A 57,671-nucleotide genomic window follows, 5' to 3' on the forward strand; every position below is an offset into this window, starting at 1 on the left:
AGAAGTAGAAAATTTAATTAAAAAAAGTAATTTACTAAAAAATGAAAAAAAACAAGATTCTAAAAATAACTCAATAGTTCATATGGAAAATAAGATGATGAGAAAACTTGGAACAAAAGTAAGTATTGAAAATGGTAAGTTAACTATTAGATATTCAGACGAATCTGATTTAAATAGAGTTTTAGAGATTTTAGGATTAACTAATGAAGATTAATTTAGGAGATAAAGTATTTTTAAAAAAATCTCATCCAAGTAAAACTATATTTTGAATTGTTTTAAGGATTGGTACTATTTATAAATTGCAATCTAATATAGATGAAAAAATAATATTAGAATTTCAAAAAGATGATCTTTTAAAAAAAATTAAAAAAATAGAAAGTGGAAAATAATATGGGATTACAAGTAGGGATAGTTGGTTTACCAAATGTTGGAAAATCCACTTTATTTAATGCAATTACAAACTCAAAAGTTGAAGCAGCAAATTATCCATTTGCAACAATTGAACCAAATGTTGGAGTTGTAGAAGTACCAGATTGAAGATTAGATAAATTAGCTGATATATTCAAATCAAAAAAAACTATCTATACAACAATTGAATTTGTTGATATTGCTGGTTTAATTGCAGGAGCAAGTAAAGGTGAAGGATTAGGTAATGCCTTTTTAGCAAACATTAGAGAAACAGATGCTATCTGTGAAGTTATTAGGTGCTTTGATTCAAAGGAAATAACTCATGTTGAGGGAAGCGTTGATCCGATAAGAGATATTGAAATAATAGAGTTAGAATTAATTTTATCTGATGAAGCAACTGTTAAAAAAAGACTTGCAAAAGTGGAACCAAAATTTAAGTCGACTAAAGATAAAGAAATCATCTTTGAATATACTTTACTTAAAAAACTGGCAACTCAACTTTCTGATGGTAAGTTATTAAATAAACTTGATTTTAGTGAAGAAGAAAAAATTGCTTTAAAATCATTTCAACTTTTAACAACAAAAAAATTTATTTATGTGGCTAATGTTGGTGAAGACGAAGTTAGAGAAGATAATAATTATGTAAGGCTTGTTAGAGAATATGCTCAATCATGTAATTCACAAGTTGTTAAAATTTCTGCGAAAATTGAAGAGGATTTAAGTGAACTTGAAAAAAATGACAAAGAGATTTTTTTACAAGATGCTGGAATTGAGACGTCAGGACTCGAGCAATTAATCAAAGCTGCATATTCAACACTGGGCCTAAAGACATATTTTACTTGTGGTCCTCAAGAAGCAAGAGGATGACAGTTCAAAGATGGTTTTAATGCTCCACAATGTGCTGGAATTATTCATACAGACTTTGAAAAAGGTTTTATTAAAGCTGATGTTTATAAATGTGAAGATATTTTTGAACTTGGAGATGAACAAAGTTTAAAGAATAGTGGAAAAATAAAGCTTGAAGGAAAAAACTATATCGTTCAAGATGGAGATGTTTGCTTTTTTAAATTTAATAAATAGCATTAAGGATTTATAACTTTAATTAGTTATAAATCATTTTTTATTTTATAATCATTTTGTTAAGAGGAATAAATATGAAATTTAAAGTTGGATTTTCTAAAGATATGCATAATTTAATAATTGGAGATTATATTTTACTTGGAGGAATTAATATACCTTCAAAAACTAAGGTTGATGCATATAGCGATGGAGATGTTTTATTTCATAGTTTAGCAGAGGCTATCTTTGGTTCACTTGGAGAAGAAGATTTAGGTCAAAATTATAATTCAAAAAATATGAAAGAAAATTTCGAATCAATTATTATGGTCAAAGATTCTTTAATTCTTCTAAAGAAAAAAGAATATAAAATATCTAACATAGATATTTTAATAGAGCTTGACGCACCAAATCTTATAAATTTTAAAGGTGCTATTAAAAAAAATCTTTCAGAGATTTTAAACATTGGATTGGATCAAATATCAATAAAGGCTACTACCACAGAGGGAAACTTTAAAAATATAATTACAAGTTATTGTAATATATTAATTTATAAAAGTGAGGAAAATGAAAATGGAAAAATTTAGATTAAGATATGCGCCATCACCAACTGGTTACTTACATATAGGAAATACAAGAACAGCTTTAATGAACTACCTTTTTGCAAAACACTATAACGGAGATTTTATTTTGAGAATTGAAGATACAGATATTGAGAGAAATGTTGATGGAGCAATAGACTCTCAATTTGATAATATGAAATGATTGGGCATTCTACCAGATGAATCATTTAGAAATCCAAAAAAAGATTTTGGAAAATATATGCAGTCTGAAAAGTTTGAAGTATATCAAAATTATGCAAATATTTTATTAAAGCAAGGGAAAGCATATAAGTGTTATTGTACTTCAGAAGAACTGGAAAAGGATAGAGAAATGCAATTAGCAAAAGGTATTATTGCTCCTCAGTATAATAGAAAATGTTTATCTAATAAAAATAATGATGAGACAAAGCCATTTAATATTAGATTTAAAGTTCCAGATAATAAATTATATAGAATTAATGATCTAGTTCGTGGTAATGTTGAGTTTAATTCAAAAGAAATTGGTGATTTTGTAATTCTAAAATCAAATGGAATTGCAACATATAATTTTGCTGTTGTAATTGATGATTATGATATGAAAATAACTCATGTTGTTAGAGGGGAAGAACATATCTCAAATACTCCAAGACAATGTATGATATATGAAGCTTTTGGTTGACAAGAACCTCTATTTTGTCACTTAACATTAATAGTTGATGAAACAAAGAAAAAACTTTCTAAAAGAAGTGGAAATGCAATGTTTTTTATTTCACAGTATAAAGAACAAGGTTATTTACCTGAAGCAATTTTTAACTATATTTCATTACTTGGTTGAAGTCCAAAAAGTGAGCAAGAGATTTTTTCTAAAGAAGAACTAATAAAAATTTTTGATGAAAAAAGATTTTCTAAATCTCCTAGTACTTTTGACATGATAAAAATGAAGTGAATTAATAGTCAATGAATAAAAAAAATTAGTGATGATGATTACATAAAATTTGTGATTAATTTTATTGATGAAAATAAGTTTGAAATTAAAAATAAAAAGGATAACTGAATCAGATCTGTTTTACTTTTATTTAAAAAAGAACTAGAGTTCGCATCTCAAATTAATGATCATTTAGATATTTTCTTTAATAAGAAAATAGATGATAAAACAAAAAATATTTTGGCAGAGTTTAATATTAAAAAAGATTTAATAGTTTTTTTAGAAGAAGAATTAAAAAAAATAGTTGAATTCAATGAAGAAAACATTAAGACTTTGATAAATAGTATTGGTAAAAAATTTGAATTAAAAGGTAGAGATTTATTTATGCCTGTAAGAATATTTACAACTTTAAGTGAACATGGTCCAGAGTTGGCAAAAACAATTTCACTGATAGGAAAAGAACAAGTAATACTTAATATAAATAGTATTAAATAAGAGGTTGATTATGGAAAAGTTTATAAGAGATAATGTTCATGGAGAAATTTATTTTGAGGATAAAGTGTTTTCAGAATTAATTGATACAGATGAATTTCAAAGATTAAGAAGAATTATTCAACTAGGTGGAGGACAATTTGTTTTCCCAAGTGCGAATCATACAAGGTTTTCTCATTGTATAGGTGTTTATCACGTTATTTGTAAGTTTTTAGAAAATGAAATTATTAATAAAAATATTTCAGCAAAAGATAAAAAGATTTTAAAAATAGCAGGTTTACTTCATGATGTGGGGCATGGTCCATTTTCACATACTTTTGAGTTGATATCTCCTGTATCTCATGAGCAATATACTGTAGAAATTATAAGAGGAAATACTCAAATTAATAAAGTACTAATTAATAATGGAATCAATCCTAAAGAGGTTGTTTCAGTAATTGAAGGTAAACATAAAAATAAAATAGTTAATTTTTTAGTTTCAAGTCAGTTGGATGCAGATAGGTTAGATTACTTATTAAGAGATTCAAAAGGTGCTGGAGTTAACTATTCTAAACCTGATATTGATTGAATAATAAGAAATGCTAGAATTTATGAAGGTCAAATTGTATTTACAAATAAAGCCATAAATGCAATTGAGAATTTTTTATTAGGAAGATATCATATGTTTAAACAAGTGTATGAACACAAAATTTCTATTGCTTTTGATAATACATTTAAAATGTGATTTAAAAGATTAAAAGACTTATATATTGATAAATATCAATTTAGAGCATCAAAAACAATTGAGATTTTTAAAGAAGTATTTGAAAACAAAATTATGCCATTAGAAAAGTATACTAATTTAGATGATTATACAATGTTTGAAATATTTAGAGTATTAAGAGATGAAGATGATATTATCTTAAAGGATTTATCAAATAGATTAATAAATCGAAAATTATTAAAAGTATCTTCAGATCTTTCTTCAGAAACAATTGAAAAAATGAAAACTGACTTTCAAGGTAATAGTAAATATTATTTTGATATTGCTACAATAAGAGATATCTCGATTTATAAGCACAGTTCTGAAAAAAAAGATGAAAATATATACATATTAAATAATGGTAAATTAACCAATATAAAGGACTTGTCAGAAATAATAAATGTTGATTGAAATAATAAAATAAAAAAAATATATATTTTTCCAATGTATAATGTAGAATAGAAATTATGGGGGAAAATCTTATGAGTAAACTATCACCAATTAATTTGGCCTATGATTACCTAAGTCAATGTAAAGATGACGCTTCATTTGAAGATATTTGAAATACAATTTCAAAAGAAATACATGGAGATAATGATAGCAAAAATGAAATTATAGCTGAACTATATAGTGATTTGGTTCTTGACAATAGATTTGCACTGACTTCAGATGGTAAATGAGGTTTAAGAGAATATCTAAAATTTGATGATGTTAAAAAACAATATGAATATGTTGATAAATTTGAAACAACAGAAGAGTTTGAAGATTTTGATACTGATTCAATTCTTGGTATTGATACTTTTGATGATGATACTGGAGAAAATGTTGGTAAAATTAAAAAATTATTAAATCATAAAGGAAATGATGATTCTATAGATATAAGTTTAGATGAAGATCTCGACGATGATGATTTCGACGATGACGATGATGACGATGATTATTAGTAGAATTTAATCAGAAGTAGTTTAATTAACTACTTTTTATTTTTGGGGGAATTAGATTATGGTAAAACACATATTTATTACTGGTGGAGTTGTTTCTGGTTTGGGAAAAGGAATTACTGGGAGCTCGCTTGGAGTACTTTTAAAAAATAGTGGACTGAAAATATTTATGCAAAAATTTGATCCATATTTAAATATAGATCCAGGAACTATTAATCCAATTGAACATGGGGAAGTTTATGTTACAGATGATGGGGGAGAAACTGATCTAGATTTAGGTCATTATGAAAGATTTATTGATGTAAACCTTTCTAAAATATCTTCAACATCAGCTGGAAAAATATATTATGAGGCCTTAGAAAAAGAAAGAAATGGTAAGTATGAAGGTAAAACTGTTCAAGTTATCCCTCATATTACTAACGAGATTAAACAAAGAATTTATGCTGCAGAGATTGAAAACAAAGCAGATGTAGTTATTACTGAAATTGGTGGTACAGTAGGAGATATTGAATCTCAACCATTTTTAGAAGCCTTAAGACAAATTAGAATGGAAAAAGGTAAGGAAAATGTAATGTTTATTCATGTGGCATTATTACCTTATTTAAAAGTATCTGGAGAATTTAAAACCAAACCAATTCAACATTCAGTTAAGGAATTATTAAATTTAGGAATTCAACCTGATGTAATTGTTGCAAGAAGTGAATTAGAATTTGATAAAAAACTTAAAGATAAAATCTCTTTATTATGTAGTATTCCAGTAGAAAATGTTATTGCTTGTCCAGATAGTGATTCAATTTATAAAGTGCCTTTAGTTGTTGAAGAAGGTAATCTACATAAAATTACAGCAAAACAGTTAGGTTTAAAATTAAAAGCAACAAATTTAAAAGATTGAAAAAAATTTGTTAATAATATTGAAAAATCAAAAGAAATTTTAACAATTCATATCGTAGGAAAATATGTTGAATTAAGTGATGCATATTTATCAGTTATGGAATCTTTAAAATTCTCTGGTTATGAAATTAGTAAAAAAGTTAAATTCAATTGAGTAAATGCCAGAACATTAAAGCAAGAAAATATAGCAATGGAATTAAAAGATGCAAAAGGTATTTTAGTACCAGGTGGCTTTGGCGAAGATGGTGTTGAAGGAAAAATTTTGGCAGCCAAATTTGCAAGGGAGAATAACATTCCTTATTTAGGTATTTGCCTTGGTATGCAAGTAGCGTGTATTGAATTTGCAAGAAATGTTTTAAACTTAAAAGATGCTAATTCAACAGAATTAAAACCAAATACAAAATATCCAATAATAGATATTTTAGAAGGCAAAAATAGAGAAAATATTGGTGGAACTTTAAGATTAGGAAGATATATAACTTCTCTAAAAGAAAATACATTAGCTTATGAACTTTATAAATCAAATGAAGTTATTGAAAGACATAGACACAGATATGAATTTAATAACTCATTTAGAAGTGACTTTGAAAAAAACGGAATGGTTTTTTCAGGTCTATATTTAGAAAAAGATTTAGTAGAAATAATAGAATATCCTAAAAATGATTTCTTTATTGCAGCTCAATATCATCCAGAATTTACTTCAAGACCAAATAAACCAAATCCTTTATTTATGGGATTTGTAAATGCAGTGAACAAAAAGTATTAGTATATTTTTTGTTTTTTTTATCTAAAATTAATTTAAGGTGAGATTATGAAAAAAATTAATTCAAGACAAATAGCAATTTGTGGTTTATTAACATCTGTTATGTTCATTATTGGATTAGTAACTAATCTAATCTCAATTGGAACTGGTAAAAGTATTTTTCAAGTATCAGATTTTTTGTATATTGCTCTTTTAGATTTTCTTAATCCATTTATATCAATTTTATCTGCAATAATGGCAGGAGTTTTAACTGATTTATTTACGGGTGGGATTATTTATATTCCCATAACAATTATTGTAAAATTTTTAATTGGAGTAAGTTTTATAGTTCTAAAAAAATTTATTTGATCTTATTTGAATATTTTTATTAGTTATTTATGAATTTTTACATATGTATTATATGCCTATTTTTTATTTGATTCTTCCTTAGCTATTGTTGAATTATTAACAGATACAATACAGTATTTTACTAATACATTACTTGCCCTAGTTTTATATTTATATTTTAAAAAAATTGGGATAGAGCAAAAAATTATTAAATCCACTAGTTCAAAAGTGAAAACGGCCACTCTAATATACTTAAAAAAGTCTCGTCTATCTAAAATAAGGAGTATAATCATAAGGTATAATAAAACTTTAGGAGGAAAAAATATGTCAAGAATTTATCATTCAAAATTAGTTAATTCTACAAAAATGATTAAAGATGCACATGCAAAGAAATATGCAATTGGGCATTTTAACATCAATAATTTAGAGTGAACTAAAGCCATTTTAGAAGCGGCTCAAGAGTCTAAAACACCAGTAATCATTGCTACATCAGAGGGAGCAATGAAATATATGGGTGGACCAAATGTTGTAGTGGGAATGGTTAATGGATTATTAGATTCATTAAATATTACTGTTCCTGTTGCTTTACATTTAGATCATGGTCAATCAATTGAAACTGCTAAAAAATGTATAGAAGCTGGATATTCATCAGTAATGTTTGATGGTTCTCATTTACCATATGAAGAAAATATCTCAAAAGTTAGGGAATTAATGAATTTTGCAAACAAACACGAAATTTCAGTTGAAGCAGAAATTGGTTCAATTGGGGGAGAAGAAGACGGTGTAGTTGGTGAGGGTGAATTAGGAGATCCTAAACAAGCTGCTGAAATGTCTACTACAGGAATATCTATGCTAGCAGCTGGTATTGGAAACATTCATGGAAAATATCCAGAATGATGAAAATCACTATCATTTGATACATTAGAAGAATTACAGTCAGCATGTAATTTACCTATGGTATTACATGGAGGTTCAGGAATTCCTCAAGACCAAGTAGAAAAAGCAATTAAATTAGGAATCTCAAAAATCAATGTTAATACAGAATTACAATTAGCTTTCAGAGATGCAACAAGAGAATATATTGAAGCTAAAAAAGATTTAGATGATGAAGCTAAGGGATTTGATCCACGTAAATTATTAGCTCCAGGATTTAAAGCAATAAAACAAACATTCTTAGATTTAACAAAAGTGTTTGGTTGTCAAGGAAAAGCTAAATAATATCAATAATGAAATAATGGAGGATTACATTATGCATTTAACAGTTGAAGAGAAAATTAAGATTATTAGAGATTTTAAAAATAGTGGTGTCACAGCTACTCAGTTTGCGCCAACAAGAAATGTTAGTGTAGTTTCTTTAAGAAATTGAGTTAAAAGATATGAACAAGGTGGAGAAGAAGCTTTAAAAACAAAATATGAAAAGTAGGTTTTTTTTAGCCTATTTTTTTATTAAAGAGGAAATTTAAAATATGAAAAATTTATTTAATGAAAATATGAAGAGTTTTTCAAAAAATTGAAAAGTAATTATAGTTAAATTTATATTGCTTATATTAGGTATCCTATTAACTGCATTTGGGTTAGCTTTATATCAGCAACCATCTGTTGGAGGAAGTCAAATTGACTGACTTATTTATAATGTACTTTCCATCTCAATACCTTTTGTAAAAGAGGGAAAAGTTGGACAAGGAGTTTATGATAATTACGCTATAAGTTTAACAACTCTTTATATTGTTTTAATATTGTTTGCAATTTGTTTTTCAATTAAACCAACTATTGATGAGTATAAGAAAACAAAAAGTAAAAGTGCCTGATTTAAATTTTCATGATTTATTTTGGCAGATATAATTATAACTTTTATAGTACCTCAAATTGTAGGTTTATTTATAGCTCCTTTAAGTCAAATGGGTATTAGAGAGTTAATTCCAGGAGCTAGAAATTTAATTTTTATAGCAGGTTTTTTATGTTTTGTATTAGGTATAGCTTTTTGAGTCAAATCAGGCTGATTATTAGGACCATTTAATAATATCTGTGAACAATTTTTAAGATTAACAAAAATGAGTTATTCTAAAAGTAGATTAATAATAGATATTTCAATATTAATAATAGCCTTTGCTTTTTTCCCATTTGTTAAAGGAGAAGGAGCAAGTAAAACCGATTTTTTATTAACAAACTTTGGATTAGGAACGATATGCTTTACTTTTTTAGTGGGGCCTTTAGTCAATCAAATTTTAATTATTTTAGATAAGGTATTTGATTATAAAAAAATGAATAATAAAGAAAATATTGTAGTAAATAAAGAAGTATAAGAGTCTTAAAAGTAATTTATAGGCTCTTTAAGTTAAAGGAGATAAATTAAGTTATTGATTTTTATAAATAACTTTATTGGAACTATTTTTATTAAAAATTCGATTATTTATATAAGAAATACTTAAAAAATAAAAGTTTTATTAAAAATATGGTATTATTTAATTTGTATTAGAAAGACTTTAAATAAAGGACGGTGAAAACATGCCAAAAGCAAACATACATCCACAATATTTTGAAGCTAAAATTGTTTGTACAACTTGTAGCAATGAATTCATGTCAGGATCAACAAAAGGAGAAGAAGTAAGAATAGATACTTGTTCAAATTGTCATCCTTTTTACACTGGAAAACAAAACTTTGCAAATGCAGAGGGACGTGTTGAAAAATTCAAAGAAAAATTTGTTAAAAAAGATGCTAAATTAGCTGAAGCAGAAAAGGCTTCAGCAGCTCAAAAAGCAGAAAATGAAAAAAAAGCAAAAGAAGCTAAAAAATAATTTAATACAAAAAGCTAGACTATCAATTAGTCTAGTTTTATTATTTTTATTGAAAATGTTATACAATTATAAAGTTATGGGGGTCTTTATATGAGTTTTACAATTTCAAATGTTAAATTTTTTAACAGAAAATTATTGCCTAAAACAATTAATTTTAAATGTGAAGATTCTCAAATGGTAGCAGTGATTTCTCAAGATAGATATTTAAGAAAAAATTTTAGAAATGTATTGCAAGGTAAGCATCTTGTTAGGTCCGGAATTTTTAAAATCAATCAGTATGATATGGTTAATAAACAATGAACTAAAAGGAAAGTTTCAGTTATAGGAGTTAATAAGTTATTAAAAAAATGACCTGAAAAGTTTTGACTATATACATCTTTATTATTAAATAAAAATTTTCTTAGTAAGGCTAAAATAAATTACATTAATAAAAAGTATTCATATTTATCTTTTTCTACATCAAAAAATAATAAAACAGATTTAGAAATGAGAGATAAGGTTGAGAGTATGATATCTAAATTTATTAATAATTCATTAGATATCGAAGAACAATGATTGTCTGAATTTTTGGAACAAATTATTTATTTTAATAATAAAAATTTAGAAAAAAGTTTTGGAAACCTAGAGGATCATATAAAAATTATTGTTAAGGATTATTATTATTTAATTGAGAAAGCTCAAAATCTTGAATTAATGCAAACTTTTTTACAAACTTTATGAGATAAGGTTTATTCTTTTATGGAATTATCTTCATTATGTACTTGTGAATATAATACAAAAAAGGCAAAAGATAGACAAAAAAGAAAATTAGCAAAAGAGCTGAACTTCAATCAAACAAATTTTGTTACAAGAAAGCAATTAAAGATCATTGATTTAAAAGTAAATGATATTAAGAGAAAATTGACAAAAACTAATTTTATTATCAAAAACTTAAAGAAGCAAATCTTTTTTGAATTAGATAAATCTGAGACAAAAACTAAAAAAACTAAAAACTTAGAAGAGCTATTTTCTTGAAGAAAGGCATCTGAAGACCAAAGATTTGAATTTAAAATTAAACAAGAGAAAATGTTTTTTGAGGGTTTATCAGATGAGGCTAATACTTTAAGAGGTAAAATAGTTGAAGTAATGCATAGGTATCATAAAAAAGTATTAAATGATGAATGTGAAAAAGGAAATATTGAAGAGTTTAGAGAAAAAAAACAAATTCTGAAAAGTGAAATAGTAAGTATATATAAACAGTCACTTTTATTTATTGATGAAACTGCAAAAGAACTTGGATTTGAATTTAGTATTCTTTCATTGAAAATCAATAGAATGGAAGAAATATGATTTCAACTTTTAACTGCTATTTATTTAAAGCAATATAATATTATTTTTTATAATGTCTTTTCAAAAATAAATCAAGCTGAGAGGGAGGAATTATTAAAAGTAATAAATAATTTATTAAATATTAATCCTAAATTCTCAATAGTTTTTATTGAAGAGAGTATTTATGAAATACCGGAATTAAATAAGAATATTTATTTAATTAATGAGAATGAAATAACTGAAACAAGTTTTGAAAAAGTTCTACAAAAAAATTGAACAACTTATGGAGGAGAATTTTTTGCAAAAAATAATAGATTCAATTATAAGTATGATGGTAAAAAATTAGAAACTATGAATGAGTCTTTAAAAATTGAAAGTTCTAAATTTAAAGAAGCAGGTCAGATAATAATAAATCCAATGAAAGTATCAACCAATAAAAAAGAAAATGGAAATATTATTTTAGAAATAACTGGAATAATTAACTACAATAAAGAATTTTTAGATACAAATATGTATGAAGTTATAACTAAAGAAAATGATTTAAAATTATATTTTTACTCAATAAAAAAATATAATAATAATGAAAAAGTTAAATTATATCTAACAGAAGAGTCAATATTAAAAGTGCTATAAGGAGAAAAATGAAAGATACTTTAATTAAAAAAATAAAGAATTATAAGAATATAATAATTGCTAAGCATGTATCTCCTGATTGAGACACTCAGGGTAGCGCGTATGGGCTTAAAGAAATTATTTTAGATAATTTTAAAAATAAAAATGTTTATGTTGTAGGAGAAAAACTTAATTTGGGTTTAAGAGAAGAATCTGAAGATGCTTTAACTGAGCAAGTAATAAGTGATTCTATTTTAATAACAGTGGATGTTGCAAATTTTGAAAGAGTAGATTTTTTATTTAAAAATATTGTCAAAGAAGTTTTTAAAATAGATCACCACTTAGAAGATGATGAATTTGGACAAAATAAAATTGTTGATTCAAGTGCAATTGCTTGTACTCAAGTCATAACTCTTTGGGCTTATAAAAATAAATTAAACATCTCAAAAAAAGCAGCTAGTTTTTTATACTATGGTTTAGTGACTGATTCTGGAAGATTTCTTTTTGAAAAAACAAATGGAGAAACTTTTCAAGCTGCAAAGATACTTTCTGAAACTGGAATAAAAATTACTGATATTTATTCTGACTTATTTTTAAAAAAAATTGAGTTAGCAAAGTGGCATAATCAAGCTTTTGGAATGGCTAAATTTTTAGAAGATAACTCTATTGGAATTATTAAAGTTGAGGAAAAAGTCTTTAAAAAAATAAATCTTGGAGATGAAGAAATAAAAAGTGCTTTAAGTACTTTAGGAGGGATTGAGGAAGTCAAAATTTGACTTATGGCTTATCAAACTCCTGGAAGTGATAAAATAAAAATTTCTATTAGAAGTAGAGATTTTGATATAAACTCAGTGGCAAAAAAATATAATGGTGGTGGCCATAAGTTAGCATCAGGAGCTAAGATTAGCAGCTGGAAGGAATTAGATAAAATAGTTGATGATTTATCTAATTTAATTAAATTAAAGGGGAAATAAATATTATGAATTACAGAATGAACCTGAATAGTAAAAGAGGCTGAATTGAGTTAATAACTGGTTGTATGTTTGCTGGTAAAACCGAAGAATTTATCAAAAGGTTAAATAGATACAAACATGCTCAGCAAAATGTTTTAGTTTTTAAACCCTTAATAGATACAAGATACTCAAAAGAAGATGTATTTTCACACTCTGGAATGAGAATTGAATCAGTTACTGTTAAAGATAGTGAAGAAATTTATAAAATTTTTAAAGAGCAAAATGCAAAGCAAAAAATTGATATAATAGGTATTGATGAAGTTCAATTTTTAGATGCTAAAGTTGTTGATGTTATATCTAAAATTGCTGATGATGGGGTCATTGCAATTGTTAATGGTTTAGACAAAGATTTTAAAAATAATCCATTTAAAAATGTAGACAGATTACTTGTTGAAGCTGAATATGTTGATAAGTTAAGTGCCATATGTCATTCATGTGGTGGTAATGCAAGTAGAACTCAAAGAATAATTGAGGGTAAACCAGCAAAGGCAAATGAACCAATAATTGTAATTTCGGCAAATGAAAAATATGAGGCTAGATGTAGACACTGTTACATTAAGCCAGAATAGGAGAATATGATGAATAAGAAAACCTTAGAAGCTTTAGATGTAATGGAAAATAGAGTTAACTCAATTGATGAAACAATTCAAAAAGAAGAAACTTTAAAAGATATTAAACTTTTAACAGAGTTAAATAAAGAGAGATCAAATTTAGAAGAAATTGTTCAAAAATATCAAGAGTATAAAAAAGTGAATAAGGATATTGAGGAGGCAAAATTAATTTTAGAAACTGAAAAAGAAGAAGAAATGAGAAGTCTTGCTAAACTTCAATTAGAAGAAGAACAAGTAGCTATTGAAATTATTGAAAAAGATTTAGAACTTCTATTACTGCCTAAAGATCCTAATGATGATAAAAATGTTATTTTTGAAATTAGAGGTGCTGCAGGTGGAGATGAAGCAAATATTTTTGCAGGAGATTTATTTAGACTATATACAAAATATGCTGAAAAAAATAACTGAAAAATTGATGTAATTGATGTTAATGAATCAACTGCTGGTGGATTTAGTCAAATCTCTTTTATGTTAAAGGGAGATAAGGTTTATTCAAAAATGAAATTTGAGTCTGGAAGTCACAGAGTTCAAAGAGTTCCTAAAACTGAATCAAAAGGTAGAATTCAAACTTCGACTGCAACAGTTGCAGTTCTTCCAGAGGTTACTGATGTTGAAGTTGATATTAAAACAGCCGATTTAAGAATTGATACTTATAGAGCATCTGGTGCAGGTGGACAACATATTAATACAACTGACTCAGCTGTAAGAATTACACATATTCCAACTGGGATAGTTGCAGCATCACAAGATGGAAGAAGTCAACATGATAATAAAGATAAGGCAATGACTTTATTAAGAGCAAGAATTTATGATGCAGAGCTTGAAAAGCAACAAAGTGAAGCTGCAAGTATGAGGAAAAATGCTGTTGGTACAGGAGCAAGAAGTGAAAAAATTAGAACTTACAATTATGCTCAAAATAGAGTTACAGACCATAGAGTAAACTTAACTTTAAATAAGTTGGACCAAGTAATGGAAGGTAATTTGGATGAAATTATTGTTGAATTAATTAATGATGAACAAAAAAATATTATTACTCAACATATACAAGGTTAAATATGAATATTTATAAACTAAAACAAAAATATGTACCATTAGTATTTAAATCAAATGACTTTAAAGAAATAATAATTCATGTAACAAATAAATCTGATTTTAACTTTTTAACTGATATGTCATTATCAAAAAGTGAATTAGATTTATTTTTAAAAATAACTAAAATATTTTTGGAAACTAAAAAACCTCTTGCTTATATATTGAAAAATAAATATTTTTATAAGTATGATTTTTTTGTAAATGAAGATGTTTTGATACCAAGACAAGAAACAGAATGTATAGTTGAAGAAGTTATAAAATATGATCTTAAAAATAAAAATTTATTTGATATATGTTGTGGAAGTGGTTGCATAGGTATAACTTTAAAAAACTTACAGCCTGAAGCTAATTTATATTTAACTGACATTTTACCAGAAGCTATTAAAGTTGCAAAATTAAATTTAGAGAAACATAATAAAAAGGCTAAAACTTTTATATCTGATTTTCTAAATATTTTTGAAGAGACTAAGATAACTCCTGATTTTATTACAATTAATCCTCCTTATATTAAATTATCAGATTTACATATTCAAAATAGTGTTAAAAATTTTGAACCTCTTTTAGCTCTTTTTGCAAAAGATGATGGTCTAGAATTTTATAAAATATTAGTAAATAAATTAGATTTCCTATTTCAATTAAATAGTAAATTAGTTATTTTTTGTGAGTTCGGTTTTGAGCAAAAGGAAGAATTAGAAAGTATTTTTTCTGGAAAGATAGTAAAATATAATATAGATTTCAAAAAAGATTATTCAAATAATTGAAGAATGTTTATAATTACTTCTAAGGAGATTTATGGAAAATAATAGGGATAAATTTAAAATAGATAAATTTAAAGTTAACAATAATTTGGTATTTAAATTTTTATTGCTTTTTTTAATTTTATCTATTCAGGCAATAACTTTTCTTGTTATAATAAATATTAATAATTCTCTTAAATATTACTTAAATCACTTGGATGTTGTTAAAACTAACTTTGGTAAAAACCTAGTAGTTAGTCAATTTGAAATTGAAACTCTAATGTGAGTATCAATATCTTTTTTAATTATTGGTTTTATATTAATTGGATTTTTAAAGTTATTTTTAAGACAACAATTTTCAAATTATTATAAGGCTTTGTATATTATGATAATAGCAATGTTTGCAGTTCTTTCAATTGTTCTAGAAGCAATTTCTGAGTATTCTTATTCAAAATTTTATAATCTTTTTGACTTTTTATCTCAGAAGGATAACTCAATTTTTGAATCGGAAGCAATAAAAGAAATGCAAGAGGTTTTTTATAGTATGTCCATAAAGAATACGGGTAATAAGTATAAGTGAGCATCTGATAGTACTACATGATGATTAGCTGTTATTAAAATCATAGCAGTAATACTTTTTTTAACTATTTGATTTAAAAATCAGCAGTATAATAAAGTAGCAATAAAACGTAGTAATTTTAAAGAAAATAGTGGATCTAAATTTAAAGAGTTAGTAAAGAAATTTTCTTTAAATAACAGTAAAAATATCTCATTTTGATTAATTATAGCAACAGCTTTAGTTTTTCTTCCTCCTCTAGCATATATAATTAATATGACTATTTTTGGAACAAAAATGAATTCAATGCTTAATTGAACTTTTATTGTTAAAGATTTATATAAGTCCGTTACATATAATGGTATTTCCATAGAAGAAATGAATATCACCAATTCCTATTTTGCAATTAAATTTCTACCTATTATAATTTCTAGCTTTTTAATGGCAAGCATTTTTATTTTTATTACTGCTTATATTAAAAATTGAAATACTTCAAAATCAACATTTACTTTTCAATTTATTATTTTATTAATTGAAATATTATCTGTTTTAGTTGCCATTACATATTCAAGTCATCAAGCACAAAAAATAACTAACTTATGAAATAATGGAACTTTTAAAGTTAATCCTAAGGCTCTATCTTTTAATTATTTAAAAAATACATATGGGTTTCCATTTGATAATAATAATTTAATTTCAGAACCTTGAATGAGTGGTTTAAAATATATTTCACAAACAATAATAAGTCTGAGTTTTTTATCAACCATCTATACAATTCTTTTTATAAAATATAAAAAAATTCAAAATAATATTTAATTATTATTTTAGATTTTATCTTTACTGGATCAATTTGTTCTAGAGATAAAAGTGCAGTATTTTGTGTTATAATAACTTTATAAAATAAATAAATAAAAAAGATGGGGTTTTTAAATTATATTTAGCAGCTTTTAATAACTTCTTCTTTTTAATTTTGCAAAATTACTAATAAAAAAAGTAATATATCATATCAAACTATCTATTACATTGCAATAAAAGAAGTAAAAAACTTTAAAAAATATGGTATAATAATTTTGGCATTAGGAGGTTATAATATGTATTTAAATCCATTTGAAAGGATGAAAAAACAACGTGAGGAAGATGAAAAAAGAGTCTTGGAAGAAAGAAAAGAACAGGAACGATTAACAAAATTAGGAACTCAAATGGGATTTATAGATTATAATCATTATCCGGAATCATCTTATAAAAATAATATAAATCCTTCAAAAAATAATTATAGTAATAAATATACAAATATAGAATCTCAAGAAAATAATTATTTATATAATAAAGCCGAATCTGATAAATACTTTGAAAATAATTTTGAAGATTTTGAAGAAAAACATTTTGCAAATTCGATATCTCCTGAAAAGGGTTTAAAAAGAGAAAATGCTTTTTTAGAACCTCAAGTGTATAATCAATCAGAGAAAAATTATTTTAATGAAAATTTTGAAAGAGCTTATGATGAAAGTAATCAAAAGGTTTTAAAACTAAATGAGATTTTTGAAAATGAAAATAGTGGATTAATAATATCAAACACAAAAAGTAAAAATTTAATTACAGAGTCAAAAAATTTAAATAATAAAATAATATCAAAAGATAAATATATTTCTTTGAAAAATAAAAGGGAATTATTTTCAAAGAATACATTAATGGTAAATCATCCAGAATTATTAAATGATATGAATAATGAGAATTTGATTTATATAGATTTACAAAAAATTGTTATATATTCTTCACCTTGCTTATTCTTTTTAAAAAAATTTATAAATAATTTACCTGAAAAGATTAGTTTAGAAGATAAGAAGATTTTATGAGAAAGAACTTCTGTATTGCTAGCAGCAACAGATTGAGGTAAGACTACATCTGAAATTGATGATATTTTAGACGATTTAAATATTACAAATGATCCAGAAAAAATGTTTATTAATGAGTTTATTAATTTATTGGATTCATATAACTTTAATGAAAAAATGAATATAGTAATAACTAATACAGAGGGAATTGATTTGAATAAGATTTTATTAATTAATGAGTTTATAGCAAAGTCCTTAATTAAAATACCTGGTTTATCTTGTAGAATGAATCTTGATTCAAAAGTTATTGATATTAATAGAATTGATGAAATATCTGAAAACTTTGATTATGTTATATTTGATGGGGTAAATTCTAATGAAGAATTTAATCTAATTGAAAATAATTTAGACAAGGATTTTAAATTAAACAAATATAAGAATGAATCTTCTAATTTTGAAAAAGTTAATATCCAAAATCAGGAGTATAATAAATTAAATTTTTTAATAGAGAATGAAACTATTCAACAACAAGAAGAAAATTATGATCCAGGAATAGATTCAATTTTAAGAATTAATATCGATGAGTTTATTGAAAAACAAAGAAATGAAATGTTAGATCAAAAAAAATTGGAAGAACATGAAATTCTAAAAAGAAAAGTCAATACTGAATTTAATCCATCAATTCTTTCAAACAATGAGGTTGTAATTGATAGTTCAATTACTCCTTCTGAAGGAAGAAGAAGATTTCAGGCTCCTTCTTACAGAAAAGAGGGTGTTGAAATACAAGAGTCCTATAAAGAAATAGATAAGAATTTAAACTTATTAAGAAGAGGTCCAATTAGTATTGAAAACACATTTAGTAATAAAGTAAATCAAGATAAAAATACAAAACAAATTTCAGTTCCTGGTAGCTGGAATCAATTAAAAAAATAGGAGGAAAACAATATGTTCGCTATATTTATTATATTTGCATGGTCATTAACCTTAGTAGCGTCTGTATCACTAATAGTATTTGCTACTTCTGCAATTATGTTATTATTGACATCAGCAAATCCACCAGCAATTATTACAAAAATTTTAAATATTTTCACAGAGCCATTATTTGGTTCAATATTTGGTTCAAATGGGAAGCCCAATATTTCAAATATTGGAAAACCTGAATTTAATGAAAAACCAATCTTAATTTGAATTGTAGTTTCAATAGCAATAGCAATAGTATTAATTGTTTTATCAATTATAGAACTTGTTAGATTGAGAAAACATCAAAAACTTTCAAAGCCATTTGTTAAAATAACTTTATTAGCTATTGCAGTTGTTATTTTATTAACAGGGCAATTAGTATTCTTTGTTGCTTCAATGTTAATTTTTGCAGCAGTTGTATTATTAGAAGTAGTACTATTTGATTCAGTCGCTTTAAATAACTATGCTGAAGAAAGAAATTTAATTTCAATTTATAGAGAAGAAAGAAAATTTGAAAAAGAGGTAACAAAAGAGGGAAAGTTAATTGGCAACGTAGAATTGAGAAACCAAAAAAAGGTTTCCCAAAAAGAAAACGAACAAAACAAAAGAAATGATAACTCTGCGTTGCCTATTTTAAATGAAACTCAATTAGATAGCTTCTTTAAAGATACAAAAAATAAAAAATATTATTTAAAATGAAAAGAGTATAAAACAAAATTGGAAATTAAAAGAGTTCAAATTGAAGAAAACTTTTATTCATTTGAAGATGATAAAAAATCTGAAATTGTTAGAAAATTTAATTTTAATGTAATTAGACTTAATAAGCTAGGTAAAAAAATAAAAATACCTGATGACTATCAAGTAATGCACTTGGATCTAAATAAGCTAGTAGATGATAATTATCCACAGACTTCAGTTATTTTTAAAGATAACATTAATGAAAAAATAGAAGATAGTTTGAATGAAATTGAATTTGATGAAAATTTTATAGAAGGACAAAAATCTAAGGCCATTAATATGTCTGTTGAACAACTTGAAGAAATAGATTTACCATCTAATGTAACCAGTGATTTAATATATCAAGATTTTAATTTACAGCAACCAAAAAGTAATGAGGGAATTATTGTTGAAGATATTGGATCTTCAAATAATAATCAAATAATTATTTCTGATGTTAAAGAATTTTCTGATATTACAAAAGATTCTTCAAGTAGTTCTGAAATTATTAGTGATAAAATTGAAACTAAAAAAGAAGAAGATTTAGATATGATAGATCTTCCTAAACTAGAGTTTAGTGAATTTAACCAAAATTTTGATGGCCCATCAGCAAAGGCAATTAATATGTCTATGGAAAAGATTATAGAAACTAATTTACCAGTGAAATCAAAAGAAGATATTGATTCTCCTAACTTTGAATTTAATGATTTAGAATTAAATAAGCGTGAAAATTTAGAAGGAAATGTTTTAAAATCTGATATTTTGGAGCAATCAACAATTAGTGAGAAATTAGCTAGAGCTGTTAATATGGATATAAATCAATTATTTGAATCTTCAAATACAAATATAGATTCAATATACTCTGACTTTAATTTTAAACAATCAGATTTGAGCCAACAAATAGTAAAAAGTGATTCAAATATTATAGAGAATTCGGCTAAGTCTTATATTACTTTACCTCCAAAAATGAGTTTGGAAGTGGATAATCAAAAAGATACTCAAGTAGAAGATACAGAAAAGAATTTTATATTTGAAAATATTGAAGAAAAAAAATCTAATAAGTTGGCAGAAGAAAATATATTAAAAACAAATATTAACCAATCAGATTCTAAAGAAAGCGTTTATGCAAATCAAAACAGTTTTAATGAAGATTTAATTACAGAAAGCAAAGAGACTAATGAGTTAATTCCAGATAACTATATACAAGAAAATTTATTTAGTAAAAATCAATTAATTGCAGAAGAAGTTAATTGAAGTCATGAAATAAATTTAGAAGAAAATAAAACTAATAAATTTAATAGCTCTATAAATGAACATAATGAAAGACATTTATCTGATAATTATGATAATAAGTATGAAATTAATAAAATTAGAGAGCAGTTAGTTTTGGAACAACAAAATTTAGCAGCAAGTTATAGTTCAAAAATTTTAGAGTTTGAAAAGAAAAAAATAAGTTCTATTGAAGAAAGAATATTCAAACTTGAAAATTTATTAGAGAGATTAGAAACTAAAATTATTAAAGAAAATATGGTTTCATATGACTTTAGAAGTGTTTCAAGTCAATTAGAATCTATTTCAAAAGTTGTTAGTGAGTTAAATAATAACAATCCAAGGAATATTATTAATTCTTTAACAACAAGATATGAATATAATAAAAGTAATGGTTAGCCATTATTTTTTTTGTTATTGTATATATAGGAGAAACAAAATGATATATGATTTAACAGATTTAATTTTTAGAGATGATAATTTTAATTATATAATTCAAAATGATATTGAAATACCATTGTACTTACAAAATTTTATAGGAAAAGATAATAAAATTAATTTACCTTTTGTTAGTCTAATATTAGAAAAAAACTTTCCTTACATTCACAATAAATTTATAAAAAAAGATTTAGTTGATAATTCAATTAAGCAGGGAATATGTGTTCACAATATGATTTCACATTCAATTAAAGATAGGAAAGACTTTAAATTAAATTTGAACATATTAGACTGTAAAAATTCAAATCATATAAATATTGCAAAAAGAATAATTACTGAGCTAAATTCATTTATATATAAATATAATATTGATCAAATTTATTCTGAAAAAACTTATTTATATTTGGGTTATGATTGCAATTATCTTGGAACTATTGACATAATTTTGAAATCGAAAGATACTTATTACATAATGGATATAAAAACCAGTAGAACTAATTTTGTTGATAAATATAATGCACAATTATTTCTATATAAAAAAATGTTTGAAAATGCTACAAAAAAAATTGTAGAGAGTTGTTTCATACTTAATCCAAGAGAAGATAGAATTTTTATGGAGTATTTGCCAATTTCAAAAAATGAGCAAACTAAAATAATATCTTCAATAAAAAATATAAAATTTTAAATCAAAATAATTTAAAGTGATAAAATTATTATATTCACGGATGTGTAAAAAGAAGGGGAAAGTAAAATTATGATAGCACCAAATAAAAAGCAAGATTTAAATAGGGATGCAGATACTTCACCAAAGGTTTCAGCTTTTGGAAAGTTTTTTTGATATTTAACATTTATATTAATTATTCCTTTATTTATTCATATTGGAAATGTAAATAAATTAAAGAAAATGGATACAAAAGTACTAGAATCGGAATCAGGTATAGATGTTCAATTAAAAAGAAGAAGAGATACTTTAATTAAATTAATGGATACTGTTAAAGGAAGCATTGATTTTGAAAAAAGTACTTTAGAGAAAGTTACTAATATGAGAATGGGTGGGGGAGCAAAAGAAATGATGGAAAATAACAGAGTTCTTGATCAAGTTTCAAGAAACATTATGATCCAAGTTGAAAATTATCCAAATCTAAAGTCAACAGAATTATTTCAATCTATGTCTAATTCAATAAATGAGATTGAAGAAGATATTGCAGCTTCAAGAAGAATTTACAATGGAAATGTAAGCACTTTTAATCAAGCAATTAAAGTATGACCAACAAATGTAGCAGGATCATCAATAAAAGCTAAAAATAAATATTTCTTTGAAATAACTGAAGAAGATAGAGCTGACGTTAAGATTGGATTTTAATAAAAAATGCAAGACGATAATTACTTAGTAGAAAATATTACAAGCTTTATTGAGAGTTGTTTAGATAAATCAAAATTAGACGCAGCTATTGGAAAGAGAAAGAAATTTTTAATTATAAGTATTTTATCTTGAATACTTGCAATTATATCTATGTGCTTAACAGTAGTTTTAGCGAGTTTAATGGTATTTATGACTTTATTTTTAATTGCATTAGATATAACTTTTGTCGTTTTGGGAATAGTTTATTTAACTAAGTCTAGTTACTCAAGAGTTGAAGCCTTTAATTATGTAAATAAGATAGAATGAAAAGAAATTTATAATAAGTCATTTGATTTATTAGTAAAATCAACTTCAAACTCACTTATTAAAAAAACCAAATTTATAGATTTAGAGAGAAAACTTATTAGGGCTCCAATAAAAGACTATAATGGAAGTCCAAAAAGCTGATTATCTAGATATAGTTTTTTTAAAGGCAATGAAAAGAGAAACAGTATAGTTTTTTCTTTTGATGACAAATTAGTAAATTATCAAGTTAATCAAATTATTAGGACTGTAGAAAAAATTGTAACACCTACAAAAGATGGTACACGAACTACTTATATTTATCATTATATTGCTACTACAGGTCTTACAGTTCAAAATACAAAATTTGATGAGAGTTACAATGGAATAGTTATATTTACTGGAAAACCAAATAAAGATAGTTATCAGACAGAATCAATAGAATTTAATAAGAGATTTGGTATTAATGTATCAAATACAGATTTAAGGGGTCCTAAATTGCTTAGACCTAAATATATTGATAGTCTAACTATGAAAAATACAAAAAATCTAAGTGGTATTGCAATATTTAATGACTTTATAATAGGTCATGAATATGTTAATAGTACTAATGTTAGAAACGAAGTATGTGTATTTCATAGAATAAAGAGTTTCTCAAAAGAAAAAATTTTAGAAAGTTTTGCAAATAAAGTGAAACAAGATATTGAGAGTGCCATGTTTTCTTTATCTTTTATAGAGGGCATTTATTAGTATAAGTTATTAAAACTTTTTACTTAATGTTTTATTGATTATTTATATATTATTAAGTAATTTGACAATAAGACTTTTTTAAACTATGATTATATCTATTAGTAGATTATATCTATAAGGAGAAAATAAAAATGACAAAAGAAGCACTAAAAGAAAAATTAGCAGCGTTTAAAGTTCAAAAAGAAAATAAAGAAACTGAAATTGAAAAATGTAAAGAAACTATGAAACAAGCAAACTTAGCTATAAAAATCAAAAAAAGAGAATTAAAAAATATTAAAAGTGAAGCAAAAATATTAAAAAGTAGTTATAAAAAACAAGAAATGTAAAAAGAGTCCTTATTTAAATAAGGACTCTTTTTAAAACTCAATAATTTTTGGATGTTGTAATTTTAATTCATTTTTTAATTTTTCATATCCTCTATTTTTTAAATTTTCTTTATATATTTTTCCTGCTTTTTTTCTAATTTTATTAGAGTTTGCAGCTATTACAAATGGTATACCAACTATTGTTAAACATCCAATAAAACCAAAAATATTCTTTAAAGCAGAAGAATTTTTTTCTTCAACATATTTAATGTCTCCTCTAACTTTTAAAATATCTTTTGTTATTTTAATTTGGTTCCTCTTGTCACTTTCCTTTATTGCGGCATCACCTAAAAATGCCTCTAAGTAATATAAGTCAAAAGTTGATAAACCATGAAAAACTATATCTTCAATAATGACTTCTCTTTTATTTGGCATTGGTCTATATTCAAGCTTCACTTTTACTGCTGGAATAACATCCTCTTTTATTATTTTTGGCTCTGGTTTAGGTATTTGGATATATGTTATATTTGAATTTTTTGGCTCTGGTATTTCTTTTTTGGGAACTGCCCTCACTATTTCCTTTGGCATTTCCTTTTCTTTTATTAAATCCCTAACATCAATATTAGGCTTTTCAGCAGGCTTACTAACTGGTGTTGGTGTTGTTCTTTTTAAGTTTATATTTAATTTACTTTTATCTTCACGTTGAATTTTCTCAAAGTCCAATTTTCTTCCTGAAGCTTGTCAAGTATTATCAATCAGTTCTTCAATATTTGATTGTTGTTTTTCTGTTTTAACCACAGTCTTTGGAAGGGGTTTTTTAACAAAAACTAAAATAAAATTTGACTCTCTATCATCATTATTTTTTTGTTGTCCTTGTATTTTTAAATTATCTTCAAAATATAATTGTAAGAGTACATTTTTAATTGTTGGATTTGATAAAAGATCATTAGGTAAAATATTATATAGTTCTTGTACACTAATACTTTTATTACTTTGAATAAGATTAATTAGTGTATTTTTAACAGAATTATAATTTGCAGAGCTTTTATCACTTGCAAAATTTGGACCGCTTGTTGAATTTATTCCTTTTTGTTTAATAACATTATTTCTACAAAAATCAGCTCAATCTAAAAAGTCTCTTGAATTTGATTCTCCTCATACCATTATTGTATTCTCCTTATTATTAATAATATCAAATGTAGTATGATTATCTTATATATAAATATAGAAAAGGATTTTTATGAAAACAATTAAACCTATTAATTATGAAAGAATCATTATAAAAAGAGTTAATACTGTATATGAAAATTTAAAAGAAAACATTTCTAATGAGTTTAAGATTCCTAAAAATATTGAAGAATTTTTAAAGAAGAATAGTCAGCTTCATACAAGAGAAGAAGTGGAATTGTTTGGTCAAGATTTTGATAAAACTTTTGTAGAGTGAAAACCCCTAGATAACAATTCAGATAAATTAATTATTTTAAATCACTTAATGTCTATTTTTCAAAATGCTATTATTGTTTTAATCTCTCTTGATGTTAATTTAGAAAAAGAAAATTTAGAAAAAGAGATTGTAAGAGATTCTAAAGGAATTGATATAATAGTTGCAACTGCAGTTCAAACTTTTGGAGTTAAAACAAATGAACTACTTGAAAAATATAAAGAACTAAATTTAAAAGAGGATACTAATAATACTTTTAAACCCATGGATGATTTTTTAAAAAAAGTTTCTGAATTAGATGCCCAGTCAGCTTTTTCAAAATTAATGGAGAACATTTTAGAATTTAATCAAAATTATACAAATACATATAAAAGATTATCTACAATTGAAGAGGATCAATTATCAACAAAAAGAATTGAGATATTTATGGAATATATGAATTTCTATTATTTAATGGTTTACTTATTAGAACTTATTTTAATTTATCCTTTACAAGAAGGAATGATGAATCAAACAGTATTTGATAATATAATGCCAAATATATGCTTATTTTAAGTATTAAAAAAGAAAAAAAGAGCTAAAAATATTAATAATTAGCTCTTTTTTAATATATAATATATTTTGTGTGATTACAATACACTCGGTATTGTGGAAAGGAGGAACCTTAAATGGCAACAATCAATCAATTAGTTAGAAAACCAAGAAAAGCAAAAACATGAAAAACTAAAGCTCCTGCTTTAAACAGAGGAGTTAATACTTTATTAAAAAAAGTTACTAGAGTTTCAGCACCACAAAAAAGAGGTGTTTGTACAAGGGTTGCAACTATGACTCCTAAAAAACCTAACTCGGCTTTACGTAAGTATGCAAGGGTTAGATTAACTAACGGTATGGAGGTAACAGCTTATATTCCAGGAGAAGGACACAACTTACAAGAACATAGTGTTGTGCTTATTCGTGGGGGAAGGGTAAAAGACTTACCTGGGGTTCGTTATCATATAATTCGTGGTACTTTAGATACAACTGGAGTTAACGGAAGAATGCAATCTCGTTCTTTATATGGAACAAAAAGACCTAAAGAGAAAAAATAAAAGAGTGTAATTCACATTTTATAAATAAAAGAGAAAGGAGAATATAATATGCGTAAACATCAAGCAGAAAAGAGAGACGTATTACCAGATCCAATTTATAACTCAAAACTAGTAAGTAGAGCAGTTAATAAAATTATGTTAGATGGTAAAAGAGGAACAGCTCAACACATCTTATACAAGGCTTTTGAAAAAATAAAAGAAAAGACTGGAACTACTCCAATCGAAGTTTTTGATAAAGCTATTGAAAATATTAAACCTCATTTAGAATTAAAAGTTCGTCGTATTGGTGGAGCAAACTATCAAGTTCCTGTTGAAGTATCAACAGAAAGAAAAGTTACTTTAGCTTTAAGATGATTAATTAATTATTCAAGATTAAGAAATGAAAAAGAAATGATTGATAGATTAGCAAACGAAATTATTGATGCATCAAATGGTGTTGGTGGATCAGTTAAAAAACGTGAAGATACTCACAAAATGGCTGAAGCTAATAAAGCATTTGCACATTATCGTTGATAATAGAAAATAAGGAGAAAAAAGAATATGCCAAGAGAATATAGTTTAAGTATGATTCGTAACTTTGGTATTATGGCTCACATTGATGCTGGTAAGACTACAACTACAGAACGTATTTTATTCCATACAGGTAGAATTCATAAGATTGGTGAAACTCACGAAGGTGAATCACAAATGGATTGAATGGCTCAAGAGCAAGAACGTGGTATTACAATTACATCTGCAGCTACAACAGCATTTTGAGCAGATCATAGATTTAATATCATTGATACTCCTGGTCACGTTGACTTCACAGTTGAAGTTGAAAGATCATTAAGAGTTCTTGATGGAGCTGTAGCTGTTTTAGACGGTCAAAGTGGTGTGGAACCTCAAACAGAGACTGTTTGAAGACAAGCTACAACATATAGAGTACCAAGAGTAGTTTTTGTTAATAAAATGGATAAAACTGGAGCTGATTTTTTATACTCAGTAAAAACAATTGGGGATAGATTGGGAGCAAAAGCTGCTCCAATTCAATTACCAATTGGAGCAGAAGATCAGTTTAGCGGAATTATTGATTTAGTTGAAATGAAGGCTTGAGGTTTTGATGGAGCTGCTGAAGAAGTTGCTAAGGAAATTGAAATTCCTGCAGATTTAAAAGATAGTGCAGTTCAATTAAGAGCGCAACTAGTTGAAATGGCTGTTGAATATGATGAAGATTTAATGGTTAAATTTTTGGATGGAGAAGAAATTACAATTCCTGAATTAAAATCAGCAATTCGTAAAGGTGTAATATCAGCTGAATTTTTTCCAGTACTATCTGGGTCAGCATTTAAAAACAAAGGTGTTAAATTATTATTAGATGCTGTTGTTGATTATTTACCATCACCATTAGATGTTCCTTCAATTAAGGGAATCTTACCAAATGGAACAGAAGCTGAAAGAAAAGCTGCAGATGATCAACCATTTGCTGCATTAGCTTTTAAAATTATGACTGATCCATTTGTTGGAAAACTAACATTCTTTAGAGTTTACTCAGGAGTTTTAGCAAAAGGTAGTTATGTATTAAATGCAACCAAAGATAAAAAAGAGCGTGTAGGACGTTTATTAAAAATGCATGCAAATAACCGTGAAGAAATAGATGAAGTTTATGCTGGAGATATTGCTGCAGCTGTTGGGTTGAAAGATACAACAACTGGAGATACATTAACAGATGAAAAAAATGAAATTATTTTAGAATCAATGGTATTCCCAGAACCAGTTATTCATTTAGCATTAGAACCAAAAACTAAAGCAGATCAAGAAAAATTAGGATTATCATTAAACAAATTGTCAGAAGAAGATCCAACTTTTAGAACTTTTACTGATGAAGAAACTGGACAAACAATTATTGCTGGAATGGGTGAATTACACCTTGATATTATTGTTGACCGTTTAAAAAGAGAATTTAAAGTGGAAACAAATGTTGGAGCACCTCAAGTTTCATATCGTGAAACAATTAAGGGCTCAGCAAAAGTTGAAGGAAAATATGTTAAACAATCAGGAGGACGTGGACAATATGGACACGTTGTGATTGAATTTGAACCAAATCATGATAAAGGATTTGAATGAATTGATAAAATTGTTGGGGGTAAAATCTCAAAAGAATATATCAATGCTGCAAGAGTAGGACTAGAAAATGCTTTACAAAATGGAATAATTGCTGGATTCCCAATGATAGACGTAAAAGCAACAATAGTTGATGGATCATATCATGATGTCGATTCAAATGAGATGGCATATAAAATTGCTGCATCATTAGCATTAAAAGAAGCTGCTAAAAAAGTTAACCCAGTTCTTTTAGAACCAATTATGTCAGTTGAAGTAACTGTACCAGATGAATACTATGGAGATGTAATGGGTAACATTTCATCAAAACGTGGTTTAATTGAAGGTTCAGAACAAAGAGGAAATGCACAAACAATTAAATCAAAAGTTCCTCTTTCAGAAATGTTTGGTTATGCAACTGAACTTCGTTCATTTACACAAGGTCGTGGAAATTATACAATGATTTTTAGTCATTATAATGAAGCACCAAAAAACATTGCTGAAGATATTATTAAAAAACAAGGTAAATAGTACCTTATTATCAAATAAAAAAAGTATTGTACTTTAAACAAAATGTATTTATAATTATTAGGACACTTGGTCAAAATAATTATAAATTAGAACCAAATGGAAGGAATGAAAAAACATGGCAAAAGAAGCATTTGACCGTAGTTTACCTCACGTTAACATTGGAACAATCGGACACGTTGACCACGGTAAAACTACTTTAACAGCTGCAATTACAAAAGTATTAGCAGCAAAAGGTGGAGCAGAATTCAAAGATTATGCAAATATTGATAATGCACCCGAAGAAAGAGAAAGAGGTATTACAATTAATACTTCTCACGTTGAATATAAAACAGAAAAAAGACACTACGCTCACGTAGATTGTCCTGGCCACGCCGATTATGTTAAAAACATGATTACAGGAGCTGCACAAATGGATGGTGGAATCCTTGTTGTTGCTGCAACTGACGGACCAATGCCTCAAACAAGAGAGCATATCTTATTGTCAAGACAAGTTGGAGTACCAGCTATCGCAGTATTTTTAAATAAATGTGATATGGTAGATGACGAAGAGTTAATAGATTTAGTTGAAATGGAAGTTAGAGATTTATTATCTGCATATGACTTTGATGGAGATGGAGCACCTGTTATTCGTGGATCAGCTTTAGGAGCATTAAATGGTGATGCTAAATGAGTTACTAAAGTTGAAGAATTAATGGATGCTGTTGATGCATATATCCCAACACCAATTCGTGATAAAGAAAAAACTTTCTTAATGCCTGTAGAAGATGTATTTACAATTACAGGTCGTGGAACAGTTGCAACTGGAAGAGTTGAAAGAGGAGTTGTTAAAGTAAACGACGAAATCGAAATTGTTGGATTAGTTGAAGATAGTAAAAAAGTTGTCGTTACAGGATTAGAAATGTTTAGAAAATTACTAGACTTTGCTGAAGCTGGAGATAATGTTGGAGCACTATTAAGAGGTGTTGATAGAGATAATATTGAACGTGGACAAGTTCTTGCAAAACCAGGAACAATTAAACCACATACAAAATTAAATGCATCAGTTTATGCTTTAACACAAGAAGAAGGTGGAAGACACAAACCATTCTTTAACAAATACCGTCCTCAATTCTACTTTAGAACTACAGACGTTACTGGAGAAGTTCACTTACCAAGTGGAACAGACATGGTTATGCCTGGAGATAATGTTGAATTAGTTATTGAATTAATTAAACCAATTGCTGTTGAACAAGGTACAAAATTCTCAATCCGTGAAGGTGGAAGAACTATTGGTGCTGGAACAGTTGTTTCAATCGTTCAATAATTTGATAAATAATAAAAAATTCCATTAGGGATTTTTTTTAATTTATAATAGTAAGTAAGGGTGATTTTTATGGACTTAAAAGAACAATTCAAAGCAATAAGTAATATTAAAAATTCTAAGGATTTAAAATACAAATTACTATCAGAAAATTATTTATTGCATTTTATTAATAACTTATTAATAACTAGGTCAAGTTTTAATAGTTTAGAATTAAGTCAAATTAATTATAAGATTTCAGGAACATATCTTGTTTATTCAATAGTTAATAATAAATTAAACTTTTGCTATATTGGAGAATCTAGAAATTTAATTAGTAGATTCAAACAACATGTTAATTGCTTTAAAAATAGTAAAGATAGATTTTATTCTAAAATGAGATCAAAAGTAGATGATATAGATGATATTAACTTTTTAATTTTGGATGAAATAGATAATCAAAATGATAGACTAATGAAAGAAACATATTATATTTACTCAACGAAATCAAAATTTTACTCATTAAATACTAAATTGGTTAATCGAAAAATGAAATGTCCAAATGGTCATGGTATGGTTAAAAGTTTTTTAAATTATGAAAAAAATACTGAAAAATTAAAACTAATAATTTATGGTAAATGTACAAATAAAAAATGCAAGGAAACCTTTATAATAAAGTAGTGTTAAAAATGTTATTATAATCTTGTAAATTAAAAGGAGAAATAAAATGATAACAAACAACAAAAAAGAATTTACATTAACTTTAAAAGCAGTTGGCTCAAAGGATAAATTAAATGAGTTAGTTGTTAAAGAAAATGGAGTTACTTCATTAATTAGTGAAGATAAAACTTTATATTATTTTTTAAATGATAAACCTTGTCTTAGAGAACTAGGTGATTCTCTAGAAGCAATAATTAAATCAAATAAATATGATTTAAATGTTAACGTAGAGTCATTTGCAACAAAGTTTAAAAATGAAGAAGAGGCTTTTCAAAAAGTTGTAGAAACAATTATGTTTGCTGCACATAAAGAGTTTGAAATGAAAGAAAAACAAGCACAACCAAAATCAATTAATTTTTTATTTGATAAAAAATTTAATGCAATTTATGAAGAATCTGCAATTAAAATGGAATACTTAAATTTTGCAAGGGACTTACAAGACTTACCACCAAACATTGGTACATCTGTTGAAATTGCAAATAGAATTGTTGCAAAAGCTAAAGAAATAAAAGATTTAAAAGTTACAGTTTATGATAAGAAGCAAATTGAATCAATGGGTATGGGATTATTACTTTCAGTTAATGCAGGAAGTAATATCGATCCAAGAGTTGTTGTAATGGAATATAAATCAGACTCTTCTCAAAAAAGAACAGCATTAGTTGGTAAGGGAATTACTTTTGATACAGGAGGATATAACTTAAAACCTTCAAATTTTCTGGATAATATGAAATTTGATATGTCAGGTGCAGCTATAGTTTCTTCAACTATTATGGCGCTTGCAAAAGCTAAGGCAAAATGTAATGTTGTATCTATTGCAATGCTAACTGATAATAGAATTGGTGGAAAAGCAACTTTAACAGAATCTGTAATTAAATCTATGAATGGTAAAACTGTTGAAATAACTAATACAGATGCAGAAGGTAGATTAGTATTAGCTGATGGAATTACTTATGCCATAAGAGAAGCAAAAGCTGATAGAGCAATTACTGTAGCAACTTTAACAGGAGCTATAGCAGTAGCGCTTGGAAGATGATTTACTGGAACATTTTCAAAATATGATGAATTTCATAAAGAATTTGAAATGGCTTCAAAAAAAGGTCAAGAACCAATTTGAAGACAACCAATAATTGGAGATCATTTAAAAGCAATGCAATGTTCAAAAATAGCAGATTTAGCAAACTCTGAACCTGGTAGAGAAGCTGGTTCATCAACAGCTGCAGCATTTTTAGATTCTTTTGCTGAAGGAAAAGAATATATTCATTTGGATATAGCTGCAACAGCAGATGCAAATAAACGTGGTAGAGCACCAATGTTAAAAACTATGTTTGAATTATTAAAAAAATAAAATAAATGAAAGAAGGATTTTAATTTAATTAGAATCTTTTTTTCTTTTAAAAATATTATTACTAATATGAAATATAAATTTTCTTTTATTCTATATAATAAAAATATGAAAAGAAATGAAATAAATAAAAAGTATAAATGAGACTTTTCTCATTTATACAAAGACTTTAAAAGCTGAAAACTAGATCTAAGTAAGGCCAAATTATTTGTTGAAGAAATTTCAAAGTTAAAAGGTAAATTAGATAATCAAGAAAAATTTTTACATTATTTAGAGCTTGAAAAAAGTATTGATTTTATTTTATCCAGACTAAATCAATATGCTCATTTAATTGATATTGATCAAACAAATAATGAGAATCAAGAGTTAAACTCATTACTAGATAATTTTTATCAAGATTTTAATATTAAAAAAGCTTTTGTATTAAATGAATTAAAGGAAATAGGAGATAAGAAAATTTTTCAATGATTAGAAGAAAATAATAGGCATGAATATAAATATTATTTTAAGACCTTTTTTAAATCTTCTAAATTTATTCTTTCAAAAACAGATGAAGAACTAATGAGTAAAGTTTCAAGAAGCAGAAATGCAGTTGGAAATTTATATGATTCATTATCTTATGCAGATAAACAAAACTCTATAATTGAATGAAATAATAAGGAGGTAGAATTAAATTTATCTTTATATAGAGAAATTATGGAGAATTCTGATCCAATAAAAGATCAAGAAAAGCGAAGAGAAGCAAACGAATTATATTTTAAAAATTATAGTTCAAGAAAACATAGCTATGCAAAAATATATGAAGCAATTATACAAGTTCAAAATGAAGATAAAAATGTTAGGAATTATAGGTCAATTCTGGAAATGAATTTATTTAATGACCAAGTCAGTGAGGAAATTTATTTAAATCTAATTAAATTTGGAAAAGATACAATAATAAATTTTAAAAAATATAATAGATTGATAAAAAAAATATATAGCTTTGAGAAATTTTATTCAACTGATAGACTTTTAAAAGTCTCTAAGAATTATAAAAAAAAGTTTAGTGTAGAAGAAGGCAAAAATATTGTTCAGAAGTGTTTAAGCGTTTTGGGAAATGAATACGAAGCAAAATTGAAAACGGCTTTAAAAGATTCATTAATTGATTATTATGAAGATGAAAATAAATCTGATGGAGCATACTCATCTGGTGGTAATGGTGTTGAACCAATAATTTTAATGAATTGAGATGAACAATTAGGGTCAGTGAGTACTTTGGCTCATGAGATTGGTCATTCTGTTCATACTTTATTTGCAGATGAATCTCAAAAATACCCTTTGAATAATTATCCAATAATATTGGCTGAAGTTGCATCAACATTTAATGAGCATTTATTATTTGATTATTTATATTTATCTACAGAAGATGTTGAAGAAAAAAAATATTTACTACAACAAAGAATATTTGATCTGATTTCAACATTTTATAGACAAATTCAATTTGCAGATTTTGAGTATAGCGCCCATAAATTAATTGAAGATGGAGAGGCAATTACTACTGATAGTTTAAATGATTTATTTATAGAGAAGCAAAATGAATTTGGATATGATGAGTTTGATGATAAAGATGAGCCAAATTACTCATGACCTTATATATCTCATTTTTTTCAATCTCCATTTTATGTTTATAAGTATGCAGTTGATTTGTTAGCAAGTTTTAAATTATATAGGGATTTTAAAAAGGGTAATAAGAATACAATAATTAATTTCTTGAAGCTAGGAGGTTCAAAACCTCCGTTAGATATTTTAAAAGAGGTTGGCATAGACTTTTTAAGTGCAGAAACATATAAGCCTTTAGTAGATGAAATTAATGAACTTATAAATCAATTAGAAGAAATTACAAAATAAAAAAACTGGATAACCAGTTTTTTAAACTTCCATTCCTCTTAAAAGTTTTTCAAGATATTCACCAAGTCCACCTTCATCATTACTAAGATTTGTTATTCCTGCTGCAATATTTTTTAGAGCTGTGCTTCCATTTTTCATAGCTACTCCATAACCTACTTTTTGAACCATTTCATAATCATTCATTTGGTCTCCAAAAGCAATAACATCTCTAATGTCTTTATTATAGTATTGTGCTAATATGTCTGCAACAAAACCTTTATTCACAATCTTATTAGTTAAAGTAACCATTAACTTTGAAGATTTACTTAAATTCCCATAGACATTTCCAGATTGTATTTTAATTGTATTCTTAAATTTTTCTAATACTCTTAAAACATTATCCTTATTATCTTCAGTATCTATAAATAAAACCACGTTAGTTGCAGCACCTTCTCAATGCTTATATGGGTCAATAATTTTATATTCATCATCAGCTACATCATCAAGATGAAAAAAGTTTTCTATGAACTCATTTTTTTCCTTAACCATTGCTTTATTATATGATTCAATAAGTATATTTGAAATACTTGATTTAATAACGGGATGTAACATTATTTCTTTAACTACCTCTTCACTTATAGGAAAAACTATTCTTTTAAATTTCATTGATACAGGATCATGTATATGTGCTCCATCAAAATTTGTTAAAAGTGTAGTTAATCCAAGCTCATTAAAAAATCTAATACTTGCTCTATGAGGTCTTCCTGTTATTATACAAACTTCATGACCATTTTTAGTAGCGTTAATTAAAGCTTGTTTTGTAATTTCATGAATTTCTTCTCCATTAGACATTAAAGTTGTACCGTCTAAATCTATTAAAATTAATCTCTTTTTTGATAAATGTTGTAATTGCATAATTGCCTCCTTTACTAATAATTATATCTTTTTTAGTTCATTTCTTTTGATAAAAAAAGCGAATAGCGATTGGAAAAATTTAGAAAATAATTTTCTTTATTTAAAAAATTTCCTCAAATTTGACATAAATACCTTAGAATATAGTTGTATAGAAGGGAAGTATCTAAATGTTTATATATAAAACTTCTTGTGTTGACCCATCTTTTAACTTAGCAACAGAAGAATATTTTGTAAAGAATAAAAAATATGCAGAACCAATTCTTTTTTTATGACAAAACGATAACACAATTGTGGTTGGAAGAAATCAAAATGCAGCTTGAGAAATAAACCTTCAAAATGCTCAAAAAGATTCTGTTAACATTGTTAGAAGAAATAGTGGTGGTGGAACAGTGTTTCATGATTTAGGAAATATGAATTTCAGCATTATCTATACAGATTTAGAAAATAAAGGTGTTTCTTTATTTTCAAAAATGTTGGATCCTGTTATTAAAACTCTTAATGAGTTAAACGTTCCTGCAAAATTTTCTGGAAGAAATGATATTGAATTAAATGGCAAAAAGATTTCTGGAAATGCTATGTGAAAATATGAAGATAGATTTTTGCAACATGGAACAATATTATTCAATGCGAATTTGGATAAATTAACTAATTATTTAACTGTTGACAGAGCAAAAATTCTTTCAAAAAATATTAAATCTATTGCAGCTAGGGTTACAAACATAAATTCGGAAGTAAAAAATAAAATTGATATTGAAGCTTTTATGAATAAATTAATTGAAACATATAAAAAATCAGATGAAATAAAAACAATTAATTTAAGCGAAGATGAAATAAAAGAAATAAAAGATCTTAGCGAAAAGAAATTTAGGAATTCAGATTGGAATTATGCAAAAAATGCAGATTTTGATTATAGAAATAAACAAAGGTTGGAGGGCAAAGGATCGATTGAAGCTCTTTTAAAAATTGAAAAAGGGGTTATCAAAGACGCCAAATTCTATGGAGACTTTTTAGGTTTCCAAGGAACAGAAGACCTTGAAAATAAATTAGTAAATTTAAAATATGAAACATTTGTTTTAGAAGATGTTTTAAATAAGTCAGATATTAAAAATATATTTGGTGAAAACTTCACAAGTAAGGATATACTAGACTTATTGATACAATAGGAGGTAAAAATGAAATTTATAGGAAAATTTGATCCATTAAAGGACGAAATAGTTCGTGTAATGGATAAAGATGGAAAAATTGTTGATGAAAAATTAATGCCTGAAATGACAGATAAAGAATTAATTGATGCATATTGATTAATGAATCTTTCAAGAAGACAAGATGATTTTCAAAATAAAGCACAAAGACAAGGGAGATTATTATCATTTCTTTCTTCAACAGGACAAGAGGCATCTGAAATCGGATATACAATGCCTTTAATAAAAGGAAAAGATTGATTCTCATCTGGTTATAGAAATAATGCTGCTTGATTAAGCGTTGGTATGCCAATGAGAAATATAATGCTTTATTGAATGGGAAATGAATATGGTGGTCAATCACCAGAGGGTGTTAACTCTTTACCACCAAATATTATTATTGGTTCTCAATATTCACATGCAACAGGAATAGCTTTTGCAGAAAAATATAGAGGAACAGGAGGAGTAGCAGTAACTACAACAGGTGATGGTGGAATGAGTGAAGGTGAAACTTATGAAGCAATGAACTTTGCAAAAATTCATGAACTACCAGTTGTTTTCATTTGTGAAAATAATAAATGAGCTATTTCGACACCTTATAAAAAATCTACAAAGTCAATAAATATTGCTGTAAAAGGTATTGCATCAGGAATGCCTTCAATTAAAGTTGATGGAAATGACTTGCTTGCAGTTTATGCAGTTGCAAAAGAAGCAATCGAACATGCAAGAAGTGGTAAAGGTCCAGTTTTCATTGAATGTGATACATATAGATTAGGAGCCCATTCATCATCAGATAACCCAGATATTTATAGACCAAAATCTGAATTTGAAGAAGCACTTAAATCAGATCCATTAATAAGAATGAAAAAATATTTAGTTAGCAAAAAAATATGAAATGATAAAAAGCAAGAGGAATTAGATAAAACTCAAGATGAACTTATAAGAACTGAATTTGACTGAGCTGAAGCAAATAAATCATATGAATTAGAAGATATTTTTAATTTCCAATTTGCTGAAAAAACTCCAGATTTAGAAAAACAATATAAGGAAGCAAAAGAGTTTTTCACTAAATATCCAGAAGTAGCTAAAGGAGGACACCATTAATGAAAGTTTTAAATAATGTTAAAGCAGTTTCAGAAGCTTTAGAAGTTGCTATGGAAAAATGAGATGACGTTGTTGTTTATGGAGAAGATGCTGGTTATGAAGGTGGAGTATTTAGAGCAACAGAAGGATTACAAGCCAAGTTTGGTGAAAAAAGATGTTTTGATGCTCCAATATCAGAAGCTGTATTTGCTGGTGTAGCTATTGGTATGGCAGTAAATAAAATGAAACCAGTTGTAGAATTACAATTTGAAGGTTTAGGATGACCATCATTACAAAATATTTTAGGACATATGGGTAGAATGAGAAACAGAACAAGAGGGAAGTACCCAACACCAGTTGTTATAAGAATGCCAATGGGTGGTGGAATTAGAGCTCTTGAATTACACTCTGAAGCAATGGAAGCAATGTATGCTCATACTCCAGGTATTAAAGTAGTTTGTCCTTCAACACCTTATGATACAAAGGGTTTAATTTTGGCAGCAATTGAATCACCAGATCCAGTTATTGTTTTTGAACCAACAAAATTATATAGAGCATTTAAACAAGAAGTTCCTGAAGGATTTTATACTGTTGAAATAGGAAAAGCCTTTAAAATCCAAGAGGGAAATGACTTAACAGTTGTTACTTATGGAGCTCAAACAGTTGATTGTCAAAAAGCAATTGATGAGTTAGAAGAAAAAAACCCAGATGTTACAATTGAATTAATTGATTTACGCTCAATTCAACCATGAGATAAAGAAATGATTTTTGAATCTGTTAAAAAAACAGGAAGATTATTAGTTGTTCATGAAGCAATTAGATCATTTTCAGTATCATCTGAAATTATTGCTTCAGTAAATGAAGAATGTTTTGAATATTTAAAAGCTCCATCAATGAGATGTACAGGATATGACATTGTTATACCTTTTGACTCAGGTGAAGCTTACCACCAACCTCATCCAAAAAAAATACTAGTTAAAATGGAAGAAATCTTAAATTATAAATTTTAGATACTAAGAGGAGAATTAGAAATATGTTTAAAGTAAAATTCGCAGATATTGGAGAAGGTTTAACAGAAGGTACAGTTACTGAAGTTCTTGTAAAAATTGGAGATCAAGTTAAAATGGGAGATGCTCTTTTTAATGTTGAAACTGATAAAGTTACTTCAGATATTTATGCACCAGTTGATGGTAAAGTAGCAACAATTTTAATTTCAGCAAATCAAGAAATTAAAGTTGGTCAAGTTGTTGTTGAAATTGATGATGGTAAAGGTGATGCTCCAAAAGAAGAAGCAAAATCTAAATCAGAACCAGTAGAGGAAAATGCATCAGTTGTTGGTGCAACACCCGTTTCAAATGAAGTTATTTCAAGAAAAGCAAGAGAAGTTGCACCTAAAGCAAATATTGCTTCTCAAATAAGTATTATTGATAATAGCAATGTTGATGCTAAAGCAACTCCATTAGCAAGAAAAGTAGCAGCAGTTATGGGAGTAGATCTTTCAAAAGTTAGTCCTACTGGTCCAAATAATAGAATATTGGTTTCTGATGTTGAAGGATATGCAGCAAATCCACAAAGCGCTGTACCATCAATAAAAGCAGCAGCACCTGGACCAAAAGGGGTAGCAATTGATTACTCAAACCCATTAATCTCAGTTCCTGAAATTAATGAACCTTTAACATTTGAATCAAAACCTTGAAATCCAATTAGAAAAGCAACTGTTAAAGCAATGACAACAGCTCATGAAAAAGTTGCTGGATTTACAGGATTAAGAAATTTAGATGTTACTGAGTTAGTAAATATTAGAAAACAACTTAAAGGGCATGCAGATTCATTGAGAGTTAAATTAACTTATTTAGCATTTATTATTAAAGCAAGTGCTAATGCATTAAAAGATATGCCAAATTTAAATGTAAGAATTGATGAAGAAAATAAAGTAACAAAATTTGCTCAACAAATTAATATTGGTATGGCTTGTGATACACCTGATGGTTTAATGGTTCCAGTTATTAGAGGAGCTGATAAATTAAGTGTTTTGCAAATTGCTGTAAAAATAAATGATTTAGCAACTAAGGCAAGAAGTAAAAAACTTTCAGCCACAGAAATGAGTGGAGCAACATTTACAGTAACTAACTTTGGAGCTGTGGGATTAGATTATGCAACACCAATTGTTAACTTTCCAGAAGCAGCTATTTTAGGTGTTGGAACAATTACAAGAGCACCTGGGGTAATTAAAGAAGAAATTGAAATTAGAGACTATATGCCATTTTCAATAACTGCAGATCATAAAGTAATTGATGGAGCAGATGCAGGAAGATTTTTAACAAGAGTAGCATACTACTTACAAAATCCTGCAACTCTGTTAGTTTAGGAGAATTAGAAATATGTTTAAAGTAAAATTCGCAGATATTGGAGAAGGTTTAACAGAAGGTACAGTTACTGAAGTTCTTGTAAAAGTTGGAGATCAAGTTAAAATGGGGGATGCTCTTTTTAATGTTGAAACTGATAAAGTTACTTCAGATATTTATGCACCAGTTGATGGTAAAGTAGCGACAATTTTAATTTCAGCAAATCAAGAAATTAAAGTTGGTCAAGTTGTTGTTGAAATTGATGATGGTAAAGGTGATGCTCCAAAAGAAGAAGCAAAATCTAATCCAGAACCAGTAGAGGAAAATGCATCAGTTGTTGGTGCAACGCCTGTTTCAAATGATCTTCTTTCAAGAGGAAGAACAAGAGCTGTTCCTCCAAAAAGATCAGCAGTAGAAACTATTGTAAATGCAGTAAATAATGTTAATATGTCAGGTCTTACACAAGGTAAAGGTGGACAATTAAAACCAGCACCTAAATTTAATTCAACAAATCCAGAAAATCACTATGAAGTAATAGTTATTGGTGCTGGAGTTGGAGGTTATGTTTCAGCTATTAAATGTGCTCAACTTGGATTGAAAACATTAATTATTGAAAAAGGTAATTATGGTGGAGTTTGTTTAAATATTGGTTGTATACCAACTAAGACATTATTAAAGTCAGCATATTTATATGAGCAAATTACAAAACGTGCAGATAAGTATGGAATTAAAGTTGATGTAACAGGAGTAAAAGCTGATTGAAAAGCAATTCAAGCAAGAAAAGATGATGTTGTAAATAAACTAACAACTGGTGTAAAAGGTCTTTTGAAAAAAAACAAGGTTACAGCAATTGAAGGTAATGCAAAAGCAATTGATAAAAATACTGTAAGCGTAAATGGTAAAAAATATACTTGTGATAATTTGATTGTGGCTACTGGAAGTGTGCCAAATCATTTCAATTTATCAGGAGCAAAAGAAGCTATTGAATCAGGTTGATTAATTGACTCAACAGGAGCATTGGCACTTCCTAAAATTCCAAAGGAATTAGTTATTATTGGTGGAGGAGTTATAGGAATTGAATTTGCTTGTGTTTATAAGAGATTAGGAACAAAAGTTACAGTATTACAATTCTTACCAACAATCTTAGAAATGTTAGACAGTGATGTTTCAAAAGAAATGACAAAAGAATTATTATCTAGAGGGAATTTAGAAATAATTTATGGAGTTAATACAAAGTCTTTTGGTAAAAAAGAAGTAGTTTATGAAAAAGATGGTAAAGAATATAAAATTAAAGCAGATTACTGTTTACAATCAGTTGGGCGTAAAGTTATAACTGAAGGATTTGATAAAATTGGTTTAGAAATGAATGAACGAGGTCACATTAATGTTAATGAATATTGTGAAACAAATATTGATGGAGTTTATTCAATTGGTGATGTTACAGGAAAAATGATGTTAGCCCATGTTGCTTCTCACCAGGGTATTATTGCAGCAAATAGAATCGCAAAAAGATTAGGTAATGAACATGCTGAAGATTTAACTATGAACTTTGATAGAGTTCCAAGCTGTATTTATACTTATCCAGAAGTTGCTTGCGTTGGAAAAACAGAAGATGAATTGAAAAAATCTGGAACAGATTACAAAGTATACAAATTCCCATTTGCAGCAATTGGTAAAGCACTTGCAGATGGAAATACAGGTGGATTTGTTAAATTGATTTGTGAACCAAAATATAAACAAGTATTAGGGTGTCATATTATTTCAAATACAGCAACAGATATGATTTCAGAAATTACAACTGTTATGGAATCTGAAGCTACAATTAGTGAGATTGCAAGAGCTATTCATCCTCACCCTTCGTTGAGTGAAGCTATTGGTGAAGCAGCTGAAGCATTGGAATCAGGAAAACCAATTAACTTTTAAAAATTAATAATTAATATAAACACCTTATAAACTAGGATTACTAGAAAATATAATGGTGTTTTTTTGATGTATAATAAAGAGAAAACTTGGTGTGTTCTATTTAAAATAGTTAGAGGTTAGAAAAATGTTAAATACACAAATACTTATTTTTGATTTTGGAAGTCAATATACTCAATTGTTAGCAAGAAGAGTAAGAAATTTAAATGTCTATGCTGAAGTTATACCCTTTGATAAAACAAAAGATGATTTAAAAAAATATAAAAATTTAAAGGCTATAATTCTATCTGGTGGACCAAATAGTGTATATTTGAATGAAGCTTATAAAATTGATAAGGAAATATTTAATCTTGGAGTTCCAATATTAGGTGTTTGTTATGGTATGCAATTAATTACTGACATGTTTGGTGGTAAAGTTGAATTAGCTGATTCTCAAGAATTTGGTAAAGCTAAATTATATATTGATGATGAAAAAAGTCTATTATTTAAAAAGGTTAGTCAAAATTCACAAGTATGAATGAGTCATGCAGATCACTTAACAAAAATGCCTGCTGGTTTTAAACAAATTGCTCATTCAGATTCATCAGTTGCAGGTATTGAAAATGAAAAAATGAATATCTATGGAATTCAATTTCATGCTGAAGTTACTCACTCTGAAAAAGGAATTCAGATTTTAAAAAACTTTATTTTTGACATTTCAAAATGCAAGAAAGATTGAGAAATGAAGCAATTCATTGAAAATAAAATAAAAGAAATAAAGGAACTTGTTGGAGATGAGCAAGTTATTTTAGGTCTTTCTGGAGGAGTGGATTCATCAGTAGCTGCAGCTTTAATTTCAAAAGCAATTGGTAAACAACTAAAATGTATTTTAGTAGATACTGGTTTATTAAGAAAAGATGAAGCTAAAAAAGTAATGGATTTATATAATAAAGAATTTGATATGAATATTAAGTTGGTTGATGCAAGTAAAGAATTTTATAAAGAATTAAAGGGACAAATTGATCCAGAAGACAAAAGAAAAATTATTGGTAAAAAATTTATTGAAGTTTTTAGTGAAGAGGCAAGAAAAATGCAGGGTGCAAAATTTTTGGCTCAGGGAACAATTTATCCAGATGTAATTGAGTCTTCAAGTAATGGTCATGTTTCAAAAACAATTAAATCACACCATAATGTTGGGGGTTTACCTAAGGATTTAAAGTTTGATTTGTTAGAACCTTTAAGAGAGTTATTTAAAGATGAAGTAAGAGCTGTGGGAAGAGAACTAGGAATTCCTGCTTTAATGATTGATCGTCATCCTTTTCCAGGGCCCGGTCTTGGAGTGAGAGTTATTGGTGAAGTTACAAAAGAAAAATGTGAGATTTTAAAAGAGGCTGATGATATTTTTATTAGTAATTTAATTGAAGCAAATTTATATAATGAAGTATCTCAAGCATTTGTTACACTATTGCCTGTAAAAACAGTTGGTGTTATGGGAGATAATAGAACTTATGATTATGTGGTTGCATTGCGAAGTGTAAATACAATTGATTTTATGACAGCTTCAAGTACACATTTACCTTGAGATTTTTTAGATAAAGTTGTTAATGAAATTATTAATAAGGTGGATGGAGTTAATAGAGTAGTTTATGATGTAACTTCAAAACCACCAGGAACAATAGAATGAGAATAGAGGAGAGTTTGTATGAATAAAAATGATTTAAATGGAAAAATAATTAGTGAAGGTATTACTTTTGATGATGTTTTATTAGTACCAAGATATTCTGAAATATTGCCCAATGATGTTTCTTTAAAAACAAAATTAACAAAAAATATAGAACTTAATATTCCAATAATAAGTTCAGCTATGGATACTGTAACTGAATCTAAACTTGCTATTGAAATGGCAAGATGTGGTGGAATTGGAATTATTCATAAAAACTTATCAATTGAAGAACAATCTTTAGAAGTTCAAAAAGTTAAAAGAAATGAATCAGGGTTTATAACAGATCCTATTACAATTACAAAAGAAACAATTGTTGAACAAGCAAATGAAATTATGGCAACCTATAAAATATCAGGATTACCTGTTGTAGATGGTAGTGGTAAACTAATTGGAATTCTTACAAATAGAGATCTAAAATATTTTGAAGATTTTCAAGCAAAAGTAGAAGTAATTATGACTAAAGATAATTTAATTACAGGTAATCCATCAACAACATTAGAGCAAGCAAAGGCAATTCTATTAAAAAATAGAATTGAAAAATTGCCAATTGTTGATGCTAATAATACTTTAGTTGGTTTAATCACAACAAAAGATATTGATAAAGCAATTGATCATCCAAATGCGTGTAAAGATGAAAAAGGAAGATTGAGAGTTGGTGCTGCTGTTGGAGTAGGTGAAGACTTTATGCAAAGAGTTGACGAACTTGTAAAAGCTCAAGCAGATGTTATTGTTATTGACTCAGCTCATGGTCACAGTAAAGGTATTATTGATGTAATTAAAGCAATTAGAAGCAAATATAAGAACTTAGAAATAGTTGCAGGAAATATTTGTACTGCGCAAGGAGCAGAGGCTTTATACAAAGCTGGTGCTAACGGAGTAAAAGTTGGAGTTGGTCCTGGAAGTATTTGTACAACAAGAGTTGTTGCTGGAGTTGGAGTTCCTCAAATAACTGCAATTAATGATGTTTTTAATTGAGCCAAGGATAAAGAAATAACTATTATTGCTGATGGGGGAATAAAATACTCAGGTGATATTGTTAAAGCTCTTGCAGCAGGCGCTCACAGTGTTATGATGGGAAGTATTTTTGCAGGAACTGAAGAATCACCTGGAGAAGAAATAATTGCCAATGGTAAAAAATATAAAACTTATGTTGGAATGGGTTCACTTGTTGCTATGAAAAGAGGGAGTAGTGATCGTTATTTCCAAAAAGGTGCTAAAAAATTAGTACCCGAAGGTATTGAAGCAAGAGTTCCATTTAAAGGAAAAATGAGAGAAGTAGTTTTCCAATTAATGGGTGGTTTAAAAAGTGGAATGGGCTATACTGGAAGTGAAACTATTGAACAACTACGCTTTGACACTCAATTTGTAAAAATCACAAATGCTAGTTTAAAAGAAAGTCACCCTCATGATGTGGAACTTACAAAGGAAGCTCCAAACTATAATAAATAAATTTGGGTTCAGTGTATGAACCTTTTGTTTTGCAAACGAAGTAGAAATGAAAGGATAGTTATGAAAAAAATTAATTTAGATGATATTGCAAAAAATGCTTGAAGTAATGCTTTACTTTGTCAATGTGGAGATGAAAAAGATAATTTTGATATCCACAGAATTTGTTTAGTTTGTTTAAAAATTATGGACTATAATGAACATTATTCACAAATAAATGTAAAAAAACCTTGAAACATTAAATTTTATAATAATGATAATTATAACTTAGTTGAATTTAGTGGTATCACAATGGCAGTTCACAAGGAATGCTTTATAAAATAAATATAAGTACTTATATGCTAAAATTATTTTGTTATCTTTAAGGAGAGAAAAAAAATGAAGAAACTTTCTGCAAATGAAATTAGAAAAATGTGACTAGATTTTTTTAAATCAAAAGATCACTATTTTTTGGAACCTGTTAGTTTAGTGCCAGTAGAAGATCCGAGTTTATTATGAATAAATTCTGGAGTTGCTACTTTAAAACCATATTTTGACGGGAGAATGAACCCACCATCACCTAGGTTAACAAATTCACAAAAATCTATTAGAACAAATGATATTGAGAATGTAGGAGTTACAGCACGACATCAAACAATGTTTGAGATGTTAGGCAATTTTTCAATTGGAGATTACTTTAAGAAAGAAGCAATAGAATTTGCATGAGAACTTTTGACTTCTCCAAAGTGATTTGATATTAACCCAAATCTGTTATACATAACTGTCTTTAATGAAGATCAAGAAGCTTATGATGTTTGAACTAACATTATTAAAATTAAAGAAGATCATATTTTTAAAGGAACAAGAGATACTAACTTTTGAGATGTAGGGCAAGGACCATGTGGACCTAATACAGAGATTTTTTTTGATCGTGGTGAAAAATGAGATCCTAAAAAAGTTGGATCAAAACTTTTAAAAGATGATATTGAAAATGATCGATACATTGAAATTTGAAATATTGTTTTTTCACAATTTAATAACGATGGGAATAATAATTACACAGAGTTGCCAAGAAAAAATATTGATACGGGTGCTGGTTTTGAAAGATTAGTTTCAATTTTTCAAGAAGTTCCAACTAACTTTGAAACTGATATATTTTTTCCAACAATACAAGAGGTTGAAAAAATGTGTAATAAAAAATTTAGATATTCAATTGAAAATTATTATAATGAAAATAAAGAACAAACTAAAATTAATACGGCTTTTAAAGTAATTGCTGATCATGTTAGAGCAGCTATTTTTGCTATAAGTGACGGAGTATTTCCTGGAAATAAAGATAGAGGATATATTATAAGAAGACTTATTAGAAGAAGTTCTGTCTATGGAAGAAAATTAGGAATTAAAGAATCATTTTTATATAAACTAGTAGATAAAGTAATACAGGCAATGAAAGACTTCTATCCATATTTAATTGAAAAAAAAGATATGGTTAAGGAAGTTATTAAACAAGAAGAATTACGATTCTTAAAAACACTTTCAAAGGGTTATGAACACTTAGAATCTATTATTAAGGCACAAAATAAAGTAAGTGGTAAAAATGCATTATTGCTTTTTGAATCTTTTGGATTTCCAATTGAATTAACTACAGAAATAGCAAATGAAGCCAATGTAAAAATTGATTTAAAAAGTTATGAAAAACTTTTGGAAGAGGCAAAACAATTAGCAAGAAACTCAAGAAAAGATGACAAGGCTTGAAATAAACAATCAGCGATTCTTACAGGTTTAAAAGTTGAAAGCGAATTTGTTGGCTATGATTTAGAAGAATGTGACTCAAAAGTTAACTTTATTTTTGAAGATGAAAAAAAATTAGAATCTGTAACAAATAAAGTAGTATTTATAACTTTAACTAAAACACCTTTTTATGCTGAAAAAGGGGGACAAGCTGCTGATAATGGTTATTTAATTGATTCACAAGATAATCGCCATTTAGTAATGGATGTTAAAATGGGTCCAAATGGACAACACATTCATAAAGTTCAAGTTAATGGAACTTTAAAAAATGGTGATATTGTTAGAGCAATAATTGATAGTGAAAAACGCTTCTATACTATGAAAAATCATTCAGGTACACATATTTTACAAGCAGCTCTTCAAGAGATTCTTGGAAAAGAAGCTTTACAAAATGGTAGCTATAACGATGAAAATGGTTTAAGAATTGATATTTCATATAATAGATTACCAACTCCAGAAGAAGTAGTGAAAATTCACTCAGTTATAGCAAGAGAAATTAAAAGAGAAATTCCTAGAGAAATTATTCACTGTTCATTAAAAGAAGCTATTGAAAAGCATAATGCCCTAGCTTTATTTACAGAGAAGTATGGTAAAAACGTTAGAGTAATTAAATTTGGGTCATTTTCTTGTGAACTTTGTGGAGGAACACATGTTACTAACACAAAAGATATTGAAGACTTACTAATTACCAATGTTGAGTCAAAGGGTAGTGGAGTATTTAGATATCACGCAGTAACTAGTCATAAGGAAGTAAGTAGTTATTTAGAGCAGTTGTTTAATAAACAAAAATTAGAAATCCAAGTTTTAATAGATAAATTTAATAGATTTAAATTAAAAGTTAAAAATAATTTAATTGAAAAAGAAATTAATAAAATAATGTCTTTAAAGGCAAGTAAGGAAAATTTAGTAATTATAAAACAAAAAGTAAATGACTTAAAAAACTCATTTAAGATATATCAAAAGGAAATAGAAGAGCTGTTAATTGAAGAGAAATTACTAAAATATTCTGATGTTATTCCAATTAACAAAGAACATAAAAATCTAATTGAATTAGAAACAAATAATCTAGAAATGAAGGAAATGAAATCTCTTTCAGACAAATTACAAAATAAGTTTGAAAACCTAATTATTATGCTTTGAAATACAAATGAAAAGATTTTTATTGTATCAGTCAATGATAAAATTGCAAAAGAAAATAGAGCAATTGATCTATTTAATAATAATAAAAAATTTAAAGTTAAAGGGGGAGGAAATGATACATTTGCTCAAGGTAAGATAATTTAATTTTTTTATATATAAACATTATTTTTTAAAAATATTTTTAAAATTTAATGTTTTTTTTTTTTTTTTATCAACTATAATTAAAAAAGGTGAAAAATATAATGAAAAAAGTTAGAAGTAATATAAACTTAATAGTTATTTTTATTCTTCTTTTTTTAACATTTCCTATTCAAAATATCTTAAATCAAAAAACTAATATAGTTATGTTGTCACTATTAGTTAATATTACTTTAATCATAATTTCTTTGTATTTCATCTCTAAATTTATTGCAGATTTACTAAAATTTATCGAAAAATATAATGATGAAATATCAAGAAAAAACTTAATAAGTCTGAGCTTGTCAAATAATAATTTTAAATTTTATATAACAATGCTAGTTACCTTTTTATTTTTTATTTTCTCAATAACTCAAACTTATATCTCAATTGAAAGAACAACAGTAATCTCAATGGAAATATATTGATGAACAAATTATAAATTAGATAGAGTAATTAATTTAGATTATATAAATATATTATTTTTTGCTCAATTTATTTTAATAAGTTTACTTTTATTATATTCATTTTTTTACATTATATTTTTCTACTTTATATACTCTGTAATAAAAACTGTTTCAAAATCAAATGAAGATTTAAATCATCTTATTTATAAGAAATCTACTAAGCTAAATCTATTTTTAAAAATGTTTATTAAGTATTTAAACAATATTAAGTTAGAAGCAAAAAAAATTCAAAATAGTTGAAAAGAAATAATAAATTTAATTAGCAATATTAAATCAGAAGAATTGAAAAGCTTTAAAAAGGCAACAACTCCTCCATTATTTTTCTAATTAAAATTTTTTTAGCGTTGTTTAAGTTAATCACTTAGATTTATTAAAATGGACAAAAATTTAAGTGTGGAAAAATACAGAGTATAAAGAAAAAAAATTATTTTAAATAATTTTTAATAACACAAGAATTTAAAAAGTTAAAGGGTAAATAATAAAAAAAGATAGACTATCGAGTTTTAAATAAATGAATAAAAAATGAAAAAATACTTAATAAAAATTAAGTACTTATTTAATGAAAGAAAAAAGGAGAATTTTAATTATGAAAAAATTATTAAATATATTAACATCTGTAACTTTAATTGGTTCAGCTGCAACATCAGTGGCAGCTTGCGGTGGAGGCGGGGGAAAAAAAGACCCTGATCTTTCTACTATGCAAAAAGAAATGCTAAATGGAGCAGAATTTATTTCAAGACTTATTGTTGCTGGAAGACATGAAAATTTAAATTACAATGTTAATGAAATACTATCAATATTCTTAACACCATTACCAACAGCTATGAATATGCCAACATTTTATAAATATGAAAATAGTACTATAAATATAGCTAACAAAATAAGTAAATTCAAAAATAATTTAGCACCTTCTTTAAATTATTATAACGGTGATAACTATGCGGGAATGTTTGCTAGTTATCTTATGGGGATGTATGAGGATGATTTTTATAATAATATGATAAATGGTGGTGATGAAAATGCTAACTACTTTAATGACACATTTTCAATAAATGGTAATCAAGGTTATAACAAGAAAAGTAATAATGCAATGGGATATGCTGCTGGTTTAGGCAAAGATATTAATTTATCAAAAAATGAAGAAAGAAGAGAACTGGCTTGAGCTATCCAAGATACTGGGGCATTATCAAATTATTTGTTAAGTTTAGGTTTTGATGGAGCTAATCCAACTGATACAAATGGTACAAGTTCACCTGTATCAAATGCTGACGAGCATAAAAAAGGTGGAACTAATGGTTCTGGTTATGCTTGATATAACTCAATACTTATGAGTGGAAGAGCAAAGAAAAGTAAAGATTTTAGTGGTAAATTACAATCTCTTGAGAATAATAAACTTAAAGATTTAGGTTATAATAAAGCAAATGATGATAATAAATCTATGATTAATGGAAAAGAATTTAATTCAACAGGAGGTTTGATTACAAAAATAGCTGGAGAACAAAATATAAGTGGTTTTATTAGTTTGTTTGGCTCAATGCTAGAAAATATCTCAGATACAAAAAATGGAGCACTTATATTAAGCGAATTTATGAATATAATTTTTCCCTTAATTAGAATAAAATCTTCGGGTCTTTTTGGAGCTTCAGATCCTCAATCAATTAGTCAGGCTGTAGGATTCTCTCTAATTACTAATGTTTGGGATGCTATTAAAAAAATTGATAGTAACATTATTAAAGATGAAAATATTTTGGAAAGCATAAAAAACTTAGATAAATCTCCTGATTCTGTTTGATTTATTCCTGGAACAACTGCAAAACCTGAAAATGTAAAAATTTCAGTTTTATATAAAGATGCAAATAAAGATAACGAGGAAATAGGTGGTCAAAATGGAACAAATGCAAAAAATATTATAAAAATTATAGATTTAATAGTAGAACTTTATAATAATGAAGAAAATAAAAAAGAATTTATTGAAAAATTATTTATCTCAAAAAATTCTCCATTCTATAGTTCTTATAAAACAATAATAAATTATATAGGACCTGAAAACTGAGAAAAATCTATGCTAGGTGAAGATAATGATGGAGCTATTAATCTATTAAAATTTGCCAAAGGTGCTTATTTAATGATGACAAATCGTGATGTTATTGAAAAGTTTGAAAGATTAATAGAGGAATTTAAAGGAGAAAATACGTTTAGAGATCTAACAAGCCTACAAAAAAATAAGTTTTTAGAATTAATTGGTTGATCAGAAAAGGGATATGAAGATAAATCCCTAGGTAAATTAATTTACAATTCATTTACAAATAGTGAAGTTACAGGTCAAAAGGACTTTAGTGATTTTTTTTCAGGTTTCAAAGATTATGTAACTAATGCAATGGCGGAAGTACATGAACCTGTATTGCAATATTTGGTAGATGATAAATATTGAAGAGTAAATAATTTTAAAATAAATACAACAAGTAATACACAACGTGCTGGAAAAATGGAATTTACGTTGGATTATAATGGGATAGGTGATAGTACTTCAAATGCAAGTAAACAAACTAAAAAAGTTGTAGTAGAAGAGAAATTTAATCCTTATCAAACCATTTCAAAGCATCAAGAACAAAATTGAACTAGCGAACTTAAAAGTAAATTGGATGAGGATAAAATTGCAAATTCAGGAAAAATTTTAGGTGTTGAACAGGGTGCAATTAAAAAAGAGGACATTGCAAATTATGATGGTCTAGGTAATTATCAAGATTATAAAACTGTAAAAAATTCATATAAAATAGTTTGAGAAAATATCTCAAATAATCCAGAATCACCTTATTGAGTAATAACCTCACTAAAATCATTTAATGCAAATGGAGAAGAATTTTATAATATTTATTAATAAATAAATGCTTTTATTTAAAAATGGTTTAAGAAAATTATTAAAAGATTATGTCCAGTTTGGGATATATTTAGTACTTATTACAATCGCTGTTATATTTACATCCACTTTTGGTATTGTTTCTTCAAATTTAATTAGTACAAATAATAATATAAATAAAAATTTTGAAAAATTTGATTACTCATTTAGATATACATCAAGCGCATATAAATCAAATGATACTCAAACTTTCACTCCATGATTTGCATTTAATACAGAGTTATTAAAAAATGATAAAGGAAACTATTTTCCAAGACTAACTTTTGGAGAATCTGGAATACTAAAAAAATATGAATTTAAAGATAATTGTTCTGGTTTTAAAATTAATTGTTATGAATCATCAATTTTTTCAGAAAATGGTAAAAATTATGTGAACTTTCATTTTGGAGATGTTGAATCAAACTTTGGTATTGAAAATAATGACAAGCAATATTTACCAACATCTGATAAAGCTGTTATAAATTTTACAGATAAACAAAAAATTGAAGTGGTCAAAAAGGCTGAATTTGGTGATTTATATAAATTGAATCTAGAGTCAAATAGTTTTAAAAACTCTTTAATTGGCAAATTATATGAAAAAAATAACAATTTTAACCAAGAAATCTTATCAAGCAGCGCGCGCGATACCGCATTACATATTTTTGATTTTATGTTCTTTTTAAATAATTCAGTTTTAACAAATGTAATTAAAAAGGATATTGTTAGTATTTATGAGAATACTAGTATAGAAAATCAAAAGTATGAGATTGAAAAATATGTTAATAAAGGTATTGGAGAGATTGACTCAACGGGAAAATATTTATTTTCTAAAATTCCTATTGAGTTTAAAGGTGATGCAGATGAAAAAAAACTATTCTCTGAGAATGCAAGTTTTTTTATTAAAAAGTTTGATTCTACTTTAGTTTTTAAAACTGATATAAATCAAAATGGATATGAGATATTAACAAATAAAATAACTCAAAGAAATTGATTCTCTATATATTTTAATTTATTAGGAGATTTAACTAATTTTAAAATAACACTAACTAATGAAGTTGTTAAATGAGATTCAAGTGGAAGAAAATTTAGATACATTTCAGCATTTTACAATACTAAGAAACCAAATAGTGATATCCTAGATGCTCATTTTTATAATGAAGAATTATTTAACTTATATAAAAGAACTTATACTAATAATAGTTTTACAGAGTATTCTTTTATATCCTCTAATGGTTATGCAAAATATAATAATATGCATTTAGGCAAAAGTTATGATATCTTTAATTATAATAATTCTGAAGGTATGTATGTTATGGATGGAATTGGTTCGGATTCATTTAATATTTATCCTACAATATATGAAGAAGACCTATTAACAAATCAAAAAAATGAAGCCATATTTTATATAAGTAATTCTTTATTTAATAAGCAATTTAATAAAGATGGAGAAGAAAAGAGTTATCAAGATGTAAGTAGGTCATATTTAACTTATCAAAAATCCGATATGAGTTCTATTGAAAAAGATATAAATTTATTAAAAACTTATTTTGCAGATAACATTTTGAATTTGGGAAAAATTCAAGAAAATATTAATAATGAGAATTACTCTGAAAATTTATCAAGAGCAAATATTGAATCTTATAAGGATACAACTTTATTAAATATGAGAAGTAGTTTATTTCCAGGTGTTGTAAAAGGGTTTTATTCACTGGCAATAATATTTTGTTTAATTTTTGCAAGTGCTTTAGCATTTGTGGTTTATACTATATTTAAAAAAACGTTGGTAACACAAAGGAGTCAGATAGGGAATTTAAAATCACTTGGATTTTCTAATACTAAAATAATATTTAATTACATTTTGTATATGTCCATTCCTATTTTTATATTAGTTCCAATAGGTTGAACTATAAGTTTATTTTTGCAAGGATCCTTAATGGGAATTTTTGAAATGTACTTTAATATTCCATCAATTTTCTCAATTGATTGAAAACTTTTACTAGTTGAATTATTTGCATTTTTGGCAATTGTTAGTTTAATTGTGTTTTTTACTAGTTACTTTACTGTAAAACAATCTCCATTAATTTTATTATCACCAAGTAAAAGTCATAAGCCAAATATATTTTTATCCAAAGCATTCTCAAAAATTAAAGGACTTAGTTTTACTTCGAAATTAAGACTTGTGATATTATCAACTGCTATAAAGGATTTAATTGTATTCTTTACAATATTATTATTTTCAAGTTCTGTAATAACATTAGCGTCTGTTACTCCAAATACTATGAAAAACATGTCCAATGAATACTATAAAAATATTAAATACAACAATGACTTTACTTATTCAAATGTTGTTATAAATAATCCATTAACAAGATATTCATTCTATCAAATGGATGAAATGAATAAGGCTGAGAGTAATATAGAGGCTTCTTTATTTAATACAATAGTAAAAACTCAAGATTATGAATATAAAACATTATTTGAGAAAAATTACTGAAATACATCAATTGATAATGCCCAAGATTTTAGAAAGTATTTTCAAGAGATGTTAATCAATAATCTTATTACTTTTAAGGGAGGAGTTTTATCAACAGGAATTATGGATAAATTAGTAGAGATTGAGCCCAAAGGGTTAGGTGCAACAATTGTAAACAATAATTTTAAAACTATCTCTTGTGAGGTTATTCCTCAGTTATTTGGCCAAGGAGGCATTAGTGAAGCAACAAATTATAATGATTGTATAAAAAGTGTTTCTAATAATATTCTTCCTTCTACTATAAAAGAACTTTGAGATAAGGACGATAAAGAGTTTAAAAATTTCTCATTTAATTTTTCTACTATTTCAGTTGATAAAGAATTAGATCAAATGTATACAAGAGTTGAATCAACTATTGATAATAATAAGCAAGCAAAATACGTTGTTTATGGTTTGGATTTAATAGAAGAAAACTCAAAAAATTTATTAATAAAAAATGAAAATAAAATTAAATATAATAACTCTCTAGACTATATTCCAGTTTTAATTAATAAAAAGGGAGAGTTAGAGGGATTAAAAGTTGGTAATGAGTTTAATTTAAAAACTTCACAAAATTTATTAGCAACTATAGGTGAAAATAGTTCAATAAACGAATTAGACTCTAGTTTATGAAAATTCAAAGATAAAAATCTATTTCAAATGGATTTAGATAAGTTCACTTATGCTATTAATCATGACTTTTATTTTAAAAATGGTAGTATTTATGAACCTTATTACAATATGACAGATATTGAATTGTCACTTCCAAAAAAATTGCTTAATCAAGAATTATTTAATGAAGTTAATATAGAGTATCAACAATATTCAAATAAGGATTTAAACTCAATTTATAGCGAAGAGTCAGATAGTTATGTCGTTAATCCTTTTGATATCTATAAATATGAAAATGGTATTCCAACTGAAATAGGAATAGAAACACTATTAGGGGGAACAAACAGCTGATTAAATATTGCATTAAAAAAAGGTTTATTAGTAAATAAAATTGTAGACTCTGCACCAAGAAAAGCAAAAGTTGTAGGAGTAGAGGAATTGTATGATGGAAATAAATTATATATGGATCAATTATATGCCAATGAACTAATGGGTGTAAAAGAGGGTTTTGATACTAGAAGAGAGTTTGATAATGGTTCCTCAGTAAATATTTGAAGTAATGCTAAAATGAGTTCAAATATACAAAATGCCGATCAAATGCAAAGAATTTTATTATCACCATTTAATGCAAATAATGCAACTGATGGATTTGCAAAATACATGGACCAATCAATTGGTTATACAGACTATATTCAAATGAAAAAAATGGCTATGAGTAATCTAATTACTTCAGTAATATCTATCTCTGTTATATTTGTTTCATTATCCTTAATAACAGCTATTATTATAATTTATCTGATTACTGAAATGTTTATAGGTAGATATAAGCGATTTATGAGCTATATGCGAATTCAAGGATATTCAATGAGAGAAATTAACTCTATTATTATGTGAATATTCTTACCCATAGCTGCAATTGGTGTAGCATTGGGAATAACAATTATTTGACTTTTAATAAGTTATTTAGTCCCTCAAATATTGCTTTCACTTGATATAGCAGTGCCAATGATAATGGGGTGAACAATTATGCCTATTGTCTTTATTGTAGGATTAGCAATATTCTTATTAGGTTATACAGTAATTATGCTATCTATTAGAAGAGTTAAATTAGCTTCTTTAATTGGAAATGAGTAGGAAATAAAAATCGACTTTTGTCGATTTTTTATATTTTAAAAGTAAAATAATGAGATATTGAGTTAAATTCTCATTATTTAATTAATTTAATCTTTTTTAATTTTCTTATTGCTTTTCTGTTAATGTTGTGTAATAATTGAAAAGCATGTATATTTTATGTTCATTTAGACAACACACTGGAAAGGGTTGTCAATGTTGAAGGAGGACCTAATGGCTCAACAAAAAATAAAAATAAAATTAAAAGGTTACGACCACGCTATTGTTGATCAAGCAATTGCAAAAATTATTGAAGCAGCTGAATCAACTGGAGCTAAAGTTCGTGGACCAATTCCATTACCAACAGAAAAGCAAATTATAACAATATTAAGAGCTACTCATAAATATAAAGATAGTAGAGAGCAGTTCGAAATGAGAACACATAAAAGAATACTTGAGATAGTTGAACCAACACCAAAAACAATGGACTCATTAACAAGAGTTCAATTACCAACTGGTGTTAACATCGAAATTAAACTATAGTAGACGATCAAGATATACATGAACATCATAAAAAAAGCAGGAGGAAATATCATGAAAGGAATCTTAGGACGTAAGTTAGAGATGACTCAAATGTTTAGTGAAAATGGTAAATTAATTCCGGTCACTGTTATTGCAGTAGAACAAAACACAGTTTTACAAGTAAAATCAGTAGAAAAAGACGGATACCAAGCATTAAAATTGGGGACAATCGATAAAAGAGCTAACTTATTTAATAAACCAGATATGGGTCAATTTAAAAAAGTTAACTCAGAACCTAAGCGCTTCGTAAAAGAAATCAGAGATATGGAAGGATACGAAACTGGTGCAGTAATTAATGCAGCCGACGTATTCAACGCTGGTGAATTTGTGGACGTTACAGGTATATCAAAAGGTAAAGGATTTGCAGGAGCAATTAAAAGACATAATTATTCAAGAGGGCCAATGGGCCACGGGTCAGGATATCATAGAGGTATCGGGTCAATGGGAGCAATTATTAATAGAATCTTCAAATCTAAAAAAATGGCAGGTCACATGGGACATGAGCAAGTGACAATCCAAAACTTAGAAGTAGTAAAAATTGATGTTGAAAAAAATTTAGTTTTAGTTAAAGGATCTGTTCCGGGTCCAAGAAAAGGCTTTGTTGTAATTAAACAAAACGTTAAAGGTAGAAAAGCGCAAGAGGCTGTTTCATTGTTATCAAGAAACACTGCTACTAAAGCTGTGGTTGAACCAACTCCAGCTCCTGTAGTTGAAGAAACAGCTCCTGCAGCTGAATAATTAGGGGGAAAGAATTAACATGAAAGCAAAAGTTTTAGATGTTAAGGGAACATCTCTTAAAGAAATTACATTAAATGATAAAGTTTGAGGTGTAGAGCCTCATCAACAAGCTATTTTTGATACAGTTGTTTCACAACAAGCTGCATTAAGACAAGGAACAAAAAAAACAAAAACTAGAGCAGAAGTGCGTGGTGGAGGTAGAAAACCTTGAAGACAAAAAGGTACAGGACGTGCCCGTCAAGGATCAATTAGATCTCCACAATGAAGAGGTGGGGGAATTGTATTTGGTCCTACACCAAACATTAACTACAAAAAAGCTGTAAATAAAAAAGTTAGACAATTAGCAATTAGAAGTGCTTTAAGTATTAAAGCAAAGGAATTAAATTTAGTAATTTTAGATAAATTTGCATTCTCAAAACCTTCAACAAAAGAAATGCTAAGTGTTATGAAAAATATTAAAATTGAAGATCAAAAGACATTAATAGTAACTAAAGAACACGAAGAAATAGTTGTTAAATCAGCAGGTAACATTCCAGGAGTTAAAACATTAGACTTCCAAAAAATGAATATATTTGATTTATTAAATGCAACTAAATTGGTTGTTACTGAAGATACTGTTAATAAAATCGAGGAGGTGTATGCATAATGCATTTAACACAAGTTATTAAAAAACCTTTGTTAACTGAAAAGACTTATTTAGGTCAACAAAATGGTGCGTACACATTCATTGTTGATAAAAAAGCTAACAAAACTCTAATTAAAAAAACATTCGAAGAAATATTTAAAGTCAAAGTTAAAGATGTAAGAACTATGAACTATGACGGAAAAGAAAAAAGAATGGGTAAATATGTTGGAACAAAAGCGTCTTTTAAAAAAGCTGTAATAGTATTAAAAGATGGAGAAACATTAGATATCTTATCAGACTTATAAAATTAAGAAATTAATTATTAAGAGATGGAAAA

The 57,671-nt window shown here is 26.7% G+C and carries 50 protein-coding genes and 1 pseudogene (1 of these 51 only partly in view); 49 read left to right on the forward strand and 2 right to left on the reverse strand.

The window, feature by feature from the left end; translation table 4 throughout:
• From AACL04_RS04805 to AACL04_RS04920, 25 genes and pseudogenes are all read left to right on the forward strand, one after another.
• Positions 1–214: the end of a ParB/RepB/Spo0J family partition protein gene (locus tag AACL04_RS04805; protein ID WP_339030017.1), read on the forward strand. The gene continues 659 nt to the left of window position 1, outside the view; the window shows 214 of its 873 coding nt (coding positions 660–873); its start codon lies off the left edge, out of view; it ends in the stop codon at positions 212–214.
• On the forward strand, positions 204–389 hold the full coding sequence (locus AACL04_RS04810) for a DUF951 family protein (protein ID WP_339030019.1): 186 nt from the start codon (positions 204–206) through the stop codon (positions 387–389). Before AACL04_RS04805 ends, AACL04_RS04810 begins: the two co-directional genes overlap by 11 nt.
• A 1-nt stretch (position 390) precedes the next feature.
• Positions 391–1,488, forward strand: coding sequence for a redox-regulated ATPase YchF (gene ychF / locus AACL04_RS04815; RefSeq protein ID WP_339030021.1), 1,098 nt, complete (start codon positions 391–393; stop codon positions 1,486–1,488).
• A gap of 74 nt (positions 1,489–1,562) precedes the next feature.
• Positions 1,563–2,051, forward strand: a complete 489-nt coding sequence (gene ispF, locus AACL04_RS04820; RefSeq protein ID WP_339030023.1) for a 2-C-methyl-D-erythritol 2,4-cyclodiphosphate synthase — start codon at positions 1,563–1,565, stop codon at positions 2,049–2,051.
• On the forward strand, positions 2,038–3,465 hold the full coding sequence (gene gltX, locus AACL04_RS04825) for a glutamate--tRNA ligase (protein ID WP_339030024.1): 1,428 nt from the start codon (positions 2,038–2,040) through the stop codon (positions 3,463–3,465). The genes ispF and gltX overlap by 14 nt, the downstream gene beginning before the upstream one ends.
• A 10-nt stretch (positions 3,466–3,475) precedes the next feature.
• Entirely contained in the window at positions 3,476–4,666 is a 1,191-nt protein-coding gene (locus AACL04_RS04830) for an HD domain-containing protein (RefSeq protein WP_339030026.1), read from the forward strand.
• A gap of 20 nt (positions 4,667–4,686) precedes the next feature.
• Complete coding sequence (rpoE, locus tag AACL04_RS04835; RefSeq protein ID WP_339030028.1) at positions 4,687–5,148, forward strand: DNA-directed RNA polymerase subunit delta; 462 nt, start codon at positions 4,687–4,689, stop codon at positions 5,146–5,148.
• A 58-nt stretch (positions 5,149–5,206) separates the two neighbouring features.
• The gene (locus tag AACL04_RS04840; protein WP_339030030.1) at positions 5,207–6,802 is read left to right on the forward strand and encodes a CTP synthase; all 1,596 of its coding nucleotides are present in this window, start codon (positions 5,207–5,209) and stop codon (positions 6,800–6,802) included.
• A gap of 45 nt (positions 6,803–6,847) precedes the next feature.
• Positions 6,848–7,294, forward strand: a pseudogene (locus AACL04_RS05540) (hypothetical protein); the annotation flags it as partial.
• 156 nt (positions 7,295–7,450) lie between these two features.
• Entirely contained in the window at positions 7,451–8,344 is an 894-nt protein-coding gene (fba, locus tag AACL04_RS05545; RefSeq protein ID WP_422397917.1) for a class II fructose-1,6-bisphosphate aldolase, read from the forward strand.
• Positions 8,345–8,375: 31 nt separating this feature from the next.
• Entirely contained in the window at positions 8,376–8,549 is a 174-nt protein-coding gene (locus AACL04_RS04850) for a helix-turn-helix domain-containing protein (RefSeq protein WP_339030034.1), read from the forward strand.
• Positions 8,550–8,592: 43 nt separating this feature from the next.
• A complete protein-coding gene (locus tag AACL04_RS04855; protein ID WP_339030036.1) occupies positions 8,593–9,429 on the forward strand; it encodes an SPE_1075/MLC_0560 family membrane protein in 837 nt (278 codons plus the stop codon).
• 202 nt (positions 9,430–9,631) lie between these two features.
• Positions 9,632–9,922, forward strand: a complete 291-nt coding sequence (rpmE, locus tag AACL04_RS04860) for a 50S ribosomal protein L31 (RefSeq protein WP_422397901.1) — start codon at positions 9,632–9,634, stop codon at positions 9,920–9,922.
• 90 nt (positions 9,923–10,012) lie between these two features.
• The gene (locus AACL04_RS04865) at positions 10,013–11,863 is read left to right on the forward strand and encodes a hypothetical protein (RefSeq protein WP_339030038.1); all 1,851 of its coding nucleotides are present in this window, start codon (positions 10,013–10,015) and stop codon (positions 11,861–11,863) included.
• Between the two features lie 8 nt (positions 11,864–11,871).
• Positions 11,872–12,816: a bifunctional oligoribonuclease/PAP phosphatase NrnA gene (locus AACL04_RS04870; RefSeq protein WP_339030039.1), complete on the forward strand. Its 945-nt coding sequence runs from the start codon at positions 11,872–11,874 to the stop codon at positions 12,814–12,816.
• 5 nt (positions 12,817–12,821) lie between these two features.
• A complete protein-coding gene (locus AACL04_RS04875; protein ID WP_339030040.1) occupies positions 12,822–13,424 on the forward strand; it encodes a thymidine kinase in 603 nt (200 codons plus the stop codon).
• A 9-nt stretch (positions 13,425–13,433) separates the two neighbouring features.
• On the forward strand, positions 13,434–14,519 hold the full coding sequence (prfA, locus tag AACL04_RS04880) for a peptide chain release factor 1 (protein WP_339030041.1): 1,086 nt from the start codon (positions 13,434–13,436) through the stop codon (positions 14,517–14,519).
• A gap of 2 nt (positions 14,520–14,521) precedes the next feature.
• A complete protein-coding gene (prmC, locus tag AACL04_RS04885) occupies positions 14,522–15,361 on the forward strand; it encodes a peptide chain release factor N(5)-glutamine methyltransferase (protein ID WP_339030042.1) in 840 nt (279 codons plus the stop codon).
• Complete coding sequence (locus AACL04_RS04890) at positions 15,351–16,667, forward strand: hypothetical protein (protein WP_339030043.1); 1,317 nt, start codon at positions 15,351–15,353, stop codon at positions 16,665–16,667. The genes prmC and AACL04_RS04890 overlap by 11 nt, the downstream gene beginning before the upstream one ends.
• 275 nt (positions 16,668–16,942) lie before the next feature.
• Entirely contained in the window at positions 16,943–18,616 is a 1,674-nt protein-coding gene (locus AACL04_RS04895) for a hypothetical protein (RefSeq protein WP_339030044.1), read from the forward strand.
• 12 nt (positions 18,617–18,628) lie between these two features.
• Positions 18,629–21,028, forward strand: coding sequence for a hypothetical protein (locus AACL04_RS04900; RefSeq protein WP_339030046.1), 2,400 nt, complete (start codon positions 18,629–18,631; stop codon positions 21,026–21,028).
• 40 nt (positions 21,029–21,068) lie between these two features.
• On the forward strand, positions 21,069–21,752 hold the full coding sequence (locus AACL04_RS04905; RefSeq protein ID WP_339030048.1) for a hypothetical protein: 684 nt from the start codon (positions 21,069–21,071) through the stop codon (positions 21,750–21,752).
• Between the two features lie 69 nt (positions 21,753–21,821).
• Positions 21,822–22,430, forward strand: a complete 609-nt coding sequence (locus tag AACL04_RS04910) for a LemA family protein (protein WP_339030050.1) — start codon at positions 21,822–21,824, stop codon at positions 22,428–22,430.
• A gap of 6 nt (positions 22,431–22,436) precedes the next feature.
• On the forward strand, positions 22,437–23,462 hold the full coding sequence (locus tag AACL04_RS04915) for a hypothetical protein (protein ID WP_339030052.1): 1,026 nt from the start codon (positions 22,437–22,439) through the stop codon (positions 23,460–23,462).
• Positions 23,463–23,593: 131 nt separating this feature from the next.
• Positions 23,594–23,788, forward strand: coding sequence for a hypothetical protein (locus AACL04_RS04920; RefSeq protein WP_339030054.1), 195 nt, complete (start codon positions 23,594–23,596; stop codon positions 23,786–23,788).
• A 30-nt stretch (positions 23,789–23,818) separates the two neighbouring features.
• On the opposite strand, the gene AACL04_RS04925 is transcribed toward AACL04_RS04920, so the two are convergent.
• Positions 23,819–24,931: a hypothetical protein gene (locus AACL04_RS04925; RefSeq protein WP_339030056.1), complete on the reverse strand. Its 1,113-nt coding sequence runs from the start codon at positions 24,929–24,931 to the stop codon at positions 23,819–23,821.
• Between the two features lie 76 nt (positions 24,932–25,007).
• Here AACL04_RS04925 and AACL04_RS04930 point away from each other — a divergent pair, with 76 nt between their 5' ends.
• The 8 genes from AACL04_RS04930 to pepF all read left to right on the forward strand — a co-directional run bounded on the left by AACL04_RS04930 (position 25,008) and on the right by pepF (position 34,134).
• The gene (locus AACL04_RS04930) at positions 25,008–25,763 is read left to right on the forward strand and encodes a hypothetical protein (protein ID WP_339030058.1); all 756 of its coding nucleotides are present in this window, start codon (positions 25,008–25,010) and stop codon (positions 25,761–25,763) included.
• A gap of 113 nt (positions 25,764–25,876) precedes the next feature.
• On the forward strand, positions 25,877–26,296 hold the full coding sequence (rpsL, locus tag AACL04_RS04935) for a 30S ribosomal protein S12 (protein ID WP_020836733.1): 420 nt from the start codon (positions 25,877–25,879) through the stop codon (positions 26,294–26,296).
• 48 nt (positions 26,297–26,344) lie between these two features.
• Complete coding sequence (gene rpsG, locus AACL04_RS04940) at positions 26,345–26,812, forward strand: 30S ribosomal protein S7 (protein ID WP_053946608.1); 468 nt, start codon at positions 26,345–26,347, stop codon at positions 26,810–26,812.
• Between the two features lie 24 nt (positions 26,813–26,836).
• Entirely contained in the window at positions 26,837–28,906 is a 2,070-nt protein-coding gene (fusA, locus tag AACL04_RS04945; RefSeq protein WP_339030063.1) for an elongation factor G, read from the forward strand.
• Between the two features lie 115 nt (positions 28,907–29,021).
• Entirely contained in the window at positions 29,022–30,209 is a 1,188-nt protein-coding gene (gene tuf, locus AACL04_RS04950) for an elongation factor Tu (RefSeq protein ID WP_339030065.1), read from the forward strand.
• Positions 30,210–30,278: 69 nt separating this feature from the next.
• Positions 30,279–30,866, forward strand: a complete 588-nt coding sequence (locus tag AACL04_RS04955; RefSeq protein ID WP_339030067.1) for a GIY-YIG nuclease family protein — start codon at positions 30,279–30,281, stop codon at positions 30,864–30,866.
• A 46-nt stretch (positions 30,867–30,912) separates the two neighbouring features.
• Positions 30,913–32,250, forward strand: coding sequence for a M17 family metallopeptidase (locus tag AACL04_RS04960; RefSeq protein ID WP_339030068.1), 1,338 nt, complete (start codon positions 30,913–30,915; stop codon positions 32,248–32,250).
• Positions 32,251–32,355: 105 nt separating this feature from the next.
• Positions 32,356–34,134 (forward strand): oligoendopeptidase F, encoded by a 1,779-nt coding sequence (gene pepF, locus AACL04_RS04965; protein ID WP_339030070.1) that lies wholly within the window; start codon positions 32,356–32,358, stop codon positions 34,132–34,134.
• Between the two features lie 21 nt (positions 34,135–34,155).
• Here pepF and AACL04_RS04970 read toward each other — a convergent pair whose 3' ends face one another.
• Positions 34,156–35,028, reverse strand: a complete 873-nt coding sequence (locus AACL04_RS04970; RefSeq protein WP_339030072.1) for an HAD-IIB family hydrolase — start codon at positions 35,026–35,028, stop codon at positions 34,156–34,158.
• 167 nt (positions 35,029–35,195) lie between these two features.
• Here AACL04_RS04970 and AACL04_RS04975 point away from each other — a divergent pair, with 167 nt between their 5' ends.
• From AACL04_RS04975 to rplW, 16 genes are all read left to right on the forward strand, one after another.
• Positions 35,196–36,191: a lipoate--protein ligase gene (locus AACL04_RS04975; RefSeq protein WP_339030074.1), complete on the forward strand. Its 996-nt coding sequence runs from the start codon at positions 35,196–35,198 to the stop codon at positions 36,189–36,191.
• 9 nt (positions 36,192–36,200) lie between these two features.
• Positions 36,201–37,313 carry a pyruvate dehydrogenase (acetyl-transferring) E1 component subunit alpha gene (gene pdhA, locus AACL04_RS04980; RefSeq protein ID WP_339030076.1) on the forward strand — a complete coding sequence of 371 codons (1,113 nt, stop codon included), beginning with the start codon at positions 36,201–36,203 and terminating at the stop codon, positions 37,311–37,313.
• Positions 37,313–38,302 carry an alpha-ketoacid dehydrogenase subunit beta gene (locus tag AACL04_RS04985; protein ID WP_339030078.1) on the forward strand — a complete coding sequence of 330 codons (990 nt, stop codon included), beginning with the start codon at positions 37,313–37,315 and terminating at the stop codon, positions 38,300–38,302. Before pdhA ends, AACL04_RS04985 begins: the two co-directional genes overlap by 1 nt.
• A gap of 23 nt (positions 38,303–38,325) precedes the next feature.
• Positions 38,326–39,660 carry a dihydrolipoamide acetyltransferase family protein gene (locus AACL04_RS04990; RefSeq protein WP_339030080.1) on the forward strand — a complete coding sequence of 445 codons (1,335 nt, stop codon included), beginning with the start codon at positions 38,326–38,328 and terminating at the stop codon, positions 39,658–39,660.
• Between the two features lie 13 nt (positions 39,661–39,673).
• Positions 39,674–41,560: a dihydrolipoyl dehydrogenase gene (gene lpdA / locus AACL04_RS04995; RefSeq protein ID WP_339030082.1), complete on the forward strand. Its 1,887-nt coding sequence runs from the start codon at positions 39,674–39,676 to the stop codon at positions 41,558–41,560.
• 124 nt (positions 41,561–41,684) lie between these two features.
• The gene (gene guaA / locus AACL04_RS05000; RefSeq protein WP_339030084.1) at positions 41,685–43,226 is read left to right on the forward strand and encodes a glutamine-hydrolyzing GMP synthase; all 1,542 of its coding nucleotides are present in this window, start codon (positions 41,685–41,687) and stop codon (positions 43,224–43,226) included.
• Between the two features lie 12 nt (positions 43,227–43,238).
• Complete coding sequence (guaB, locus tag AACL04_RS05005; protein ID WP_339030086.1) at positions 43,239–44,708, forward strand: IMP dehydrogenase; 1,470 nt, start codon at positions 43,239–43,241, stop codon at positions 44,706–44,708.
• Between the two features lie 60 nt (positions 44,709–44,768).
• Positions 44,769–45,029, forward strand: a complete 261-nt coding sequence (locus AACL04_RS05010) for a hypothetical protein (RefSeq protein ID WP_339030088.1) — start codon at positions 44,769–44,771, stop codon at positions 45,027–45,029.
• Between the two features lie 54 nt (positions 45,030–45,083).
• Positions 45,084–47,759: an alanine--tRNA ligase gene (alaS, locus tag AACL04_RS05015; protein WP_339030090.1), complete on the forward strand. Its 2,676-nt coding sequence runs from the start codon at positions 45,084–45,086 to the stop codon at positions 47,757–47,759.
• A gap of 98 nt (positions 47,760–47,857) precedes the next feature.
• A complete protein-coding gene (locus AACL04_RS05020; RefSeq protein ID WP_339030092.1) occupies positions 47,858–48,586 on the forward strand; it encodes a hypothetical protein in 729 nt (242 codons plus the stop codon).
• Positions 48,587–48,845: 259 nt separating this feature from the next.
• Positions 48,846–51,137 (forward strand): lipoprotein, encoded by a 2,292-nt coding sequence (locus tag AACL04_RS05025; RefSeq protein WP_339030094.1) that lies wholly within the window; start codon positions 48,846–48,848, stop codon positions 51,135–51,137.
• A gap of 7 nt (positions 51,138–51,144) precedes the next feature.
• A complete protein-coding gene (locus AACL04_RS05030; RefSeq protein ID WP_339030096.1) occupies positions 51,145–55,413 on the forward strand; it encodes an ABC transporter permease in 4,269 nt (1,422 codons plus the stop codon).
• Between the two features lie 210 nt (positions 55,414–55,623).
• A complete protein-coding gene (gene rpsJ / locus AACL04_RS05035) occupies positions 55,624–55,932 on the forward strand; it encodes a 30S ribosomal protein S10 (RefSeq protein ID WP_339030098.1) in 309 nt (102 codons plus the stop codon).
• A 51-nt stretch (positions 55,933–55,983) separates the two neighbouring features.
• A complete protein-coding gene (gene rplC, locus AACL04_RS05040) occupies positions 55,984–56,709 on the forward strand; it encodes a 50S ribosomal protein L3 (protein ID WP_339030100.1) in 726 nt (241 codons plus the stop codon).
• 19 nt (positions 56,710–56,728) lie between these two features.
• Entirely contained in the window at positions 56,729–57,355 is a 627-nt protein-coding gene (gene rplD / locus AACL04_RS05045; protein WP_339030102.1) for a 50S ribosomal protein L4, read from the forward strand.
• Positions 57,355–57,639, forward strand: a complete 285-nt coding sequence (rplW, locus tag AACL04_RS05050; protein WP_339030104.1) for a 50S ribosomal protein L23 — start codon at positions 57,355–57,357, stop codon at positions 57,637–57,639. The genes rplD and rplW overlap by 1 nt, the downstream gene beginning before the upstream one ends.
• Positions 57,640–57,671 lie beyond the last annotated feature (32 nt).

The organism is Spiroplasma endosymbiont of Cantharis nigra, from assembly GCF_964019925.1.
Taxonomy (GTDB): Bacteria; Bacillota_I; Bacilli_A; order Mycoplasmatales; family Mycoplasmataceae; genus Spiroplasma_A.